Consider the following 40,871-nt stretch of genomic DNA (forward strand, 5'->3'; position numbering starts at 1 on the left):
TGCGCAAAAAGAATTTGCAAAATAAACAAATTCTTTTTTGTGGAAATCAGCGTTATTATGATTTATTCGCAGAAAAACTGCGTCAATTTATTCCGAAAACTAGTTCTCATGATTGGTTTATTACACCTAATAATCGCTACTGCAATACGATGGAAAATTTTCAAGAATTGATTCACTTTCTTGATCGTTTCAGTCGACAAAAAGAAACGATTTTTCTTGGAATTGGAAATGAGGGGGCTCTTGAACTGCTAGGATTTACTCATCATGTATCGAATTTTCAAGCAGAATTGTGTTTTTTGCCCGTTTCATTACGATCATTCGCCCAGAGTTTATCATTTGTTGATCAGATTGTCTCAGACAAAAATTTAATGACAGTAATGGAGATTGAAGAAGTACCACGAAATATTTTGTTTGATCATACTTTGGCGGATCAGCAAAAAACTGGGAAAATGGTCGATCTTTTAACATTGATTAATTGTGGGATCGTTTGTGACTACACATTTCTGCAAAATTTGTATGTGAATTTTCCAACGCGTGATGCTTTATTGCAACATTCTTTTTCGGCTTTTAGTGAAACACTTATTAATTTTTATCAGGAAAATAGTAGACAGCTTCGTCGCTTTGGAAAAACCTTTGAGAAAGCTTTCTTTCAAACAGAGAATGGTTCACTATTGTCAAGCAGTATGAAGACGATGTTTGGCCTGCTTTTTGAACTAGCTTGGAATGTAATAGCAAGCGATCTTCATTTCAATTTCAAAAATTTTATGATATGGTTGGTGCGATTAGGGTTTCCTATTACGATACCTGAAGGAATCTCATTAGCTGATTATGGTCAGCAAGTGATTGCTTTAGCAAAGGAAAAACCTTTAGATGGGCTAATCCAAATCGGCGTGGTTGGTACAAGTAAAATACCGACTCAAAAAGAGTTACTTCGAACGTTTGAAATGTATCAAAAAATAGTAACAGAGATCAGGGGAGAATAGATGTCAAGTTATAGTGAAAAAATGCTTTCAGCATTGAGGAACGAGAATTTAACAGAAGCAAATCGGATGTTGGAAGAGGCATTAAGGAAGGATGAACCGGAAATCTTAGCTAGTTTGGCTGAAGAGTTGCAAAGCTTAGGGTTTCTAGAAGAAGCAAAGCGTATTTTGGAAAAACTATTGAAAGATTTTCCTGAAGAAGATATCTTTTATCTTTCATTAGCCGAAATTGCTATTGAAAATGACGATATTGATGGTGCCTTTGAGTACTTAGAAAGAATCCAGCCTGAAAGTGAAAATTATTTAGAGAGTCTATTAGTAATAGCTGATCTGTATCAAGTTTTAGGGATTCCAGAAGTCAGTGAAGCAAAACTGTTACAAGCAAAAACCATTGCCCCGGAGGAGCCGCTGATTACTTTTGCTTTGGCGGAATTACATTTTTCTGCTAACCAGTTAGGGGAAGCAATCAACGATTACAGTCTGCTTCAGAAGCAAGGGCTAGAGGAAATCGCCAATATTTCCATCGATGAAAGAATCGGAGCGGCCTATAGCATGATGGGGGGCTTTGAAGAAGCTATCCCATTCTTGGAACGGGCGTTAGAAAAGGAACGTACCGCTGATCGTTTATTCCAAATAGGTTTTATTTATTACCAATTACACGATCATCAGAAAGCCATCAATTATTTACAAGAATTGATTACTCTTGACCCGCAATATCAAAGTGGCTATTACTATCTTGCCGATAGTTTGAAAGAAGAGGAGCTACTTGAGGAGGCATTGGTTGCTGCTGAGGAAGGGATCAAAGAGAATCCTTATCAAGTGGAATTGTTGCACTTAGCCTCCGAAATTGCGTATCGACTTCGTGATAGCAAAAAGGCAGAGGAACTGTTAGTACAAGCACTTGATTCCGGGGATAAAACTGATGAAACTTTGTTGACGTTAAGTAATCTCTACCTCAATGAAGAGCAGCCAGACAAAGCTATCGAAATGATTAGTCAGATGGATGAAGAAGATAATCCTTATGCTTCATGGAATTTGGCACAAGCCTATAATGAATTAGAAGATTTCAATGCTGCCCGTACTTTTTATAAGCAGGCCTACGAAGATTTGGCTCATGAACCGGATTTTTTAAAGTCTTATGGTCTATTTTTGCGCGAGGATGGTCAATTAGAGTCTGCAAGAGCTATTCTTACGAGTTATTTACAACTAGAACCTAGTGATTTAGAAGTACAGTCATTATTAGAAGAATAGAGAGGTGAGAAAAATGATCGATGTAGGTGAAAAACGTGAATTTCTCGTATGGTTGATCAATAATGTAAGCTTTCAACGCCGCGAAGTGATTTGGATTTTGAATTACTTAATTAATCATGAAGCAATTTTACGAAATGTCCATATTGTAGAGCAAGCCTTGGAAACAAAGAGAGGATTGGTTTTTCGGGATATTACTCAGCGTGAAGAGCCGATGATGTTCTCAATCGAAGGGCATCAATTTTCCAACAGTGACCAAATTTTTCATGAAATTCGTCTGCATTGGCAACAGCCCTTATATTTGGAGTGTGTTTTTCCGAACTCTTGGCAAAACGCTCAATATTTATCGGTACTCGAAGACAATCCTGCACTCTCTTGGAATGATAACGTTAGTGAAGAGATTGTGACAGAGGTTGAAAACTATTTGAAGTTTCAGGAACAAGAAGCACAAGTTGATTTATTGAAAAAACAAATTGATATGGCTTTAGAAGACGGCGACAAAGAAGCATTTCTAATTTTGTCAGATGAATTAAACAGGCTAAAATTAACGTTACATGAATAAAAAATACCGCAGACAATGGTTTATTTTTGTCTGCGGTATTTTTTTAATTGCTTCGCTTTAAAGTAAACCTACGACGTTGCGGCCTCAAATAGGTAAAACCTTCACCTTCAACGTCATGTACATTACTGATCAATATGAAGGCTTTTTCGTCCACAGAGTGGATGATTTTTTTAACTTCATTAATTTCCTGTTGAGAAACTACGATATATACAATGCGTTTTAGCTCTGAAGAGAAGCCTCCCTCTCCATGAAGATAGGTAACTCCACGTTCTAAATGTGCCATCAATAACTCTGCGATTACATTGCTCTCATTAGAGATGATCATCACACCCTTAGCTGCATATCCTCCAGATGAAAGCATATCAACTACTTTACTAAATACAAAAGATACGATCAACGTATACATCATTCGTTTCAAATCTAAATAGGTCAGCGAGCAAATCAAAACGATAATATCAAAAACCAGTAATGATTTTCCCATTGTAAAACCTATCTTTTGCTCTAAAATTCGAGCGATAACATCTGCTCCACCTGTCGTTCCGCCATTCCGATAAACCAAACCGCTTCCAAATCCAGCAAATAAACCAGCTAGAATAGACACGATAAACAAATCATGATCAAGGTTGATTTGTAGAGGAATTCTCTGCCAGATCCATAAAAAGACAGATAAGCAAACGGTTCCTAAAATTGTGTAGTAGAATGATCGTTTACCCAAAATTTTTCCACCAATTAAAATCAATGGAATATTAATAATCAATGTTGTATAAGCAGGATCAATGCCAAAAAGAGCTCGAATGATCAAGGTAATACCAGTGACCCCACCTTCAGCTAAGTGATTCGCAATATTCAAATAAACAAGACCAAATGCATAAATGGCTGTTCCTACCACAATAAAAAGAATTTCCTTGATCCGTGTAGACATAGTCGTTTCCATACGACACCTCCTGAGATTTATTGGATAAAACAAACTTAGTCAAGAAACTGATCAGACCTTCGTCACAATCAAATTTAGTCCTCAATCAACATAGCATGAATTTAAGATAGTTACAACAACATGATAGGAAACAAATCTGTTTTTTGATAAGATAGGTTTGAGGTGGTTTGATGAATGAAAAGACAATGAAAATCATGCAAAAAGAAGTTGATGATTATATACAACAATTCAAAACAGGTTATTTTTCTCCATTGGGTCAAATGGCTCGACTAACCGAGGAAGTAGGAGAACTGGCTCGTGAAGTAAATCATCATTATGGCGAAAAGAAGAAGAAAGATTCTGAGAAACCAAAAACAGTTGAAGAAGAGCTTGGCGATGTACTATTTGTTACAATTATTATGGCAAATTCTATGGGCATTGATTTAACAGAAGCTTTTGAACGGAATATGGAAAAATTCAATCAACGTGACCGCTTTCGTTTTGAACGGAAGGATGGTCTGACTGAAGGTGATATTGAATGAGACTCGAAGCCTTTCCTTTAGAATTTCAAGGAGCAATGCCGATTTTACGCAAATTACAAAGTGCCGGCTATGAAGCTTATTACGTTGGTGGCAGTGTTCGTGACATTCTTCTAAATAAGCCGATTCATGATGTAGATATCGCAACTAGTGCTTTTCCGGCAGAAGTGAAGGAGTTGTTCCACCGGACAATCGATGTGGGGATTGATCATGGCACTGTAATGGTAATCACAAAAGAAGCAACATATGAAGTCACAACTTTTCGGACAGAGTCAACTTATCAAGATTACCGTCGTCCGGATCATGTGGAGTTTGTTCGGTCATTGAAGGAAGACTTGAAACGACGAGATTTTACGATTAATGCTTTAGCTGTGGGTATCGACGGGACCATAATCGATCTTTTTGACGGATTAGATGATTTAAGAAACAAAGTTTTACGTGCAGTAGGAAATCCTTATGAACGTTTTCACGAAGATGCTTTACGAATGATGCGTGCATTACGTTTTGTCAGTCATTTGGGATTTACTTTAGAGCCCAACACATTTGAAGCCATCCAAGAATATCATTCTTTATTAGCTAAAATTTCGACTGAACGAATCAATGTTGAATTTGTAAAACTGATGATGGGCTCCTTTCGAGAAGCAGGCTTGCGTTCTTTTGTAGAATCGGAATGTTACATCTATTGTCCCGGGTTACGTTCTTATGGCGAGGCACTCTTAAATTTTTCTGAACTTCGGGGTCCAGCGATCCCGACGGAGCGTCAAGCTTGGACATTATTGATGGCGATGCTTGATATGAATATCACGGATATTCGTCACTTTATGAAAGAATGGAAATGTTCGAATCAATTGATTCGAGAAGTGACTCAAATGGTCCCTGCACTGCAGTTTCGATTGAAATATGAGTGGGATAATTGGACACTGTATCAATTAGGTAGAGAACTGGCGTTATCAGTAGAATACCTTCTATACTATTTCGAACGCGAACCCAATTTAGAAAAAATTCGCTTGCTTTATCAATATTTGCCTATTTATTCACTAAAAGATTTAGCATTAAAGGGAAATGAAGTAATGGAATATTTTGATTATCCGCGCGGTCCATGGATCAGTATGATCTTGAATGTTTTAGAGCAAGAAGTAATCGAAGGAAATCTAAAAAATCAAAAGGAAGATTTACTGAATTATGCGGAAGGATATTTAAAAAAGGAGATGTCATGAAAAAACTAACTAAACAGTATCGAGTATTAGAAAATCAGACAGCCTTAGCAATGGGATCGGGAGATCTTGAAGTTTTGGCTACACCGGCATTAGTAGCATTGATGGAAAATTGCGCAAAGGAGTTACTGTCTCCTCAACTTTCAGATTTTCAAACAAGTGTTGGGGTCAAGGTGGAATTAAAACATCTGGCTCCAACAGCTGTAGGTGCGAATGTTGAAGTTGAAGCAGAAATGCATGAATCTAATACTAATAAAATTTCTTTTTCTATAAAAGCCTTTGATGGGGAACAATTAGTCGGGGAAGCAAAGCATCAAAGAGTGATTGTTGAAACTTCAACTTTCCTAAAAAAAATGAAGTCTAAGCACAACATGTGACCGTTTACTCAAGGTGTGCTAAACTTGGTTTTAGATTAGTAGTGAGGAGAATGTAGAAATGGCAAGAGAAATGACAGCGTTAAAATTCTATTTCCGTAATGGTGAAACATGGACGATTGATCGTCGTTACATTGGTGATTTATGGATCAAACAAATTACGACTAGTTTTGGAAGAATTCATGGTAGCGAGTTCGTAGAAATTCATCCTTGTGCCGGATTTAAGATTGAAATTTATCAAGAAGGCGACCATGTTCAGACAACAGACATTAATTTGGGTGGTTTAGAATTAGGAATGTTTGAACGTGCTCGTAAGTTCGAAGATATTGAACGAATGGAAATCATTTATCGTGCAGGTCACCCTGATTCAGTTTATTTTCCTTATAAGGACAAAGACAATGAAGGTCTCGATAACGTTTACCAATCAACAAAAGTTTCTGAAAAAACAAAAAGTCTATATATTGTTATTGATCCAACAAAAACTGTTGATGAAGTTTATGGTGAGCAATTCTAAAAAAGAAGCGACAAGTTTCCGATAAGGAAGCTTGTCTTTTTTATCCATTAAATGAGGTAGCAAGTAAATTATTTAACTGTCTGCAGAAAAAAATCGAATGAGTGATTAAAAATTATCTCGTTGTTGTAGCAAAGTGAATGATTGATCTAATAACTATGAATTACAAATATACGGCACATTAGACAACTATAAAACAAAAAAACTATTTGCATATTATAGCGGCGAAGTTTCACTTCTCTTGCGTTTTTTGTTACAATAACGAAGAGAAATTTGAGGATGGTTCGAGATGAAAGAATTGAAAGTTGTAGAATTATACAAAACATTTGGTGATAAAACTTTATTTGACCGTATTTCCTTTTTAATTCATGAAAAGGATCGAATCGGATTGATCGGAGTTAATGGTACAGGTAAATCAAGTTTATTAACCATTTTAGCTGGTAAGGATAGTGGCGATGGGGATATTTCGGCGATTGATAAGGCCAGTGATTATCGAATCGGTTACTTAGCACAAGGTCAAAATTTTTCCAATGATTTATTAGTTTTAGACGCTGTTTTTCAAGGTAATAATCCATTGATGCAAACGGTACGTGAATACGAGAAGGCTTTGTTGGAATTGTCGAACGCTAATAATAGTGAAACACAACGAAAGTTTACGTTGGCTGAAGAAGCGATGAACAAGCAAGACGCTTGGACAGCAGATAGTGAAGCGAAAGCAATACTGAATAAATTAGGCATAGATACCTTGGATAAAAAAATTGGAGAGCTTTCAGGAGGGCAAATAAAACGGGTGGCATTAGCGCAAGTTTTAATTGATGCACCAGACTTATTGTTATTAGATGAGCCTACAAATCATTTGGATTATGACGCGATCCAATGGTTAGAAAACTATTTGAAAAATTATACTGGCGCACTTTTGATGGTTACCCACGATCGTTATTTTTTAGACCGCGTAACAAATCGAATTTTTGAGTTGTCTTTTGGTAACCTCTATGAATATCAAGGAAATTATGAAGCTTATTTAGTAGAGAAGGCAGAACGTGATCGGATCGCAATTGAGCAAGAGGGTAAAAGAAAACAATTATATAAGCAAGAGTTGGCTTGGATGCGTGCAGGTGCAAAAGCGCGGACAACTAAACAGCAGGCGCGGATTAATCGATTTGAGGATTTAAAAGACAACTTACATCAAGTGAATAATGATGATCAGCTTGAGATGAATATCGCCACGACACGTTTAGGAAAAAAAGTTCTGGAATTAAAACAAGCTTCTTATTCTATTAACGGAAAAACGATTCTAGATCATTTTGATCTTTTGATCCAAACAAAAGAGCGCTTGGGAATAACCGGAAAAAATGGAGCTGGGAAATCTACTTTGTTAAATATTTTGGCTGAACGAGTCCCATTAAATGACGGTTTGATTGAGATTGGAGAGACTGTTCGCCTAGCATACTATACTCAGCAAAACGAAACATTGGATCCTAACAAGCGAATGATTGCCTATTTACAAGAAGCTGCCGAAGAAGTGACGCAGCGAGATGGTTCACATATTAGTGTAGCAGAAATATTAGAACGTTTTCTGTTCCCACGGTTTATGCATGGAACGTTGATTGGTAAATTATCTGGCGGAGAAAAAAGGCGTCTTTATTTGTTGAAGCTGTTGATTCAACAGCCGAATGTTTTATTGTTAGATGAACCGACCAACGATTTAGATATCGCTACTTTAACAGTTTTGGAAGATTATCTGCGCGACTTTTCTGGAGCAGTAATTACAGTTTCACATGATCGCTATTTTTTAGACAAAGTTGCTGAAAAATTGTTAATCTTTGAAGGTAACGGTTTAATTATTTCTTATTTTGGTTCTGTTGTTGATTACTTGAACCAACAAACGTTAGTCAAGGATGACAAAATTATTAAGACAAAACCTCAACCAAAAGAACGGAAGAAAAAGCTTTCCTATAATGAGCAAAAAGAATGGGAGACAATAGAAGATGACATTGCTTTTTTAGAAGACAAAATAGTTGAATTAACAGAAGCGATGAATCATCAAGGGGATGACTTTACTAAATTGCAAGCTCTTCAAAAAGAAATAGATCAGAGTGAACAGCTATTAGAAGAAAAGATGATGCGTTGGGAGTATCTAAGTGAAATTGTTGAAGACAGCTAATTGGATTTATAAGGTAACCATTGGTTAAAATTTAAAAACTGAGTTCATGACTATGTAAATGGAGGAGTATTATGCTGATCGCTATTTGGGCACAAGATAAGAATGGTTTGATTGGTAAGAATAATCACTTACCATGGCATCTGCCAAATGATCTACGCTTTTTTAAAGAAACCACGCTCAGTCACACTTTGGTGATGGGACGTAAAACATTTGAAGGAATGGGAGGGCGACCATTGCCTGACCGAAAAACGATCGTATTAACTCGAGATATGGATTATCATGCCGAAAATATAATAGTTATGCATTCATTAGGTGAAGTTCTTGCCTATGATAGAGACAATAAAGGAAAAACTTTTATTGCGGGAGGCTCTGCCATCTATACAGAATTCTTACCTTATTGTGAAAAAATCTACCGAACTTTTATTGAAGCTAGCTTTGAGGGTGACGCCTATTTTCCAACGGTACTTTGGAATAAATGGCAGCTATTAGAACGAAAACAAGGTAAAAGAGATGAAAAAAATCCTTATCGTTATTATTTCGAGACATATGGAAGAACCGGAGCTTTTTAACATGTTTTTTCAGGATTTGTAAAGAAATAGTTTCAAGAATGATTTATTTCATGAGGTTTGATATACTGAAATTAATTTGAAACTAGGTATGGAAAGAAGGATCATAATGCCAAATGTTAAAATTGTAACCGACTCATCTTGTACGATTGAAAAAGCAGTTCGAGATGAATTAAATATTACTGTTATCCCATTATCAGTGATGATGGATGATGTAGTTTATCCAGATGATGATGATTTAACTGGAGAGCGCTTTATGGAAATGATGGCACGGGCCAAAAATCTACCGAAAACTAGTCAACCACCGATCGGCTATTTTGCGGAATTGTATGATGAACTAGGAAAAGATGGGAGTTCTATTGTCTCCATTCATATGTCTCATACATTGAGTGGCACTGCAGAAGCGGCACGTCAAGCGACCTTTTTAAGCAGCAGTAATGTAACTGTAATTGATTGTGGTTTTATCGACCAGTCTCAAGCGTTTCAAGTAATAGAAGCAGCTAAATTGGCTCAATCGGGAGCAAGCCTTGATGAAGTATTGTCGGGAGTAGAGCGGGTGAAGGACCATAGCAAACTATTCATTGGAATATCTTCGCTTGACAACCTTGTAAAAGGTGGTCGTATCAGCCGAGTAGCCGGGGTAATATCAAGTGTACTTAATATGCGTGTAGTCATGGAGCTTGAAGATGGTGAATTGTTGCCAATAACAAAAGGCCGAGGTAAGAAGACATTCAGTAAGTGGTTTGGAACATTTATGGATGAGTTAACAAAAGTAAATGTGAAACAAATTGGTATTTCTTATGCCGGTAAGCTAGACTTTATTGATGAAGCTAAGCAAGCATTGCAGGAAATGTTCCCAGATATGCACATTCCAGTTTTGCACACGAATCCGATTGTTGCTACACATACGGGACCAGGTGCTTTTGCTATCATGTATTATACAGATTAGTTGAACCTGCCTCTAGCAATAGAGGCGTTTTTTTACGAAGGAGCAGGATGAATGAAACGTTTTGCAACATTACTAATTCCACTAGCGACTGCTGTGGTTACTTTACTTGTTCTCTTTTTAACTATACCTAAAGCTGAACCTCGAATTCACGTGGTAAGAAGTGAAAATCAAAATTATAAGAAGTCTGTCCATCTGGTTGCAGTTGGGGACTCATTGACTGAAGGCGTCGGTGATGAAACAAAGCGTGGAGGATATGTCCCATTGGTCGCAGATGCTTTACAGCAGAAATATGAACTATCTTCTGTTGAAAAAGACAACTATGGTGTTTCTGGTGAACGTAGCGATCAAATCTTAAAACGGGTGAAAAAAGATTCTGATTTACAGAATAGTCTAGCTAGTGCAGATATTATTACTATGACAGTTGGAGGAAATGATCTTTTTCAGGCATTTCAAAAAAATCTTAACGCAAAAACTGCTAAGCAATTTGATCGGTCAATCAAAAAATATGGCAAGCAGGTTAGTGAAATTTTAGCCGAAATGCGAGAGCTAAATCCAAAAGCACCAATTTATGTTGTGGGTATTTATAATCCTTACTATTTAAATTTTCCAGAGATCAAAGCGATGCAGACAGTTGTAGATAATTGGAATGATGAAACTGAAAAATTGACAAAAGAAACAACAAATTGCTTCTTTATTCCAGTAAATGATCTATTATATAAAGGAATCGCAAACAAGGATACAAAGTCGACGAGTGAAAGTTCAAGTTCTGAGGTTAAGAATAATGCACTTTATGATGAGGATAATTTTCATCCGAATAATTTGGGTTATCAATTGATGGCGACGGCTATTCGAGATAAAATAGTGGACACGAAAGATTTATGGCTAATAAAGGAGAGCAATTAATGGAAGATACGAAGAAAAAAATCAACGGTTGGAAAATTGCTTTTCTTGTTTTAATTGGTATCATTTTGGGTGGGATCATTTTTTCTACTGTAAGAATATTTACCGCAAGGGAAACGAACCTACCGCCAAGCAGTGAAACGACTGTACCTAAAGGATCACCTGTTTTATCAATGAATACCAATAAGAAAAAGCTAAATACCGTGATGGAATACTTTTTAAACGATTTACAAAAAGGTTCAGATGTTAAGTATGAATTTTACTTAGAAAATCAAGCTATGTTAAAAGGCGAGTTTAAAATTTTAGGTGCAAAAGTTGACTTTTATCTTTATTTTGATCCATATGTTATGGATAATGGCAATGTTCAACTGAAGGCACGGGATTTGTCGATTGGCTCTTTAAATTTGCCGGTGAGTCAAGTGATGGCGACAGTCAAACGCGGATACAAATTTCCTAAATGGGTATCCATTGATCCTGAAGAACAAACGATTGTTTTGAAATTGAATGAGTTCAAATTAAATAACGGTTTGTTTATCAGAGCAAACCACATTGATCTTGTAGGTGATGATATTCAATTCAGTTTATATTTACCAAAACAAAAGAAAACAAACAATTGATCATTAGTAATCATCGAGGTGAAAAAAATGAGAAGAAGCTTTTATCACTATATTCTGACTCAACGGGGCCACAATCTCCATGATCCTGTCGAAGCTTTTGCCGGAGCAGTAGCAAAAGATATCACATTTCCAAAACACTCCGAGGATTATCATGAGATTACAGACTATTTAGAATTAAGTGTCGATTATTTAGACTCGATGGATCTTTTTGATCAAGTTTGGGATAAATATCTAGAAAACAATAAATAATTAAGAAGGAAAAGTTGTAGAAGGCTTTTCCTTTTTTTTCTAGCATGCTATCATGAAAAAAAGGGTGAAAGGAAAATGCGCCTTGCAGAAAAAAACGCTACCTGTATCGATTTTTTTAATATCGATCGTATGTACTATTGTTATAACGGCAATAGTAACTCATTTTATTGAACAGAAACAAGCAATGGATAATGATTCAGTTGTTAAAATTAAACGAAGCGATTTAGATGATGTGCAAGATTTGTATGATTTAATCAGTACGAATTATGTTGATAAAGTTGATAAGGAACGGCTAATTCAGGGAGCCCTGAACGGAATGACTGAGTCCTTGCAAGATCCCGAATCTGAATTCTTAACAGCAAAGGAAACCCAAGAATTAAATGCAAAAGTAGCAGGAAGCTTTGAAGGAATTGGAGCAAACTTACAACTTGAAAATCGATTGCCTGTAATTGACCGAGTACCTGTTAAAAACTCTCCAGCTGAAAAGGCAAAATTAAAAGCTAAAGATATCATTCTTGAAGTAGACGGGAAAAAGACTCAGGATAAATCTCTAGATCAAGTATCTAGCATGATTCGCGGGAAAAAGGGCACGCAAGTCAAATTGTTGATCCAACGGGGCAACGAGGAGTTTGAAGTGTCGCTCGAGAGAGATGTTGTACCTGAAGATACAGTTAAAGGAGAACTTGATAAGAAAGACCCAACGATTGGATCAATTCAAATCGATAACTTTCGCGAAACAACAGCGCTAGAATTTCGTACAATTATCGAACGCTTGCGTAAAGAAGGTACTAAGTCATTTGTTATCGATTTACGACAGAATTCTGGCGGATTAATGGCAGAAGCTGAACGTATTGCGAGTTATTTTTTGGACAATGGGGACACTATTGCTCAATTTTCAAATAACAAGAAAGTTATTTCAATCGACAAAGCTGGTAAAAAGATTGATCAAGGATTCAAGGTTAAAGAGCCTACTGTTTTTTTAGTTGATCAAGAAAGTTCTTATGGAGCTGAGTTATTAGCTGCAGCAGTCAAAAATAAAAATTATCCGATAATTGGCGTAAATACCTTTGGAAAAGGCAGCGTACAGAGTCTCACTCAGATTGGAAAGAATAATTATGTTCAGTTAACGATCATGAAATGGTTTGCTCCAGATGGGACCTCAGTGGAAGGAAAAGGTGTTGCGCCGACTATCGAAGCTGACTATCCAGAATATGCCAAGCTTCCTCCTATTTCGAAGCAATCAAATTGGCGTATTGGAGATTCTGGTGATGCAGTAAAAAATATTAATACTATGCTTAAAGCGTTAGGCTATCCGACAGAAGGTAATTTATTCAACGAAGCTACAAGAGATGCTGTAGCAGAAATCCAGACGGAGAATAACTTGTCTGCTACGGGGGCATTGGATGATAAGACAATCGATGTTTTACAAGAAAAAGTATTTGAACTTGTTAAATCTAATGATGTCGCCTATGCTAAAGCTGTAGAAACTCTGAAAAAGTAAGCAATGGAGCTTAATTAACTGCTTTTAGTTACAGGGAGGGGACTAATTGAAAAATTTCTTTACAAGAAACCATTTATGGTTGGGTGTCAAATATTTCTTAATCTCTCTCTTTGTTGGAGTAGTAGTTCGCGGGTTCTTATTGATTCCTGTTCCCGTAACGGGAAATTCGATGGATCAGACCCTAAAACAGGGAGATATGGTCTTAATGGAAAAGTTCAGCAAAGTTCAGCGTTTTGATGTAATTGTTTTTCAACAACCAGATGGGACAATTTATATAAAACGCGTGATTGGTTTGCCAGGTGACGAAATTCGATATGAAAAAGATCAACTTTATATTAATGGCGAAAAGGTTTCAGAGTCTTTTTTAACTAACAATCGAAATCATGATCATCAAGTTTCTCCTTATACGACGGATTTTCAATTAGATGAACTTTTAGGAGAGCATCAGTTGCCCCAAAATGAGTATTTTGTATTAGGAGATAATCGGAGAATCTCTAAAGATAGTCGCTCATTTGGTACAGTTCGAAGCAAAGATATTTTAGGTAAAGCCCAGGCTGTATATTATCCATTGACACATATAAAAATTATTTCGTAAAAGATGGGTGCACCCATCTTTTTTGTTTGTATAAAAATTGAAAAAAGTTCTCATTTTTTTTAATTGAAGTTAAATTTTTATTACGTTACTCTTGATATAGGAAGTCGACTCCTAATTAACTGAGAAGGAGATAAGGTCATGTATCATGCACGATTCAAAGGAACTCACTATGAAATAGGAAGAAAATGGGGAGAGTTGCTGAGAAAGAATAATAAATACTTGCTGGATAATATTCCTTTTGAAATCACTAAAGAGATGGAAGCATTCTCAAAAGAATGTTTGCCCTATTATAAAGATTTTTTTCCAGGAGTCATTGAAGAAATTAATGGAATAGCTAAAGGTCAGCTAATAGATCCAAATTTGTTGTATGCTATACTTTTTTCAATGTATGGACTTGTTCGGGCAACAAACTGTTCAAGCTTTATTGTAAAAAATGAACGAACATACTTGCTTGGTAGAAACAGCGATTTTTTGACGGCTATAGAAAAAATGTATATGAACTGTTTATACACATTTAAAGGACCTGATTCCTATTCATTTTCGGGAAATACGACAGCATTTGTAGAAATGGAGGATGGGATAAATCAGTGTGGATTGGCAATTGCTCTTACATCAGTTTTTCCTGATAGTATCAAACCAGGAATGAATGTTGGAATGATTTTGCGGATGATTCTGGAAAAGTGTCAGAATGTTGAACAAGCATTGGAATTACTGAAGAGAATTCCGCGATGTACCGCTGGAACATTAGTAATGGCAGACTTATCTGGTGAAGCTTGTTTGGTTGAATTTACAAATGATCGATTGGTTCATTGTTCTTTAAATGAAAAAGGCTTTCTTTGTGCTACGAATAGTTTTCACTTGCCAGAAATGCAAGCATTTAAAATATCATTGGACGACGATTGGTTTGCAGAAAAACGCTACCGAACATTGGAACAATATTTAGCCGAACATGGTCAAACCATGAGTATACCTGAAGCAAAAAAATTATTGGGTGGGGATTTAGGTTTTCTCTGTCAATATGATCGTAAAACGGGAAAGGATACGGTTTGGTCTTCTATCTATGATTTAAAAAATAATCAAGTTTTTCGATGTGAGGGCAATCCATCACGAAAACAATTTAAAGAAGATTCACGATTTATTTTCTAAACAAATTAATGAATGCAAAGAAGGAGTGATAAAAATTTGTCACTCTTTTTCTATTGTGTGCCAGGCATGGCACTTATCTAGCTGGTGAAAGTCCAGTCGCGGGTAGTTACCGCCAAGCGTAGTGAACCACAAGCCGAAATCAGTGATGATGGGGTGAAGGAAGTGGTGTAGCGAATCTTACGAGCCTACGAACAGAAACTTGATGAGGCCAAATGGTGGATAAGGTGGCAATGCAAACCAAAGTCCAAAAGGTAAACGTAAAACCAAGACGGTAAATCAAGAGGTTGTGGAGAGAAAGATAAGTGTCTTACCCTGGGAGATCTTGTGGACGCCTAAGCACGAGAGGCTTTAAAATCAGTAATCGTTAATGACGGTCGAAAAAGGTTCACCACAAGAAGTCAGCTGAGGTCATAGTAGTTGCTAAACCGAAGGCAATGAAGGACTTAATGACTGTATAGTGTGACTCGCTATGTGAAAATGCCCAGAGAATCCGAAAATGAGGATACCCCAGCCCAATGCAACGTAACGATTGATGGGAAAAGTAGTGGGGATGCTTCTGGGATCATCTACGAATAGAGGAGGAACAGCGAATGCGCAATCGTGAACAATACAGATGTAGCGCCGTATACGAGATCCGTACGTACGGTGCAATGGGAGGGGCGGAATTTATTTCCCCTCTACCCTATTATAATTGAGTATTCCAAAAATTGTATTGACATTTAAGCAAACTGAATATAAATAGTTGAAAAGTATGTTCAAGTAAAAAAATGGAGGAGAGAGAGCGCAAAAAAAGATAGTTATGATACAATAGCGTGTGGAAATAAAAGCTCTCAAACTATAATTGAAAAGCGAGTCAACTTAAAGGTGGCATGAGAGTTCATTGAATCTAATGGATTTTACAAAATTTAAAATGCTTACGGGACGTATACTTTAATGAAACAGAAAACTAAGGCTAATATTACTATTTCAAGGAGGAATTTACTATGACTATTCAATGGTTTCCTGGACATATGGCTAAAGCCAGACGGGAAGTTGCTGAAAAGCTAAAATTTGTCGATATCGTGTATGAATTAATCGATGCTCGTTTACCATTATCTTCACGCAATCCGATGTTAGACCAAATTGTACAGCAAAAGCCGCGATTGATTTTGTTAAATAAATCTGATTTAGCAGATCCTAATCAAACAAATTTATGGTTAAACTATTTTCGAGATCAAGGACATCACATACTTGCACTGACCGCTAAAGATGATAGAAGTGTCAAACAAATTGTACCCGCTAGTAAAAAAGTTTTGGCAGAAAAAATGGCCCGTGATAAAGAAAGAGGATTGAAACCTCGTGCTATTCGTGCAATGGTTTTAGGTATTCCTAATGTAGGAAAATCCACCTTATTAAACCATTTAGCAGGAAAGAAAATCGCTAGCACGGGTAACCGTCCAGGCGTCACTAAAGGACAACAGTGGTTGCGTTTTGGCTCTCAACTAGAATTACTGGATACACCTGGAATTTTGTGGCCTAAATTTGAAGATCCTGCTGTTGGAAAAAAATTAGCATTGACGGGAGCAATTAAGGATGATCTTTTGCATCTGGATGATTTAGCACTTTATGAATTAGAGATTTTTTGCCGCTTCTATCCAGAGCAATTAAAGATACGCTATAAATTAACAGACGATGATTTATTTATGTCGTTACCAGAATTATTATTATTAATTTCTGAGAAACGCGGGTTTAAGGATGACTATGAACGAGCAAGCGAGATGCTAATCCTTGAGCTGCGCCAGGGTAGGCTAGGACGTTATACATTAGATCGATTTGAGGAGCTGAGTGAATGATAGAAAAATTATCAATCAGTGCAATAAAGACTGAAATCAATAAAATTATTTCGACAGATGACCCTCGTTTGGCGGAATTTCAGCAGGATTCACGCAAAGGTGTGCAGCAAGCTCTAGCTCAATGGCAAAGACGGCAAGAAAAAAAAGCTGCTTTAGTTCAAAAATATCAGGATATGTCAGTTTTTGAGGATGAAAAAAAAGCCCTGGGTTTTCAAGCGATTTGCGGTATTGATGAGGTTGGCCGTGGACCACTAGCTGGTCCTGTAGTTGCAGCAGCGGTTATCTTGAATGATGAGCATGAAATCTTAGGATTAAACGATTCAAAACAGCTTTCAGCACACAAACGTGAAGAGCTTGTTGCTGAAATTAAAAGGAATGCACGAGCTATTGGTATTGGTGAAGCAACAGCTGATGAAATCGATCAACTAAATATTTATCAAGCGACTAAAGTTGCTATGCAGCGAGCAATCGATCAGTTGGAGCTTGCTCCAGATTGTTTATTGATAGATGCGATGGTTTTGGATAATGGGTTGCCACAAGAAAAAATTATTAAGGGTGATGCGCGTTCCGTATCCATCGCTGCTGCAAGTATCATCGCAAAAGTTTATCGAGATGAGTGGATGGCAAATTATGGGAAAGATTTTCCAGCGTATGGATTTGCAAAAAATGCTGGATATGGAACGAAAGAGCATTTAAAAGCCATTGAAAATGAAGGGATTTTACCAATTCATCGAAAAACTTTTGCACCAATTAAAAATTTATAAAATGAAATCCTTCTTTTTTTAGTATCTTTTTGTTAAAGAGCTGAAAAGAGGGATTTTTTTGAAAAATAAGTTTTTGTTACGTTTAAGTTTAACTAAAGGAATCGGTACATTCGGGAAACAGCAAATTTACAGATTTGCTAAGAGACATCAATGGTGGCAGTTTGATGAGCTAGAAATACGTTTATTAGCACAAACTACTAAGCCAAACAATTGGAACGAATGGACTGAAGACCGATTAAAAGAAATCGAAAGTACACACCAGTTTATTACTATCGAAGATGAAGAATATCCAGAGTCATTACGGCAGGTTCCAACTCCACCGCTGGTATTATTTTATAAAGGCAATTTGAACTTATTAAAAAGAGATATGCTGGCAATCGTAGGTGCTCGTAAAGCCACGAATTATGGTTATCAGGTTTTAAAAGAATTGATGCCAGACATTACTAAACGGGGATTTTCGATAGTCAGCGGATTGGCTAAAGGGATTGATAGTTTTGCTCATCAATTCGCTATTAGTAATCAAGGAAAAACAATTGGCGTGGTTGGAACTGGCTTAGATATTTGTTATCCTAAAACTAGCGGAAACTTACAAATTGAAATGAGTCAGAATCATTTAGTTTTAAGTGAATATCCTAACGGGACAATGCCGGCAAAATTTCACTTTCCTATGCGCAATCGAATCATCGCTGGATTAAGCAGTGGTGTTTTGGTAATAGAAGCAAAAAGAAGAAGCGGCTCGTTGATCACAGCACAACAAGCTTTAGATTATGGCAAGGATGTATTTGTAGTACCAGGTTCAATATTAGATGGGCGATCTAGCGGTTGTCATCAGTTGATTCAGGATGGGGCAATTTGTGTAGAAAAAACACAAGATATTTTTGATTCTTATGATTTGTGGAATAAAATTCACTAGACCTGACTTGACAAACAAAATTTGAATAGCGTATTATAGGCTACGATTTGTCAGTAGTTACCGATATATAATAGTAGAAAAAATTGAGGAGGCAAAAGCATTTGGCCTATAAATACCTAGTTATCGTGGAATCACCAGCAAAAGCAAAGACCATTGAAAAATATTTAGGAAGAAATTACAAAGTGGTAGCAAGTGTTGGACATGTTCGCGACTTGCCAAAAAGTAAAATGGGGATCGATGTTGAAAATAATTATGAACCTCATTATATTTCTATTCGCGGCAAAGGCGATGTTATCAAAAGTTTGAAGCAGGCAGCTAAAAAAGCACAAAAAGTTTATCTCGCAAGTGACCCGGATAGAGAAGGGGAAGCTATTGCCTGGCATCTCGCTTATTTATTAGGATTAGACTTAAAAGATAAAAATCGTGTAGTATTTAATGAAATTACAAAAGATGCAGTAAAAGCAGCTTTTAAGGAACCTCGTTCAATTGATGTCTCTTTAGTAGATGCGCAGCAGGCACGACGAGCATTGGATCGGCTAGTTGGTTATTCTATTTCACCAATTCTTTGGAAAAAAATCAAAAAAGGGTTAAGTGCTGGTCGTGTTCAATCGATTGCTTTGAAGATGATCATTGATCGGGAACAAGAAATTCGTGATTTTGTACCAGAAGAATATTGGAGTATTGATGGAAACTTCAAGAAAAAAGCAAAAAAATTTAAGGCTAATTTCTGGGGCGTTGATGGGAAAAAGAAAAAACTTCCTAACGCTGAAGCTGTGAAAGAAATTACCTCAAGAATTGATGGCAAGGACTATGAAGTTACCAAAGTTGAGAAAAAGGAACGAAAACGGAATCCGGCATTGCCTTTTACCACAAGTAACATGCAGCAGGAATCTGCACGCAAACTAAATTTCCGTACTAGAAAAACTATGATGGTTGCTCAACAATTGTATGAAGGAATCGCTTTAGGAAAACAAGGGACTGTTGGTTTAATCACGTATATGCGTACGGACTCGACTCGTATCTCAGATACAGCAAAGACCGAGGCAGCAGAATTCATTGAAAAGACCTATGGCAAAGAATATTCACAGCATCATGCTCGTAAAGCAAAAAATCCACAAGGCTCTCAAGATGCTCACGAAGCGATTAGGCCTACTAGTGTTCAACGAACACCTGATGAGATGAAGCAATATTTAGATAAAGATCAGTTAAAACTTTACACATTGATTTGGTCACGTTTTGTCGCTAGTCAAATGACCGCGGCAATTCTTGATACGATGAAAGTGACATTAGAACAAAACGGTGTGATTTTTATTGCCAATGGTTCTAAAATCAAATTCAAAGGATTTATGCAGGTCTATATCGAGGGGCGTGATGATGGCAAAGAGGATAAAGAAAATATCTTGCCTGAACTTGAGACAGGCGATGTTGTTCAATCTGTCAATATTGAACCGAAGCAACACTTTACTCAACCACCGGCTCGCTTTAGTGAAGCCACATTGATTAAAACGCTTGAAGAAAATGGCGTTGGTCGACCTTCAACTTATGCACCGACGCTAGACACGATCCAACGTCGCTATTATGTGAAATTGACGCAAAGACGTTTTGAGCCAACAGAGCTTGGTGAAATCGTCAATACTTTAATTGTTGATTTCTTCCCACAAATAGTAGATGTCAACTTTACTGCTGAGATGGAAAATGATCTGGATAAGGTTGAAGAAGGTAAGGAAGAATGGACAAGAGTGGTGGACCGTTTTTACAAACCGTTCGCAGTAGAGCTTGAAAAGGCCGAAGAAGGTATTGAAAAAATACAAATTAAAGATGAACCAGCTGGTTTTGATTGCGACGTTTGTGGTCATCCAATGGTGATTAAGTTGGGACGTTATGGGAAATTTTATGCATGCAGCAATTTTCCAGACTGTCGGAACACCAAACCAATCATTAAAGAAATTGGTGTTGAATGTCCAGTTTGCCATAAAGGACAAGTGGTAGAACGAAAATCAAAGAAAAATCGTTTGTTTTATGGATGCTCTCGCTATCCAGATTGTGACTTTACTTCTTGGGATAAACCAGTCGGCCGTAGCTGTCCAAAATGTGATGGATACTTAGTTGAGAAAAAAGTCAAAGGTGGCAAACAAGTTGTTTGTATTAACGGTGATTATGAAGAAGCAGTACAAAAATAATTTTGAATAAGTGAGGAATAGATGGTAAAAACAGTTAATGTTATCGGTGCTGGTTTAGCGGGGAGCGAAGCTGCATGGCAGCTAGCAGAAGCAGGTGTACCTGTTAATTTATACGAAATGCGGCCAGTAAAATCTACCCCCGCACATCATACTGAAAATTTCGCGGAGCTTGTGTGCAGCAATTCCTTACGCGGCAATGGCCTGACGAATGCAGTCGGCGTGTTAAAAGAAGAAATGCGGCGGTTAAATTCTGTGGTGATTACCTCTGCAGATGAGACAGCAGTACCTGCAGGTGGTGCTCTTGCCGTTGATCGTAATGATTTCTCCGCATTAATTACAAAAAAAATTAAAGAACATCCAATGATTACAGTCATCTCTGAAGAAGTAACTAATATCCCTGAAGGCATTACTATTATTGCTACAGGACCGTTAACTTCTGAAGCCCTTGCAGAGGAGATTGCGGAATATAATGGTTCACATGGATTTTACTTCTACGATGCGGCAGCCCCCATTCTTGATGGAGCTACTATAGATCGCGAGAAAGTTTATTTGAAATCTCGGTATGATAAAGGGGAAGCTGCCTATCTGAACTGTCCAATGACTGAAGAAGAATTCATGGTTTTTTATGAAGCCTTGATTGGAGCAGAAGTAGCTCCGCAAAAGGAGTTTGAGAAAGAAAAATTTTTTGAGGGCTGCATGCCAATTGAGGTTCTAGCAAAACGAGGTATCAAAACAATGCTGTTTGGACCAATGAAGCCGGTTGGTTTAGAAGATCCAAAGACTGGTAAACGCCCTTATGCGGTCATTCAGTTGAGACAAGATAATGCAGCAGCCTCTATGTACAACATTGTGGGTTTTCAAACTCATTTAAAATGGGGAGAACAGAAACGTGTCTTCCGTTTGATTCCTGGATTAGAAAACGTCGAGTTTTTACGCTATGGGGTTATGCATCGCAATAGCTTCATGAACTCACCAGAACTTCTTAAACCTACCTATCAAAGTAAAAAGCGAGAAAACTTATTTTTTGCTGGACAAATGACGGGTGTTGAAGGATATGTAGAAAGTGCTGGTAGTGGATTGGTGGCTGGATTGAATGCTGCTAGATTAGCGAAAGATGAAGCACTGATCGAGTTTCCTCGTGAAACTGCGCTTGGTTCGATGGCTTACTACATCACCCATGCGGAAGGTAAACATTTTCAACCGATGAATGCAAATTTCGGCTTATTTCCTGATTTGCCAGAACGAATACGTGATAAGAAGCTACGTTACGAAACATTGGCAACTAGAGCGTTAAATGCGTTAGCTGAAATGAATGGTTAAAAAATTTCATTGCTTAGGCAATGAAATTTTTTTATTTGGACAAAATAAATCGATTTCATTTTTGATTTGAAAGCAATTATGAAATATCTGTAAAGAATTGTTAGTATATTCGTGAAAAGTCAATAAATTCTGACAATTCAATTGTATTTAAAAAGCTCTTATGCTACATTTGTGATATGTTTGTGAGGTGAGAAAAAGTTTGCAGAATGAAGAGATAATGGAAGAGTTTATGAGCTATTTAATAACTGAACGTGGCTATTCTAATAAAACAAAAGAGGCGTATCAGCGTGACTTAGATGACTTTTGTGATTTTTTGAGAGACTCAGGTGAACCCTTGTTGATTTCAGTAAATCATCTGGATGTCCGTGTCTATCTAGCCTTTTTAAATGATCGAAAATATAGTCGGAATACGATTAGTCGGAAAATCGCTAGTTTACGTTCATTTTATCAATATCTCTTAAAGCATGAAAAAATTAAAGAAAATCCTTTTTCTTACGTTCATCTAAAAAAGAAACAGGCACGATTACCGCGTTTCTTTTATGAAAAAGAAATCGAATCCTTATTTGATAGTGTAAATGGCGTGAAGCCTTTAGATCAAAGAAATCGTGCATTATTAGAAGTACTTTATGGTTCAGGCCTGCGTGTCAGCGAGTGTGCCAATCTTAAATTATCTGTTATTGATTTTGATAATAACGTCCTGTTGATTCATGGAAAAGGAAACAAAGATCGATATGTTCCATTAGGCTCTTATGCAGCAGATGCAATTCTAGAATTTATTCGTGATGGGCGCAAGAGGTTGATGAATCATTTTGGTAAAGACCATGACTATCTGTTTATCAATCATCGTGGAGAAAAAATCACATCAGCTGGAATTGAATACGTGCTTAATCAAATCATAAAAAAAAGCAGCTTAGCTAGTGATATTCATCCTCATATGTTACGTCATACGTTTGCTACACATTTATTAAATAATGGTGCTGACTTACGTACTGTGCAGGAATTGTTAGGACATGCTAATTTATCTACTACTCAAATTTATACTCATGTAACAAAGGAAAGTTTACAAAAAAATTATCGCTCATTTCATCCAAGAGCCTAAAGTTTATTTAAACAAAGGAGAGAACAAAATGTCAGAATCACAATTTCATTCAACCACAATTTGCGCGATCGAAAAAGATGGGAAATTAGCGATGGCTGGTGATGGTCAAGTAACAATGGGAGAACAAGTTATTATGAAAGGGACCGCCCGTAAAGTTCGTCGTATCTATAATGGAAAAGTTGTTGTAGGCTTTGCGGGAAGTGTAGCAGACGCGTTCACTCTAGAAGAAAAATTTGAAGGCAAACTGAACGAGTACAACGGAAATCTTCAAAGAGCGGCCGTGGAGCTAGCTCAAGAGTGGCGGACACAACAGGCTATGAAAAATTTGGAGGCTTTATTGATTGTGATGAACAAAGACGAGATGCTGTTAGTCTCTGGTAATGGCGAAGTAATCGCACCAGACGATGGTATTTTAGCGATCGGTTCAGGTGGGAATTATGCGTTAGCAGCAGCTCGGGCCATGAAAAAGCATAACTCTGAAATGAGTGCAAAAGAAATGGCAGAAAGTGCCTTAAATATTGCTGCAGATATTTGTGTCTTCACAAATCATAATATTGTCGTTGAAGAAATGTAGTTTAATAGAATTCGGTTTGTTAGAAAAAATTGTATATTTGTATCGGTGAGGAGAATCAAAATGACTGAAATTAATAAAACACCAAAAGAAATCGTTAGCGATTTAGATCAATACATCATTGGGCAAGATGAAGCAAAGCGTTCAGTAGCGATCGCTTTACGGAATCGTTATCGTCGGATGCAGTTAGAAGAGTCGATGCAACAGGAGGTTGCACCTAAGAATATTTTAATGATTGGACCAACTGGTGTTGGGAAAACGGAGATTGCTCGGCGCCTAGCGAGGATCGTTAAAGCACCATTTGTTAAAGTTGAAGCCACTAAATTTACAGAAGTTGGTTATGTTGGTCGTGATGTAGAATCAATGGTTCGTGATTTGGTTGAGAACGCAATCACAATTGTTGAAAAAGAGCAATATTCAAAGGTTTATTCTCAAGCGTTAAAAAGAGCCAACAAGCGCTTAGTCAAAGTACTAGTTCCAGGTATAAAAAAAGAGCAGAAACAAAGTAATAATCCATACGAACAAATGATGAATATTTTCAGTCAAGGGCAGACTGAGCCAAAAGAAGAAGTAACTGAGGATATCAAAGTTAATCGTCAAACTGTACTTGAACAGTTAGAAAAAGGATTATTAGATCAAAGAGAAGTAACGATCGAGTTAGCGGAACCCAAAAAGGCTATGCCGATGAATAATGGATTAGAGCAAATGGGAATTGATCTTTCTGATACCCTTGGTGCACTAACACCAGAGAAAAAAGTTCAGCGTACAGTTACGGTTAAAGATGCCCAAGAGCTTTTAGTGAAAGAGGAACAGGCTCAACTGGTCAATGAAGGAGATATTTCTACGGCAGCGATCAAGCTAGCAGAAAGCTCTGGAATTATCTTTATCGACGAAATCGATAAAATTACCTCTAAATCACAACAAAATTCCGGAGAAGTATCTCGTGAAGGAGTGCAGCGTGATATTCTGCCGATTGTTGAAGGTTCTCAAGTGAACACTAAATATGGTGCAATTCAAACAGATCATATTCTATTTATTGCCAGTGGAGCGTTCAGCTTTTCAAAACCTAGCGATTTGATTCCTGAATTGCAAGGACGTTTTCCTATCCGAGTTGAGTTAAGTGATCTATCAGCAGAAGATTTTGTTAGAATTTTAACAGAGCCAAACAATGCGTTGATTAAACAATATATCGCTCTTGTTGGTACTGAAAATGTCGAAGTTATCTTTACGCAAGAAGCGATCGAACGCATTGCACAAATCGCCTTTGATGTAAATCGGGAGACTGACAATATTGGAGCACGTCGTTTACACACGATTTTAGAAAAATTATTGGAAGACTTATTGTTTGAAGCGCCAGATATGCAAATGGGTGAGATTAAGATTACTGAAGCATATGTGGACGAGAAATTAGTATCCATCGCTCAAAATAAAGATTTAAGTCGTTATATTCTTTAATAAATGGAGGGGAAAAAGTGGAAACATTATTAGAAAAAACACGCCAAATTAATAAGTTAATGCAACAGAAAAATGCCTTTGAACCAACTGCAGAATTACCTTATAACAATATGGCGCGGATTTTGGGGGACATTCTAGGCTCATTGACCTACATCATTGGAGCTGAAGGGAAATTGTTGGGACTTAACGAAAAAATTGATATCAATACGGATCGTGTTCGTTCCTTTCTTGTTGATCGCCAGTTTCCAGACAGTTATGTATCGGAAATGAAGGAAGTCTTCAAAACGGAGGCCAACATACCAGTAGCCAATGAGTTGACTGCCTTCCCTACTGAACGGGCAGAGCTTTACCCGAATGGATTGACAACAGTTATTCCAATCTTTGGATCAGGAGAACGTTTAGGCACAATCGTATTGGCTCGAACAGAAGGGGCCTTTAATGATGATGACTTAGTTTTAGCAGAATATGGAGCAACAGTTATCGGGATGGAAGTTTTATATCAGCAGTTTTTGAATGTTGAAGAAAAAATCCGAAGTCAAACAGCTGTACAGATGGCAATCAGTACGCTTTCTTACAGTGAGTTAAAAGCTGTAAAGGCAATTTTTGATGCATTAGAAGGAGATGAGGGGCGCCTAACCGCTTCGAATATTGCAGATAAGATTGGTATCACGCGTTCAGTCATTGTGAATGCTTTGCGAAAGCTCGAATCTGCTGGGATTATTGAATCTCGTTCTCTAGGGATGAAAGGAACATATTTAAAAGTTCTGAATCCATTATTTAAGGATGAGTTAGTACGTCATAAGTAAAGACATTAGTCTAACTTCTTTATGTCACATGATTTCTGAAAAATTTTATCACTTTAATCAATGAACTTGAAAATATCTAGATAGTTAAAAATACGATATGAGTAATTATAATTAGCAGAAGCAAGGAGTGGGTACCTATGGCAGTGACGATCAGCAATGATTTTTTGCAAGCAACGATAGACGAAAAAGGCGCAGAGCTTATTAGCTTACGTGCTAATGAGATCGAATATATTTGGCAAGCAGATCCAAAATACTGGAACCGACATGCACCGTTTCTATTTCCATTTGTGGGCCGTCTAAAAGATAATCAATATACGTATAAAGGTAAAACTTATGCGATGGGCCAACACGGCTTTGCTCGAGACAAGGAATTTAGAATCGTAGAGCAAACAAAGGATAAAGCAACTTTTTTGCTAGAAAGTAATGATGAAACAAGAAAGATTTATCCGTTTGATTTTACTTTAATGATCAGTTATGAAATATGGGGTGAGGGTGTTCGGATTCGTTTTAATGTTGAAAATACGGGAACAGAGGAAATGATTTTTGCTCTTGGAGGTCATCCTGCTTTCAATATTCCACTAACCAATGATTTAAAATTTGAGGATTACTTCATTGCTTTTTCTCCACAAAAATCACGAGTGAAAATACCTTTAGAGGGACCCTACGCAAATTTGGATCAAAAAACAATTGGACAAACCAATACAAATATTCAGTTGAGTCATGAGCTATTCAAAGAAGATGCTCTAATTTATGAAACACGCGGGTTAAACGCCTATACTTTAGGTAGCGAAGAGTCTCCGCACAGTGTCACATTAGCCTACAACAATATTCCTTATGTAGGACTGTGGTCTCCATATCCGACTGCGGCACCATTTGTTTGTATCGAACCTTGGTGGGGATTCGCAGATACCGTAGATAGTAATGGACGACTCGAAGATAAAGAAGGCATGAATCGATTAGCTGTAAATGATACCTTTAAAACTGAATTTTCTATTACTGTTAGCTAAGAATGTTGCCAATTAAAAAGCCAATCCTTTAGGATTGGCTTTTTAATTGCATAGACAATTTTAATCGAATGGTACATTCCATTGTGTATCTTTATGAGCTTTAAAACATAGATCAATTTGATTTTTCGTATTTTTTGCTTCAGACAACTGAGGCAAAGAGTCCTTATCAAACCAATCATACTGAATTGTTTCAATGTTTTCGATAAATTTGCCACTTAATAGGCGGCACTCAACAAAAATTTTACAAACGCTATAAGCGTAGCGAGGAAGATTATGCTTATTGCGATCTTGAATAGTGACAATTTTTAGAGGTTCGACGGTTAAACCTGTTTCCTCTAGTGTTTCCTTAATAGTATTCTCTTTGATGGATTGATTGAACTCGACCCAACCGCCAGGCAAGGACCAACACTTATCCTTTTCTTGTACCAATAAAATTTTTTCGTTTTCAAATATCGCTGCTCGTGTATCTAATTTTGGAGTAGGATATCCCGATTCGTCAGCAAATAGTTTCCGTAGCTTTGGAACTGGAACTGGTGACTGTACCGCTAGTATCTCTGTAGCAATGGTGCGAATACGTTCGAATCGTTCGTGATCGAAAGGATCCTGAGTATAGGTTAGTCCAGTCTGGGCTAAAGCCTGAAGCTCGATTGCCCAATCTAAAAGTTGCTCCTCCATCTATTTCTCCTTTTTATTCAGACCAAAAGAAACACGATTTTCTGTCCCAGCCTTAATTCGTTGAATATTTTCTCTATGGCGGTAGATAATATAGCAAGTTAGAAGAAAGCAGATCAATGTCAATAACCAATTATACGTCGGCAAGATCGTCGGCCAAACATAAGGTAAAATAATTGAAGACAAGGTGACGAAAATGGCCGAAGCAATACTCGCCGCACTAACCATGCTAGTGATATAAAGAACGACCAGAAAGAAAACCAAAGAATAAAAAAAGAATAAAGGCGCAAATGCTAATAGCATCCCGGCGCTAGTTGCAACTGCTTTACCGCCTTTGAAACCAGCAAAAATAGGTAATGTATGCCCAATGACTGCAATTAAACCAAACAACAAAGGATTAATGTCTACATGGAAAAAAATTGGCAGAGCAGTCGCTAGAGAACCTTTTAATAAATCCATGGCAAAAACAACAAACCCTGCAGTTCTTCCTAGCACACGAAAGGTATTAGTAGTTCCTGAATTACCGCTACCATATTCACGAATGTCTTTTTTAAAAAAAAGTTTTCCAATCCAAATACCAGATGGAATAGAGCCCAGAAGATAAGCAAGGACTAAAAGTATGGCGGTTTTCATATGAATCCTCATTTCTTTATTAGTAAGGCTATTTTATCAGATTTCAAAAGAGTGAACAAATTCTAATCTCATGATATACTAAACGTTGTGAATAATTAAAAATTAAACTGAGTGAGGGGATTCGGATGGGCTTTCAAAATCCTAGTCAAGAAAAAATTTATCAGTATTTAGAGGATGCAAAGGTAATAGCTGTTGTTGGGTTGAGCGACAAACCAGAAAAAACGAGCTATCAAATTGCTGACATTTTAAAATCCTATGGCTACAAACTATACGGCGTGAACCCAAAACTAGCTGGACAAACGATCAATGAGATTCTAGTAGTGGATGAACTGACTGCAATACCGGAAACAATTGATATTGTTGATATTTTTAGACGCAGTGAATTTTTACCATCTGTAGCCAAAGAATTTTTAAAGACAGATGCAAAGGTGTTCTGGGCACAGCTTGGACTAAGTAGTGAAGAAGCGGCCAAAATATTGCAGGATCAAGGACGCAACGATATTGTCATGGATCGCTGCGTGAAGATTGAGCTAAACAAAAAAGCGTAATGCATGAGTTGATTTTATTAAAAAAAAAGCTTAAAATGCCTTTTCAGAAACAGGATAGGCTTTTTTTTTGAGCTTTTTTAGCGTATCATACAAATGATGTACTTTAGAAAAGGAAACCAACCCATTTTTATCGTTTGATGAATCACAATGAAACCTTTTTTCAAACAGTGCGGTGGTATCCAGTACGAACAAACAAATTATTTTTCTTTTGAGAAAATCATTACGTTAAAGTAGAAGTAAGGAGTTGTAGGCTTGGTTAAGATGAACAACGAGTATAATGACGCTTCGATCCAGGTATTAGAGGGATTAGAAGCGGTTAGAAAAAGACCAGGGATGTATATTGGTTCGACTGATAGTCGCGGCTTGCATCATTTGGTTTATGAGATTGTTGACAATGCGGTCGATGAAGCCTTGTCAGGCTATGGTAACGAGATCGAAGTAACGCTTCATCCAGATAATAGTGTAGAAGTAAGCGATAAAGGAAGGGGGATGCCAGTAGGGATGCATGCATCCGGTATCCCAACCGTAGAAGTAATCTTCACGATCCTTCATGCTGGCGGAAAATTTGGGCAGGGCGGCTATAAGACTTCTGGCGGCTTGCACGGAGTTGGTGCAAGTGTTGTAAATGCTTTATCAGAATGGTTAAATGTAACGATTGTTCGAGATGGCGTTGAATATCTTGAAGAGTTCAAGGATGGTGGAAAACCTCAGGGAACCCTTAAGAAAATTGGTAAAACCCGCAAACCAAATGGGACTACTGTACATTTTTTGCCGGATGCTCAAATTTTTTCAACGTTGAGTTTTTCTTATGAAACTTTATCAGAGCGTTTGCGAGAATCAGCTTTCTTGTTGCGTGGAGTGAAGATCACGTTGACAGATATGCGTGGTGAAGAAAAAGTTACGGAAGTTTTTCATTTTGAAGAAGGAATCAAAGAGTTCGTAGAATACTTGAATGAAGATAAGGACACACTCACTCCTGTCGTTTATTTTTCTGGTGAACGTGAAGGGATTGAAGTTGAATTTTCTTATCAATATAATGACGGCTATTCGGAAAACCTTCTTTCCTTCGTTAACAATGTGCGAACCAAAGATGGCGGTACCCATGAGTCTGGAATGAAAACTTCTATGACTAAGGCATTTAATGAATATGCTCGTAAGTCAGGTTTATTAAAGGAAAAAGATAAAAATTTAGAAGGATCAGATTTCCGTGAAGGTCTTTCAGCAGTTTTGTCTGTTCGAATTCCAGAAAATCTTTTGCAGTTTGAAGGACAAACAAAAGAAAAATTAGGTACCCCTGCTGCTCGTGGAGCGGTGGACAGTGTCATTGGTGAACAAATGGGCTTCTATTTGCAAGAGAATAGTGAAAACAGCCAAATGCTTGTTCGTAAAGCAATCAAAGCTCGTGAAGCTCGTGAAGCTGCCCGTAAAGCCCGTGAAGAAAGTCGAAATGGCAAGAAGCGCAAAAAAGGCGAATCATTGCTTTCAGGTAAACTTACTCCAGCACAGTCTCGAAATGCTGCTAAAAACGAACTATTTTTAGTCGAAGGAGATTCTGCTGGTGGTTCAGCCAAACAAGGTCGTGATCGGAAATTTCAAGCAATTTTGCCATTAAGAGGTAAAGTTATCAATACCGAGAAAGCTAAGATGCAAGATATCCTTAAAAACGAAGAGATTAATACGATGATCTATACAATAGGCTCTGGAGTTGGTCCAGAATTTTCAATTGAGGACTGTAACTATGATAAGGTGATTATTATGACCGATGCGGATACCGATGGTGCGCATATTCAAGTCTTACTATTAACATTTTTCTATCGCTACATGAAACCGTTAATTGAGGCTGGAAAAGTGTATATCGCTTTACCACCGTTATACAAAGTTTCAAAAGGTGCTGGACGCAAACAAGTCATTGAATACGCTTGGACAGATGACGAGCTGCAAGATGCAACGAAAAAAATTGGTAAGGGTTATATGCTTCAACGCTACAAGGGTCTTGGTGAGATGAACGCAGATCAATTGTGGGAGACAACGATGGATCCCGAGCATCGTACCCTTGTCCGTGTCCGAATTGATGATGCTGCTCAAGCTGAGCGGCGTGTTACGACTTTAATGGGAGATAAAGTAGAACCTCGTCGTAAATGGATCGAAAAACATGTGCAATTTACTTTAGAAGAAGAAGGTAGTTTACTGGATAACAAAGAAGAAACATCTGTAGTTCCAGTATCCGAACAACAAGAAACGGAAGAAACAACTGATGAAGTTAAAATAATCAGTCTGTTTGATGAGTAGGAGGTGGTCAGCTAATGGAAACGAAACATTCAATTCAAGAATTAACATTGGAAGAAGTAATGGGTGACCGTTTTGGCCGCTATTCAAAATATATTATTCAAGAACGTGCATTACCAGATATTCGTGATGGTTTAAAACCAGTTCAACGTCGAATTCTATTTGCTATGAATAAAGATGGAAATACCTATGATAAGGGGTTTCGAAAGTCAGCTAAATCAGTCGGAAATATTATGGGTAATTACCATCCTCACGGAGATAGTTCAATCTATGAAGCGATGGTTAGAATGAGTCAAGACTGGAAATTGCGTCAAGTCTTGATCGAAATGCACGGGAACAATGGATCAATGGATGGTGATCCGCCTGCAGCAATGCGTTATACTGAGGCTCGGTTATCTCAATTAAGTGGCGAGATGCTGAAAGACATAGAAAAAGAAACGGTCGATTTTGTATGGAACTTTGACGACACGGAAAAAGAGCCAACTGTATTGCCTGCTGCTTACCCTAACCTACTAGTCAATGGCTCAACTGGTATTTCTGCTGGGTATGCGACGGAGATTCCAACGCATAATTTGACTGAAGTAATTGATGGAGCAATTTATCTAATTGATCACCCGAATGCTTCATTAGAAAAAATTATGGAGTATATTCCAGGTCCTGATTTTCCAACAGGTGGCACCCTACAAGGAAAGGCCGAGATCAAAAAGGCTTATGAAACTGGTAAAGGTAAAGTAATTCTTCGATCAAAAACATCGATTGAACCTCTAAAAGGCGGTAAGCAGCAAATCGTTATTCATGAGATTCCTTATGAAGTGAACAAAGCTGTTTTAGTCAAAAAAATGGATGAGATTCGTCTAAATAAAAAAATCGATGGCATTGCTGAAGTTCGAGATGAATCAGATCGAACTGGATTACAAGTAGTAGTAGAGCTTAAAAAAGATGCGAATGCAGAAGGCATTTTAAATTACTTGTTTAAAAATACTGATCTGCAGATCAACTACAATTTTAATATGGTTGCTATCGATAATATGACACCACAGCAAGTTGGTTTGAAGCACATTTTAGAAAGTTACATTGATCATCGCAAATCTGTAATAACTAAACGCAGTCAATACGAACTTACTAAAGCAGAGAAGCGCCAACATATTGTTGAGGGATTGATGAAAGCTTTATCGATTCTTGACGAAGTGATTGAAACAATTCGTGGCAGTAAAGATAAAAAAGATGCTAAGAATAATCTAGTCGAGCGTTTCGAGTTCAGTGAAGAGCAAGCAGAAGCGATTGTGACTTTGCAGTTATATCGTTTAACCAATACAGATATCACTCAATTGGAAAAAGAAGCAGCTGAGCTAGCCGGAGAAATCAAAGAATTACATTTGATTTTAAATAGCGAAAAAGAATTGCATAAAGTCATGAAACAAGAGCTGCGTCAAATCAAAAAGAATTATGGAAATGATCGTTTGACAAAGATTGAGGATGAGATTAGTGAAATCAAGATTGAAACAGAGGTGCTTATTGCTCAAGAGGACGTTATTGTCACATTAACAAAAGAAGGATATCTAAAGCGCAGCAGCTTGCGTTCGTATAATGCTTCACGTCCAGATGAGCACGGCATGAAAGATGGAGATTCAATCATTTTTATCGATAAGCTGAATACACTCGATCACTTGCTGATTCTGACAAATCATGGAAATATGATTTATCGACCAGTTCATGAAATTACTGAGTTGAAGTGGAAGGATGTCGGTGAGCATATTTCTCAGACGATTACTAATTTATCTATGAGTGAAGAAATAATTGCGGCTTTTCCATATAAAGAAATTGATGCCAATAAACTCTTTATCTTCATGAGTAAAGAAGGCATGATCAAACAAACGCGTATGACAGAGTTTTCTCCTTGGCGTACGTATCGCAGCCGGCCAACGACTGCTATGAAAATGAAAAGTGACACGGATCAAATTGTATCGGTCTTTTTGACCGATGAAATTCGCAATGTAGATGTGTTTATTGCTTCACATCGTGCTTTTGGCTTGCGATATCCATTAGATGAAGTTCCGGTAGTAGGATCAAAAGCGGCTGGTGTTAAAGCTATTAATCTTAAGGATGGCGATTTTGTAGTAGCAGGTGCTTTAGTACCTTCTGAGGGAGATTCGCCAATTCTGTTGCTAAGTCAACGTGGTGCCGCTAAGCGAATGCTAGTACAAGAGTTACCACAGTTAGGTCGAGCAAAACGTGGTTTGCTAATTTTCCGCGAACTGAAAAAGAATCCACACCGACTTTCTTATATGACAACGGAAACAGAAGGGAAACTTGTTTTAACAACTAGCAAAGGAATCGTGAAGGAACTTGAAATTTCTGATGTTGCTATTAGTGATCGAATTTCAAACGGAACATTTGCAGTTGATGAGAAGAAAGAAGGAGAACTTTTTTCAGTTGTTCATACACAGGAATTAGTTACTGACTGACCTTCTGTATTATATAATAATGTTACAGTTGGGCATCTGTATTAAAACAGATGCCCGTTTTTTTTATCACAAAGTATCAGTGAGACACAGTATTCAGCAAGAAAAATCAAACTATAAAATGTCTTATAAACCTATAAAAATAAAGCTTTGCTACCGATTACATTCTTATTTCATTTTCTAATTAATCTTTCACAAGGAAAGGCTTGCATAAAAGAATTTATGTGTTATACTTTGTTCGTAAAGCTGTAGTAATTAAGTTTTTATTATTCTAAGGGGGTCCTTTTGAATGGGAACTGCAACAAATGAACTGGAAAAAAAGAAAAACACTGAGAAGTCTGCATGGGAAGGTTTCAAGGGGCATTTATGGAAAAGCGAAATCAACACACGTGATTTTATTCAAGCCAACTACACTCCGTATGAAGGCACTGCTGATTTTTTAGCTGAACCAACAGGGGCAACAAATTCATTATGGGCGAAACTGCAAGAACTTCAAAAACAAGAACGTGAAAATGGCGGCGTATTAGATATGGAAGCAGATATTGTATCTGCGGCTAATGCTTACGGTGCCGGCTATATCGATGAAAACATGAAAGATAAAGAAACTATCGTTGGTATTCAAACAGACAAGCCGTTAAAACGTGCTTTCATGCCTTACGGAGGTATTCGTATGGCAGAAGAATCTCTTGAGCGCTACGGCTATACACCAAATCCTAAATATACTGAAATCTTTAATGATTATCATAAAACTCATAACCAAGCAGTTTTCGATGTATACACACCTGAAATTCGTGCGGCTCGTCGTGCAAAGATCATCACTGGTCTTCCAGATACTTACGGACGTGGACGTATTGTTGGTGATTATCGCCGTGTAGCTTTATACGGAATCGATTATTTGATGCAAGAGAAATTAAAGGACCATGCAAACTGTGGACACGGACAATTCACTGAAGAAGATATTCGCTTACGTGAAGAAATCAGTGATCAATACAAAGCATTGAAACGTATTAAAGAAATGGCCGAAGCATACGGCTTTGATATTTCTCGTCCAGCTGAAAATGCTAAAGAAGCAGTTCAATGGACATACTTTGGTTACTTAGCAGCAATTAAAGAGCAAAATGGTGCAGCTATGTCAATCGGCCGTGTATCTACTTTCTTAGATATCTATATTCAAAGAGACATTGAAAAGGGTATTTTAACTGAAGAACAAGCACAAGAATTGATTGACCACTTAGTAATGAAATTACGTATGGTCAAATTTGCTCGTATTCCTTCTTATAATGAATTATTCTCAGGCGATCCAGTTTGGGCAACTTTATCAATTGCTGGGATGGGTATGGATGGACGTACATTAGTCACTAAAAACGACTTCCGCTTCTTACACACATTAGAAAACATGGGACCATCTCCAGAACCAAACTTGACTGTACTGTATTCTTCACGCTTGCCAGAAGGATTCAAAGACTATGCAGCGAAAATTTCTATTGATACTTCTTCGATTCAATACGAAAATGACGACGTGATGCGTCCGGTATGGCTAGACGACTACGCAATCTGTTGCTGTGTTTCTGCTACACAAACAGGTAAAGAAATGCAATTCTTTGGCGCTCGTGCAAACTTGGCAAAAGCCTTGTTATATGCGATCAACGGTGGAGTTGACGAAAAATCTAAAGCACAAGTAGGACCTGATTTCCGTCCAATTGAATCGGATGATGCTCTAGATTTCGATTCTGTCATGGCTAAGTATGACGATATGTTGGAATGGTTAGCTGGAATGTATGTAAATACCTTGAATGCGATTCATTTCATGCATGATAAATATTACTATGAAGCTGCTGAATTAGCTTTGATGGATACTGATTTGAAGCGTACTTTCGCGACAGGTATCGCTGGCTTCTCACACGTAGTTGATTCATTAGCAGCCATTAAATATGCAAAAGTTTTCCCAATTCGTGATGAAGATGGTATTGTTACTGACTTTAAGATAGATGGCGAGTTCCCTAAATATGGTAATGATGATGAACGTGCAGATGACATCGCTGTATGGTTGTTGAAAACATTTATGGAAAAACTTGAACACTATCATACTTATCGTAATTCAGAACCAACTACATCAATCTTAACGATTACTTCTAACGTAGTTTATGGTAAAGCAACTGGTACACTACCTGACGGACGTAAAGCAGGTGAACCATTAGCTCCAGGTGCAAACCCATCTTATGGAGCTGAGCAAAATGGATTATTGGCTTCGCTTAACTCGCTGACAAAATTACCATATGAATATGCATTGGATGGGATTTCAAATACTCAAAGTATTAATCCAGATGCATTGGGTCATGATGAAGAAGAACGTATTGAAAACTTAACGAATGTTTTAGATGGTTACTTCGATCAAGGAGCACATCATTTGAATGTGAATGTTTTTGGTAAAGAAAAATTGATTGATGCCATGGAACATCCAGAAAAAGAAGAGTATGCAAACTTCACAATTCGTGTTTCTGGTTATGCGGTTAAGTTTATCGATTTGACTCGTGAACAACAAGAGGATGTAATCAGCCGTACATTCCATGCTAAAATGTAAGCATTGAGTAGAACCGAATACTGAACTAGGGCGGATGGACGGTAGTCTATTCGCCTTACTTTTTAACAGTGATTATTAGTGATTTGTGTCAAAAATTTCATAGGAAATTTTACATATAGAAGAGGGGGACTGTTTATGTCTACTGTGACTGAACAACCTATTGTCGGAAATGTCCATTCAATTGAAAGCTTCGGATCTGTTGACGGGCCCGGCGTACGATTTATCGTCTTCATGCAAGGGTGTCGGATGCGTTGTCAATTTTGCCATAATCCGGATACTTGGAAAATAAACGATCCTAAAGCTAAGAAACGAACTGCTGATGATATTTTAAAAGAAGCATTAAACTATAAAAGTTATTGGGGTAAAAAAGGAGGAATCACTGTTAGTGGTGGTGAACCCTTGCTTCAAATCGATTTCTTGATCGATTTATTCAAAAAGGCAAAGTCAATGGGAATCAATACGACATTAGACAGTTGTGGCAAACCATTTACTTTTGAAGAACCATTTTTTTCTAAATTTAAAGAATTGATGCAATATACCGATTTAATTTTATTTGATATTAAACAAATTGATAACCAAAAGCATAAAGAATTAACTGGACATAGCAACGATAATATTTTGGAGATGGCGAAGTATCTTTCAGATATTAATAAACCCGTTTGGGTGCGTCATGTGTTAGTACCTTTCAGAAGTGACTATGACGAATTTTTAATTCGATTAAATAAATTTATAAAGAGCCTAAATAATGTCGATAAAGTTGAGATTTTACCTTATCATACGATGGGGAAATATAAATGGGAAGAAATGGGAATGAAATATCCATTAGAAGGAATTGAACCTCCTACAGATGATCGAGTTGAGAATGCAAAAAAAATATTGCATACAGAAGATTATAAGGGCTATTTAAAACGTAAAATTTAAAAAAGAACATTTAATCGGGTGGAGTATCCTTTACCCGATTTTTTGTGTAACCTTTTACGATAGCACCCTTAATACAAAAAAATATTGAGAAAAATAGTTGAAAAAAGCTACTGATTGTTGCTCTTTTACTTTTTTTTGATATGATAAAGAGGAACTAATTTAAAGGAGCGAATTAACTATGGCAAAAGTTTTAATTTTTGGACATCAGAATCCTGATACAGATGCAATCGGGGCAGCAATTGCCTTTGCTAACCTGCAAAAGGAATTAGGTGTTGATGCAGAAGCAGTTGCACTTGGAACACCAAATGAAGAGACACAATTTGCATTGGACCATTTTGGGTTAACAGCTCCACGTACTCTCGAAAAAATGGCGACTGAAACGAATGATGTAATGCTAGTTGATCACAATGAATTTCAACAAAGTGCGGCGGATATTGAAGATTTAAATATCCTAGCAGTAGTCGATCATCATCGAATCGCGAACTTCCAAACAGCAAACCCGCTTTACTATCGCGCAGAACCGGTTGGATGCACATCAACGATCGTATTAAAACTGTATAAAGAAAATAATGTAGCTGTTCCAGCGAAAATCGCAGGTATGATGGTCTCAGCGATTATTTCAGATACCTTATTATTCAAGTCACCAACTTGTACACAAGAGGATATTGATGCTGCGAATGAATTAGCCAAGATTGCTGATATTGACTTAGAAAATTACGGTTTGGAGCTGTTGAAAGCTGGCACAAACTTAGGAGACAAATCTGAAGCAGATTTATTAGATTTGGATGCCAAATCATTTCCTATGGCTGACAAAACTGTTCGAATCGCACAGGTCAATACAGTGGATTTAGATGAAGTTTTTGCTCGCCAAGATGCTTTGCGTGATGCGATGTTAACTGAAAATGCTAAAAATGGTTACGACCTATTTTTATTACTTGTTACAAATGTCTTGGATTCTGATTCAGAATTATTAGTAGCGGGTGAACCACGTGAAATGGTTGCAGAAGCGTTCAAAGTCCAACTTGAGAATGATCGTGCTTTCTTGCCAGGCGTAGTATCTCGTAAGAAGCAAGTTGTGCCTCAATTGACTGAAGTATTTGAGAAGTAATTTGATTATTTTAAAAAGTGGACTGTCAAAAGTCCATTTTTTTGTGGATTTTTTTTATTAGGATTATAATGCGAACGGAGATAGAGTTTGTTAGTCTACTAAAATCAGTATTGTATAGAGATGTATAAAACAATAATCTCTATTAAAACTACGTAGATAAATGACTCTAATAGGAGAGGGATTTTGCATGCAAATTTACACTTACAACAAAAAACTTCAGCAATCTTTAATGTGTCCGGAAATTCGGAAATTAGTAAACTATTTTTTTAAACTAGAAGAGCCAGTAATCTTGCGTGAAATTCGAAGTAATTTTCCGGATTATCGTCATTTAGATAGAGATTTGGATCTTTTGATTGAAAATGAAATCATTTCTCGCCAAAACCGCCGCTACGATTTCTCACTATCTGTATTGAAGGAATATCCGACGGGTGAATTAGTCAAAGCATTTATTCAGCAGGTAAATGATCAATATTCAAATGAGGAACTATTGGTATGGTTAGCAGATGAATTGTGGAGTGATAAATTGGATAGTACTATCGCAATAGATTTTGCTTTACCGACAATTAGTCGATTGGAAAATGAGGACTTTCAATTGGTTACAATTAATCGTGGAGGAAAATTATCGGAAACTTTAGCTAACTATTTTGAGAATAGTGAACAACCAAATTTGTTTCCAACTTTATCGGTTCTCATTGGGGACGTTAATCCAGAATTTTTCAGTAATCAATTAAGCTTGATCCTTGACCGAGTGCTGTTGGGCAAGAAACCAAAGCGAGAATCTATTTTTTTAGATAGTTTATTAGCTACTCACGTAGTCACGTCGCGACCTGAGTGGCAATTGGCTATACCAATTTATACTGAAAATATTTCATGCAATGTTGTTCAAGAAATGAATAATGAAACACGATTCTTTTTTGTGCGTCAATTAGCAAAGGAATTATTAGGGAAACGAGAAAGTTTTTCTTATTTAATAAAAAAGAAGGCATGAGCAAATGCAACGAATAGTAAAGGGAATTGTTTTGGTTGTCAGTTTTTTTGTAGTTTTTTTTGGGATTTATTATGCAAAGGTACGCTACTTCAGTCCAGGGACGCTGGCGGAGCAAAAGAATATACACTATTCAAATGTACCGACAGTTTTTATTCATGGCTATGAAGGAAATTCCTTTTCGTTTGGACCGCTTTTGCGAAGATTTGAAAGGAAGAATATCGCTAAGCGTGAAATGACAATCGTAGTGCAAGCGAATGGTCAGCTATCTGTGGAAGGGAAACTGAGAAACAGAAATGATAATCCAACAATTATGGTTCTTTTTGCAAAAGATGTGACCGATGAAATTACTCAAAGTAAATGGATCGATAAGGTTATGCACTATTTGTATCAGCAAAAGGTTCGCCGCGTCAATTTAGTTAGCCATTCTATGGGAGGTGTTTCATCACTGCGCTATTTACTCGAGTATGCGGGAGAGAATACACCGGTTACTGAGCATTTCGTTGCGATTGCTGCACCATTTAATGATTTAGAAATTGCCGAAGATACTGAGGAAATTTTTTCCTATGAGTTAACAGATAAAGGTCCAAGTGGTGAAACGCCAATTTATCAGTATTTTGACAAAGCGATGAGTCGTTTGCCGACGAATATTGATGTGCTTGATGTAGCTGGGGACTTAAAGGATGGGTCAGAAAGTGACGGTTCGGTTTCTACTCATAGTGCATTTGCCCTCCGTTTATTGTTTCAGAAACATGCGAAAACCTACCGAGAATTAACGATCACAGGCAAAATTGGCGGGCATTCGGCAATAACTAAAAGTCCAGAGTTAGAGGAACAATTGATTCAATTTATCTGGAAAAAAACAGCTTGAGCTATGGCTTCAAGCTGTTTTTTTGGCGTTTACGAACTTTTTTTGTCCAAAAGCCGCCGGAAATATATTTTGGTTCATAGGAGATAATAAAAGCGCGCTCTTCTATTTCCTTGATCAAAGTATAAAGCAGACGTTCTGTTTTACGTGGAGATAAAATTTCTAGAACCATTCGTTCTCCTTCTAGTCCCTCTCCGTAGGATTGTGTAACTCCATAGCCATTTTCCCTTAAAACACGAGGAAGGCTTGCTTCTTGATTCGTATTTGTCGGTAAAATGACAGTGACCATGATATAGCCTAACGCTAGTTTGTCTTCAATTTTTATTCCAACACTAATGCCAATTGCATAGCCTAATGCATAGGTCAGCAGATTGATAGGATTATCTAAACGATCCAAGACCATCGAAAGTCCGAGAATATAGATGGTAATCTCAACCATACTCATTAAGGGAGCCAGAACACGATAGCCTTTTATCGTCAGCATAAAACGCAGTGTGTTGAGAGTTACATAGAAAAAATTGATAAAAAAGATCATCGCCAGCATTTTTATATCAATCATTATTGAACCTCCCGTTATACATGATTTTTCTTACTGTGCAGTATGTTTATTTGCCCTTTTTACTGTATACCTATTAGCCTAACGATTATTTTGTCAAAAGGCAAATAGAAGGAAATAACCAGCAAAAAAAGTCTCTATTATTTGTCAAAAAAACAGATTTCTCAAATAATAAATGTTATTTTTTGAAGAAAATTCGATTTATTTTAAACATTTAAATTTTTTTCCTTCTATTTTAAATCTTATTATAATATAATGTTAGTAGGGACTTTTAAT

At 37.2% G+C, this 40,871-nt stretch carries 38 protein-coding genes (1 of these 38 cut by a window edge); 34 read left to right on the top strand and 4 right to left on the bottom strand.

All coding sequences use genetic code 11. The features are described 5' to 3' along the window. The 3 genes in view from JZO85_RS07915 to JZO85_RS07925 are tightly spaced (at most 13 nt apart) and all read left to right on the top strand, a layout consistent with a single transcriptional unit that may run on beyond the window. Window positions 1–983: the 3' portion of a hypothetical protein gene (locus JZO85_RS07915; protein ID WP_207107962.1), read on the top strand. The gene continues 70 nt to the left of window position 1, outside the view; 983 of the gene's 1,053 nt are visible here — the last part of the coding sequence; its start codon lies beyond the left edge, outside the window; it ends in the stop codon at window positions 981–983. Further along, a complete protein-coding gene (locus JZO85_RS07920) occupies window positions 984–2,231 on the top strand; it encodes a tetratricopeptide repeat protein (RefSeq protein WP_207107963.1) in 1,248 nt (415 codons plus the stop codon). It begins immediately after the preceding gene. 13 nt (window positions 2,232–2,244) lie between these two features. Continuing rightward, window positions 2,245–2,790 carry a YpiB family protein gene (locus JZO85_RS07925; RefSeq protein ID WP_207107964.1) on the top strand — a complete coding sequence of 182 codons (546 nt, stop codon included), beginning with the start codon at window positions 2,245–2,247 and terminating at the stop codon, window positions 2,788–2,790. A 43-nt stretch (window positions 2,791–2,833) separates the two neighbouring features. On the opposite strand, the gene JZO85_RS07930 is transcribed toward JZO85_RS07925, so the two are convergent. Then, window positions 2,834–3,724: a YitT family protein gene (locus JZO85_RS07930; RefSeq protein ID WP_207107965.1), complete on the bottom strand. Its 891-nt coding sequence runs from the start codon at window positions 3,722–3,724 to the stop codon at window positions 2,834–2,836. Between the two features lie 170 nt (window positions 3,725–3,894). Here JZO85_RS07930 and JZO85_RS07935 point away from each other — a divergent pair, with 170 nt between their 5' ends. The 23 genes from JZO85_RS07935 to JZO85_RS08045 all read left to right on the top strand — a co-directional run bounded on the left by JZO85_RS07935 (window position 3,895) and on the right by JZO85_RS08045 (window position 26,975). Next, entirely contained in the window at window positions 3,895–4,245 is a 351-nt protein-coding gene (locus JZO85_RS07935; RefSeq protein ID WP_207107966.1) for a nucleotide pyrophosphohydrolase, read from the top strand. Further along, window positions 4,242–5,459: a CCA tRNA nucleotidyltransferase gene (locus JZO85_RS07940; RefSeq protein ID WP_207107967.1), complete on the top strand. Its 1,218-nt coding sequence runs from the start codon at window positions 4,242–4,244 to the stop codon at window positions 5,457–5,459. Before JZO85_RS07935 ends, JZO85_RS07940 begins: the two co-directional genes overlap by 4 nt. Further along, window positions 5,456–5,833: a thioesterase family protein gene (locus JZO85_RS07945; RefSeq protein ID WP_207107968.1), complete on the top strand. Its 378-nt coding sequence runs from the start codon at window positions 5,456–5,458 to the stop codon at window positions 5,831–5,833. Before JZO85_RS07940 ends, JZO85_RS07945 begins: the two co-directional genes overlap by 4 nt. A 58-nt stretch (window positions 5,834–5,891) precedes the next feature. After that, window positions 5,892–6,344: a hypothetical protein gene (locus tag JZO85_RS07950; RefSeq protein ID WP_207107969.1), complete on the top strand. Its 453-nt coding sequence runs from the start codon at window positions 5,892–5,894 to the stop codon at window positions 6,342–6,344. Between the two features lie 286 nt (window positions 6,345–6,630). Next, window positions 6,631–8,505 carry an ABC-F family ATP-binding cassette domain-containing protein gene (locus JZO85_RS07955; protein WP_207107970.1) on the top strand — a complete coding sequence of 625 codons (1,875 nt, stop codon included), beginning with the start codon at window positions 6,631–6,633 and terminating at the stop codon, window positions 8,503–8,505. 71 nt (window positions 8,506–8,576) lie between these two features. Beyond that, window positions 8,577–9,074, top strand: coding sequence for a dihydrofolate reductase (locus JZO85_RS07960; RefSeq protein ID WP_207107971.1), 498 nt, complete (start codon window positions 8,577–8,579; stop codon window positions 9,072–9,074). Window positions 9,075–9,180: 106 nt separating this feature from the next. Next, window positions 9,181–10,020, top strand: a complete 840-nt coding sequence (locus JZO85_RS07965) for a DegV family protein (protein ID WP_207107972.1) — start codon at window positions 9,181–9,183, stop codon at window positions 10,018–10,020. 51 nt (window positions 10,021–10,071) lie between these two features. After that, a complete protein-coding gene (locus JZO85_RS07970; RefSeq protein ID WP_207107973.1) occupies window positions 10,072–10,923 on the top strand; it encodes an SGNH/GDSL hydrolase family protein in 852 nt (283 codons plus the stop codon). Then, a complete protein-coding gene (locus JZO85_RS07975) occupies window positions 10,923–11,537 on the top strand; it encodes a YpmS family protein (protein WP_207107974.1) in 615 nt (204 codons plus the stop codon). The genes JZO85_RS07970 and JZO85_RS07975 overlap by 1 nt, the downstream gene beginning before the upstream one ends. A 27-nt stretch (window positions 11,538–11,564) precedes the next feature. Further along, a complete protein-coding gene (locus tag JZO85_RS07980) occupies window positions 11,565–11,786 on the top strand; it encodes a YozE family protein (RefSeq protein ID WP_207107975.1) in 222 nt (73 codons plus the stop codon). Window positions 11,787–11,868: 82 nt separating this feature from the next. Next, window positions 11,869–13,287 carry a S41 family peptidase gene (locus JZO85_RS07985; protein WP_207107976.1) on the top strand — a complete coding sequence of 473 codons (1,419 nt, stop codon included), beginning with the start codon at window positions 11,869–11,871 and terminating at the stop codon, window positions 13,285–13,287. A 46-nt stretch (window positions 13,288–13,333) separates the two neighbouring features. Then, entirely contained in the window at window positions 13,334–13,882 is a 549-nt protein-coding gene (lepB, locus tag JZO85_RS07990; protein ID WP_207107977.1) for a signal peptidase I, read from the top strand. A 138-nt stretch (window positions 13,883–14,020) separates the two neighbouring features. Then, window positions 14,021–15,028, top strand: a complete 1,008-nt coding sequence (locus JZO85_RS07995) for a C45 family autoproteolytic acyltransferase/hydrolase (protein WP_207107978.1) — start codon at window positions 14,021–14,023, stop codon at window positions 15,026–15,028. Window positions 15,029–16,011: 983 nt separating this feature from the next. Further along, entirely contained in the window at window positions 16,012–16,860 is an 849-nt protein-coding gene (gene ylqF, locus JZO85_RS08000; protein ID WP_207107979.1) for a ribosome biogenesis GTPase YlqF, read from the top strand. After that, window positions 16,857–17,624 carry a ribonuclease HII gene (gene rnhB / locus JZO85_RS08005; protein WP_207107980.1) on the top strand — a complete coding sequence of 256 codons (768 nt, stop codon included), beginning with the start codon at window positions 16,857–16,859 and terminating at the stop codon, window positions 17,622–17,624. The genes ylqF and rnhB overlap by 4 nt, the downstream gene beginning before the upstream one ends. A 58-nt stretch (window positions 17,625–17,682) precedes the next feature. Next, entirely contained in the window at window positions 17,683–18,537 is an 855-nt protein-coding gene (dprA, locus tag JZO85_RS08010) for a DNA-processing protein DprA (protein ID WP_207107981.1), read from the top strand. Window positions 18,538–18,638: 101 nt separating this feature from the next. Further along, a complete protein-coding gene (gene topA / locus JZO85_RS08015; RefSeq protein ID WP_207107982.1) occupies window positions 18,639–20,717 on the top strand; it encodes a type I DNA topoisomerase in 2,079 nt (692 codons plus the stop codon). Window positions 20,718–20,738: 21 nt separating this feature from the next. Then, a complete protein-coding gene (trmFO, locus tag JZO85_RS08020; protein WP_207107983.1) occupies window positions 20,739–22,037 on the top strand; it encodes an FADH(2)-oxidizing methylenetetrahydrofolate--tRNA-(uracil(54)-C(5))-methyltransferase TrmFO in 1,299 nt (432 codons plus the stop codon). A gap of 199 nt (window positions 22,038–22,236) precedes the next feature. After that, entirely contained in the window at window positions 22,237–23,136 is a 900-nt protein-coding gene (xerC, locus tag JZO85_RS08025) for a tyrosine recombinase XerC (protein WP_242550270.1), read from the top strand. A 28-nt stretch (window positions 23,137–23,164) separates the two neighbouring features. Further along, the gene (hslV, locus tag JZO85_RS08030) at window positions 23,165–23,710 is read left to right on the top strand and encodes an ATP-dependent protease subunit HslV (RefSeq protein WP_207107984.1); all 546 of its coding nucleotides are present in this window, start codon (window positions 23,165–23,167) and stop codon (window positions 23,708–23,710) included. A gap of 60 nt (window positions 23,711–23,770) precedes the next feature. Beyond that, on the top strand, window positions 23,771–25,162 hold the full coding sequence (hslU, locus tag JZO85_RS08035; protein WP_207107985.1) for an ATP-dependent protease ATPase subunit HslU: 1,392 nt from the start codon (window positions 23,771–23,773) through the stop codon (window positions 25,160–25,162). Between the two features lie 17 nt (window positions 25,163–25,179). Beyond that, window positions 25,180–25,968 carry a GTP-sensing pleiotropic transcriptional regulator CodY gene (gene codY, locus JZO85_RS08040; RefSeq protein WP_207107986.1) on the top strand — a complete coding sequence of 263 codons (789 nt, stop codon included), beginning with the start codon at window positions 25,180–25,182 and terminating at the stop codon, window positions 25,966–25,968. A gap of 137 nt (window positions 25,969–26,105) precedes the next feature. Then, the gene (locus tag JZO85_RS08045; RefSeq protein ID WP_207107987.1) at window positions 26,106–26,975 is read left to right on the top strand and encodes an aldose 1-epimerase family protein; all 870 of its coding nucleotides are present in this window, start codon (window positions 26,106–26,108) and stop codon (window positions 26,973–26,975) included. 60 nt (window positions 26,976–27,035) lie between these two features. Here JZO85_RS08045 and JZO85_RS08050 read toward each other — a convergent pair whose 3' ends face one another. Next, window positions 27,036–27,650 (bottom strand): NUDIX hydrolase N-terminal domain-containing protein, encoded by a 615-nt coding sequence (locus tag JZO85_RS08050; RefSeq protein WP_207107988.1) that lies wholly within the window; start codon window positions 27,648–27,650, stop codon window positions 27,036–27,038. After that, window positions 27,651–28,280, bottom strand: a complete 630-nt coding sequence (gene plsY, locus JZO85_RS08055; RefSeq protein WP_207107989.1) for a glycerol-3-phosphate 1-O-acyltransferase PlsY — start codon at window positions 28,278–28,280, stop codon at window positions 27,651–27,653. 125 nt (window positions 28,281–28,405) lie between these two features. Here plsY and JZO85_RS08060 point away from each other — a divergent pair, with 125 nt between their 5' ends. The 8 genes from JZO85_RS08060 (at window position 28,406) to JZO85_RS08095 (ending at window position 40,042) form a co-directional block, all read left to right on the top strand. Next, on the top strand, window positions 28,406–28,828 hold the full coding sequence (locus JZO85_RS08060) for a CoA-binding protein (RefSeq protein WP_207107990.1): 423 nt from the start codon (window positions 28,406–28,408) through the stop codon (window positions 28,826–28,828). 261 nt (window positions 28,829–29,089) lie between these two features. After that, on the top strand, window positions 29,090–31,117 hold the full coding sequence (parE, locus tag JZO85_RS08065; protein WP_207108004.1) for a DNA topoisomerase IV subunit B: 2,028 nt from the start codon (window positions 29,090–29,092) through the stop codon (window positions 31,115–31,117). A 14-nt stretch (window positions 31,118–31,131) separates the two neighbouring features. Then, a complete protein-coding gene (gene parC / locus JZO85_RS08070; protein ID WP_207107991.1) occupies window positions 31,132–33,579 on the top strand; it encodes a DNA topoisomerase IV subunit A in 2,448 nt (815 codons plus the stop codon). Between the two features lie 286 nt (window positions 33,580–33,865). Next, window positions 33,866–36,157: a formate C-acetyltransferase gene (pflB, locus tag JZO85_RS08075; RefSeq protein WP_207107992.1), complete on the top strand. Its 2,292-nt coding sequence runs from the start codon at window positions 33,866–33,868 to the stop codon at window positions 36,155–36,157. A gap of 135 nt (window positions 36,158–36,292) precedes the next feature. Then, window positions 36,293–37,078 (top strand): pyruvate formate-lyase-activating protein, encoded by a 786-nt coding sequence (gene pflA, locus JZO85_RS08080; RefSeq protein ID WP_207107993.1) that lies wholly within the window; start codon window positions 36,293–36,295, stop codon window positions 37,076–37,078. A gap of 178 nt (window positions 37,079–37,256) precedes the next feature. After that, a complete protein-coding gene (locus JZO85_RS08085; RefSeq protein WP_207107994.1) occupies window positions 37,257–38,186 on the top strand; it encodes a manganese-dependent inorganic pyrophosphatase in 930 nt (309 codons plus the stop codon). Window positions 38,187–38,373: 187 nt separating this feature from the next. After that, a complete protein-coding gene (locus JZO85_RS08090) occupies window positions 38,374–39,174 on the top strand; it encodes a DUF1803 domain-containing protein (RefSeq protein WP_207107995.1) in 801 nt (266 codons plus the stop codon). A 4-nt stretch (window positions 39,175–39,178) separates the two neighbouring features. Continuing rightward, window positions 39,179–40,042 carry an alpha/beta hydrolase gene (locus JZO85_RS08095; protein ID WP_207107996.1) on the top strand — a complete coding sequence of 288 codons (864 nt, stop codon included), beginning with the start codon at window positions 39,179–39,181 and terminating at the stop codon, window positions 40,040–40,042. A 1-nt stretch (window position 40,043) separates the two neighbouring features. Here JZO85_RS08095 and JZO85_RS08100 read toward each other — a convergent pair whose 3' ends face one another. Next, the gene (locus JZO85_RS08100; protein WP_207107997.1) at window positions 40,044–40,598 is read right to left on the bottom strand and encodes a DUF2179 domain-containing protein; all 555 of its coding nucleotides are present in this window, start codon (window positions 40,596–40,598) and stop codon (window positions 40,044–40,046) included. Between the last annotated feature and the right edge of the window lie 273 nt (window positions 40,599–40,871).

Origin of the sequence: Candidatus Enterococcus murrayae (genome assembly GCF_017315985.1) — a bacterium.
Classification (GTDB): Bacteria; Bacillota; Bacilli; order Lactobacillales; family Enterococcaceae; genus Enterococcus_A; species Enterococcus_A murrayae.

Excerpts from the sequence above, each read along its gene's own strand:
- JZO85_RS08085 (WP_207107994.1), top strand. The coding sequence starts at position 37,257 with ATGGCAAAAGTTTTAATTTTTGGACATCAGAATCCTGATACAGATGCA.
- JZO85_RS08045 (WP_207107987.1), top strand. The coding sequence starts at position 26,106 with ATGGCAGTGACGATCAGCAATGATTTTTTGCAAGCAACGATAGACGAA.
- JZO85_RS07980 (WP_207107975.1), top strand. The coding sequence starts at position 11,565 with ATGAGAAGAAGCTTTTATCACTATATTCTGACTCAACGGGGCCACAAT.
- JZO85_RS08060 (WP_207107990.1), top strand. The coding sequence starts at position 28,406 with ATGGGCTTTCAAAATCCTAGTCAAGAAAAAATTTATCAGTATTTAGAG.
- pflA (WP_207107993.1), top strand. The coding sequence starts at position 36,293 with ATGTCTACTGTGACTGAACAACCTATTGTCGGAAATGTCCATTCAATT.
- JZO85_RS07945 (WP_207107968.1), top strand. The coding sequence starts at position 5,456 with ATGAAAAAACTAACTAAACAGTATCGAGTATTAGAAAATCAGACAGCC.
- trmFO (WP_207107983.1), top strand. The coding sequence starts at position 20,739 with ATGGTAAAAACAGTTAATGTTATCGGTGCTGGTTTAGCGGGGAGCGAA.
- rnhB (WP_207107980.1), top strand. The coding sequence starts at position 16,857 with ATGATAGAAAAATTATCAATCAGTGCAATAAAGACTGAAATCAATAAA.
- parE (WP_207108004.1), top strand. The coding sequence starts at position 29,090 with ATGAACAACGAGTATAATGACGCTTCGATCCAGGTATTAGAGGGATTA.
- JZO85_RS08090 (WP_207107995.1), top strand. The coding sequence starts at position 38,374 with ATGCAAATTTACACTTACAACAAAAAACTTCAGCAATCTTTAATGTGT.
- JZO85_RS07955 (WP_207107970.1), top strand. The coding sequence starts at position 6,631 with ATGAAAGAATTGAAAGTTGTAGAATTATACAAAACATTTGGTGATAAA.
- JZO85_RS08095 (WP_207107996.1), top strand. The coding sequence starts at position 39,179 with ATGCAACGAATAGTAAAGGGAATTGTTTTGGTTGTCAGTTTTTTTGTA.
- JZO85_RS07970 (WP_207107973.1), top strand. The coding sequence starts at position 10,072 with ATGAAACGTTTTGCAACATTACTAATTCCACTAGCGACTGCTGTGGTT.
- hslU (WP_207107985.1), top strand. The coding sequence starts at position 23,771 with ATGACTGAAATTAATAAAACACCAAAAGAAATCGTTAGCGATTTAGAT.
- JZO85_RS07960 (WP_207107971.1), top strand. The coding sequence starts at position 8,577 with ATGCTGATCGCTATTTGGGCACAAGATAAGAATGGTTTGATTGGTAAG.
- JZO85_RS07925 (WP_207107964.1), top strand. The coding sequence starts at position 2,245 with ATGATCGATGTAGGTGAAAAACGTGAATTTCTCGTATGGTTGATCAAT.
- JZO85_RS07975 (WP_207107974.1), top strand. The coding sequence starts at position 10,923 with ATGGAAGATACGAAGAAAAAAATCAACGGTTGGAAAATTGCTTTTCTT.
- JZO85_RS08100 (WP_207107997.1), bottom strand. The coding sequence starts at position 40,598 with ATGATTGATATAAAAATGCTGGCGATGATCTTTTTTATCAATTTTTTC.
- JZO85_RS07995 (WP_207107978.1), top strand. The coding sequence starts at position 14,021 with ATGTATCATGCACGATTCAAAGGAACTCACTATGAAATAGGAAGAAAA.
- ylqF (WP_207107979.1), top strand. The coding sequence starts at position 16,012 with ATGACTATTCAATGGTTTCCTGGACATATGGCTAAAGCCAGACGGGAA.
- JZO85_RS07935 (WP_207107966.1), top strand. The coding sequence starts at position 3,895 with ATGAATGAAAAGACAATGAAAATCATGCAAAAAGAAGTTGATGATTAT.
- plsY (WP_207107989.1), bottom strand. The coding sequence starts at position 28,280 with ATGAAAACCGCCATACTTTTAGTCCTTGCTTATCTTCTGGGCTCTATT.
- JZO85_RS07920 (WP_207107963.1), top strand. The coding sequence starts at position 984 with ATGTCAAGTTATAGTGAAAAAATGCTTTCAGCATTGAGGAACGAGAAT.
- JZO85_RS08050 (WP_207107988.1), bottom strand. The coding sequence starts at position 27,650 with ATGGAGGAGCAACTTTTAGATTGGGCAATCGAGCTTCAGGCTTTAGCC.
- JZO85_RS07965 (WP_207107972.1), top strand. The coding sequence starts at position 9,181 with ATGCCAAATGTTAAAATTGTAACCGACTCATCTTGTACGATTGAAAAA.
- JZO85_RS07950 (WP_207107969.1), top strand. The coding sequence starts at position 5,892 with ATGGCAAGAGAAATGACAGCGTTAAAATTCTATTTCCGTAATGGTGAA.
- JZO85_RS07940 (WP_207107967.1), top strand. The coding sequence starts at position 4,242 with ATGAGACTCGAAGCCTTTCCTTTAGAATTTCAAGGAGCAATGCCGATT.
- pflB (WP_207107992.1), top strand. The coding sequence starts at position 33,866 with ATGGGAACTGCAACAAATGAACTGGAAAAAAAGAAAAACACTGAGAAG.
- hslV (WP_207107984.1), top strand. The coding sequence starts at position 23,165 with ATGTCAGAATCACAATTTCATTCAACCACAATTTGCGCGATCGAAAAA.
- parC (WP_207107991.1), top strand. The coding sequence starts at position 31,132 with ATGGAAACGAAACATTCAATTCAAGAATTAACATTGGAAGAAGTAATG.
- JZO85_RS07930 (WP_207107965.1), bottom strand. The coding sequence starts at position 3,724 with ATGGAAACGACTATGTCTACACGGATCAAGGAAATTCTTTTTATTGTG.